We start from the raw sequence: 57,671 nt of genomic DNA, 5'->3' as shown, positions 1-57,671 counted from the left end.
TTGTAACGGTCTCCATCTAAGTAACCGCCACCTACGTTTACAATATAAAACGTGGGTATATCAGAATTATTTAAATAAACTGGGCGCATGACTTTCAAGGCTTTTTCGAAAAAAATGTCACGTGCCACCGATTTCTTGCCATTATTAAAGACAGTTAAATCTAATTGGCCAGTCCATTGATTCTGTCCATCAGACATTAAGCTAACCCTTTAAGAAATACGTCTTGTTCTATCCACTCAATAACTTCATCTAAACCTTCATCTGTTTTAAGGTTTGTGAAAGTGAAAGGACGGTTGCCACGGAATACTTTTGTGTCTTCGGCCATGCGTTCTAATGACGCACCAACATAAGGTGCTAAGTCAGTCTTGTTTATAACAAAGAAATCGGATTTAATCATACCTTGTCCACCTTTTCGAGGAATTTTTTCCCCTTGAGCAACATCGATAATATAGATTGAGAAATCTACTAATTCTGGACTGAAAGTTGCCGCTAAATTGTCGCCACCGGATTCGATGAAAATAAGTTCAATATCATCATTTTGTTTTTTTAATTCATCAATTGCAGCAAAATTCATTGAGGCGTCTTCACGTATAGCTGTATGAGGGCAGCCACCTGTTTCTACTCCGATAATTCTGTCTTCAGGTAATACACCAGAATTAACTAATATTTTTTCATCCTCTTTTGTATAAATGTCATTCGTGATAACACCAATACTCATGTCTTTTGCTAAGCGTTTTACAATTTTTTCAATAAGTTGTGTTTTTCCTGCACCGACAGGTCCGCCCACACCTATTTTAATTGTATCTGTCATAAAGTTTGACCTCCTAAGATATAAAAATTCTTACGTTCACGTTTTCGTGTTCCATCTGGTTGATTTCTAAACCTGGTGCAGTAATACCAAGTTGTGATTCATCTAAAGTCATAATATGATCTCTCGTATCTTTCATGATGGGTATCATTTGATAAACGATGCGTTGGCCAGCAGTCTGCCCTAAGGGTATTGCACGTACTGCATTTTGGGTAAGGCTAGACACGTTTTGATATAAATAGTAATCAATAATCGTTTCTATATCGACCCCAAGATGATGGCCAAGCATAGTAAAACAAATAGCGGGATGTAACATTGCTTTTTTGTCTCGCATTTGAGCATGATACCAGTCTAACCAATCACTGTCATATAGCTCAGAAGCAAGTTTCACCATGCGATGCCCCATCTGTTTAGATCCTTGGCGTGTTTCTTTTGGTAAATTTTGTACGAAAAGGATACGATCTAATCGTAAAATAGCTTGTGTATCATTTTGTTCAAGCGCATTGTAAACGAGACGCATCGTTAAGCCATCAGCATAAGTTAATTGTTCATTTAGAAAAAGTATAAGCCATTGCTGGAAACTTTGTTCGTCATGAACGATATCGCGTTGGATATAAGTTTCAAGGCCAAATGAATGGCTGAATGCACCTGTTGGAAATTGTGAATCGCAAAATTGAAACAGGCGTAGATGAGCGTGATCAATCATGTGAATGACCTATATGTCTAAATGCTTGATTGACTTTACGGTCTTCATGTTCATATGGTATCCCTAAATCCTTTAATAGTGATTCTACTAGATAATCATATTGAACTAGCATCTCGGTTTCTGTAAACTGCGCAGGTAAGTGTCTATTACCAAGTTGGTGGGCGATATCTCCCATTTCTTGTAATGAGCGTGGTTTAATTACAAGTAAATCTTCAGAATTTACATCTACGACGATCATATTAGTATCATCTTTATACAAAACATCTCCATATTGTAAGTCAATTGGCTGTTTTAAACGGATACCAATTTCATTACCGTGATCTGTTTTAACACGTTGGATACGTTTAACTAAATCTGAGTTTTCTAAATATACTTTTTCTATATGTTTTCCTTTATCGCTTTCTGAAATGTTAGCGATATTGCCTACGATTTCTTCGATGATCATTTTTAACCTCCTAGAATAAGAAATAACGTTGTGTTAATGGTAATTCCGTAGCTGGTTCACTCGTGATTTTTTCGCCATCTACAAATACTTCATATGTCTGCGGATCAACGTCTATTTTTGGCGTTGCGCTGTTATTCTTCATATCTGCTTTAGTTAGTTTACGAATATTATGCACAGGTCTTAATTTACGTTTTAAACCTAATAATTTACCAATATCATTTTCATAAGCAGTAGTAGATACGAATGTCATTGAAGTACCTTGCATATTTCCGCCAAGTTGGCCATACATCTTACGGTATTTTAAAGGTTCTGAAGTAGGGATAGAACCATTAGCATCACCGTTAATTGCAGTGTTTATTAATCCACCTTTAATAATGACATCAGGTTTAACGCCGAAGAATGCGGGCTCCCACATAATGATATCAGCAAGTTTACCTTCGTCGATTGAACCAACGTAATCTGAAATACCATGCGTAATCGCAGGATTAATTGTATATTTCGCTATATAGCGTTTGATTCTATGATTGTCATTATATTCGCTGTCGCCATCCAATGGACCACGTTGCTCTTTCATACGGTGTGCAACTTGCCAAGTTCTAGTAATTACTTCACCGACGCGGCCCATGGCTTGGGAATCTGAGCTGACCATACTAAATACACCAATATCTTGTAATACGTCTTCGGCAGCAATTGTTTCTTTACGAATACGTGAATCTGCAAAAGCGATATCTTCTGGTATAGAAGCATTTAAATGGTGTGTAATCATAACCATATCTAGATGTTCATCAATTGTATTAACAGTGTAAGGTAAGGTAGGGTTTGTAGAAGATGGTAGTATATTAGAATAAGCTGCAGATTTAATGAGGTCAGGAGCATGTCCACCGCCTGCACCCTCTGTATGATACATATGCAGTACACGATCTTTAACGGCAGCCATTGTTTCTTCCATAAAGCCCGCTTCATTTAATGTATCTGCATGTAATGCAATTTGGACGTCATAATCGTCAGCTACTTGTAGGGCATGATCTAATGCTGAAGGTGTGGCACCCCAGTCTTCATGTACTTTTAAACCGATAGCACCGCCATGTATCTGTTCTACTAAAGCTGTATGATTAACTGCTTGTCCTTTACCGGTAAAACCAATGTTTAAAGGTAATGATTCTGCCGCTAATAACATGCGATGTAAATGCCAAGGGCCTGGAGTAACAGTAGTTGCTTTAGCACCTTCAGATGCGCCTGTCCCACCACCGATATGTGTAGTAATACCACTTTCAAGGGCCACTTGAGATTGTTCAGGATTAACGAAATGGACGTGGGTATCGATACCACCAGCTGTTATTATTTTGCCTTCTGCAGAAATAATATCTGTAGTTGCACCAATAATAATATCTACGTTATCCATAATATCTGGGTTACCAGCTTTACCAATTTTCATAATATAACCATTTTTAACACCAATATCTGCTTTAACGATTTTATCGTAATCCAGAATTAGTGCATTTGTAATTACTAAATCTGCTACTTGCTTATCATCACGTGTCACATTAGGGTTTTGAGCCATACCATCACGGATTGATTTCCCACCGCCAAATGCAGCTTCATCACCATATGTTGCGTAATCTTTTTCGACACGCGCAAATAAATTGGTATCTCCTAATCTTACAGAGTCTCCGACAGTAGGGCCATATAGACTTGTATATTGTGATTGCGTCATTTTAAAACTCATCTGTTATACCCACTTTCTTTATTAGCATTTTCGCTGACTTTATTTTCTTCAGCGATAATTTCTGTAGCGCTGTCATCATCTTCAGCCTTATAAACACGCGCCTCATCAATAGGTCCATTTACTTTACCATGGAAACCAAAAATTCTTCTTTTACCGCTAAATTCAACGAGTTGAATTTCTTTTTCGTCACCAGGTTCAAAACGTACCGCTGCGCCAGCAGGGATATCTAACCGTTTGCCATAAGCTTTTTCTCGTTCAAATTGTAGGGCAGGATTTGCTTCAAAAAAATGATAATGAGAACCGACTTGAATAGGGCGATCTCCTGTGTTTTTTACATCAAGTATCGTAGCGTTATGTCCGAGATTAACTTCAATTTCTGTACGTTTAACTATAATTTCACCAGGTTTCATAATTAATTTCCTCCTTTACACAATTGGGTGATGAACGGTAATTAATTTAGTACCATCAGGGAAAGTTGCTTCAATTTCCATTTCAGTTAACATATCTGCAACGCCCTCCATTACATCATCCTCACCTAATATTTGTTTACCATAACTCATAAGTTCTGCAACGGTTTTTCCGTCTCTTGCACCTTCTAGTAACTCAAAACTTATAATGGCAACTGCCTCGGGATAATTTAACTTAAGACCTCTTTGCTGACGTCTACGAGCCAAATCTGCTGCAATAACTAACATTAGTTTGTCTTGTTCACGTTGTGTAAAATGCACATGCTCACTACCTTTCGACGTTTTTATAAATTTAAAATATAGTATGTGACTAATCTAATAAGACGATTAGACGTATACTACAAGAATAACCCTCTGAAAAAAATTAATGACGCAATAAAACGCGTTGAAATTAAATATATATTGCTTTAAATTTTATCCGTTATAATATATTATGTTGTATGTTGGAATAAGTAGAGAAACTAGGTGACAATGTGAATGCTGTTCGAATTATATTAAAGAACATCGCACAAGTACTGCTATTAAATAATGCATGGACAGGCTTATTTATTTTGTTAGGTTTATTCATAGGAAATTGGAAGGTTGGTATGATGGCCTTAGCTGCGAGTGTTATTGCATTATTATTAGCGAAACGGACAAATTACTCAGATGAAGAGATTAACACGGGATTAGCAGGTTTCAATCCAGTACTAACAGCAATTGCATTGACACTATTTTTAGTGCCAGAATGGTATAGTATATTAATTGCTTTTATAGCAATTGTGATTACAATGCCAATAGGCTCAGCATTTAGAGAATTTTTTAAGCCTTTTGGCGTGCCTATGTTAACCATGCCATATGTATTTGTTAGCTGGGTGATCTTATTAATGTCATTTCAATTTAAGTTTGTGAATGCAGATGTCAATATACTGCCTGATACAGTACAAGAGATACAATTTTCAGGACATAGTATTCATTTTATAAATGCTTTTTTATCAGGTTTCAGTGAAATTTTCTTGTTGAAAAGCATTATGGCAGGATTATTGATTCTTATAGGAATTTTTATTGCTTCAAGAAAAGCTGGTGTATTTGCTATAGTAGCCAATCTCATTGGTTTTACTGCTGTACTAGTACTTGGTGCAAATCATGATCAAATTAATGATGGATTGTTTGGCTATAATGTCATACTAACAGTGCTCGCTTTAGGTGTTGCTTTCCGTACTAGGATTCAACGATATATTAGCATTGTTTTAGGAATCCTTTTGACAGTTGTATTACACGCGGGCATGACGACTTTATTAACACCATTCGGTTTGCCAGTGTTTACGCTACCTTTTATCATAGCAACGTGGATTATGTTGTTTGCAGGTAACCGAATGAAAGTACAACAAATTGAATAGCATGGTTTTATTGGAAAGATACCCTAAATAGGCATCGTTTAAGCGTAACTCGATTTTCTAATTGATTATAAATTTATTAGGAAGAAGGAATAAGAATGAAAAAAATTGTTTCATTACTTGCAATATCAGCCATGGTATTAGCGGGATGTAGTGGTTCAGGAAGTGAATCAAAAGGGAAAACTTTAGACGTTGAACTGCCATTAAAAACAACTTCTATTGCACCATATGAGACAGACGTACCAGTGAAGATAGGTGCTGCCGAAGCGCTATTTAAAGCTGGTGCAGATGGCAAAGTTGAAAAGGTATTGGTAGATTCATATGAACAAAAAACACCAACACAATTAGATATTAAGTTAAAAAATGACATTAAATTCCAAAATGGTAAAAAAGTGACAGGCGAAGCGGTCAAATCTAGTTTGGAAGAAAGTATTAAGAAAAGTGATCTCGTTAAAGGCTCACTCCCAATTAAAGATATTAATGTAGATGGACAAAATATTACGATTACTACAAAAGAAGCTTATCCTGAATTAGTGTCAGAGTTAGCAAGTCCATTTTCTGCAATTTACGATACAGAAGCAGATGACATTAATAAAGCACCTGTTGGTACTGGACCATACCAAATTAAACACTATAAGCAATCTCAAAATATCAAGTTAGATCGTTTTGATGATTATTGGCAAGGTAAACCTAAACTAGATCATGTAAATGTTACATATCAAGAAGATGGTAATGCTCGTACAAGCGATTTAACATCAGGTAAAGCAGATGTAATTACAGATGTTCCTGTTGAAAAAGAAAAAGAGTTGAAAGATGGAGATAAGACAACTACATCTGCAATATCAGGATTTAGAACGTCATTGATTATGTACAATCATACAAGTGACAAAATGACTAAACCTGTACGTAAAGCACTAGATAAAGTTATTAACCGTGAAAGTATCGCACGTAATGTCTCTAAGAATCATACTCAACCAGCTACAGGACCATTTAATACAAAATTAGATTTTATAGATAAACAACCTATACAAAAACAAAATTTAGAAGAAGCTAAACAAATTATGAAAGAAGAAGGCTATTCTAAATCAAATCCATTAAAATTAACCGTATCTACGTATAATGGGAGACCAGAACTACCTAAAATGGCGCAAGTTATTCAATCAGATGCTAAAAAAGCCAATATCGATATTACTATTCGCAATGTAGATGATATTGAAGGCTATTTAAGTGATAAAAACCAATGGGATGCCTCTTTATATAGCTTTGGTACAATACCTAGAGGAGATACAGGATACTTCTTTAATCAGGCATACAAACCTAAAGGTGCAATTAATTCTGGAGACTATAACAATCAGAAAGTAACAGCATTAATTGACGAGTTTAATAAAACAGTAGATAAATCTGAACGTAATCGTTTAACAAATGAAATTATTAGTATTACGCAAAGTGATTTTGCAAATAGCTATATCTCATATATGGATAATATCGTTGGTATGAATAAAGACGTGAAGAACTTAAAAGCAACACCCGAGGGTATTTATCTAATCGATTACAAGGTAGATAAGAAACAATGATAATTAAAAATATACTAACTAGAATTGGACAAATGATCATTGTATTGTTTGTCCTTTCTAGTATTACGTTCATATTAATGAAACTTACACCTGGCGATCCAGTTGATAAAATTTTACATTTAGATATAGCAAATGTATCCTCAGACCAAGTTGAAGCAACAAAAGAAAAATTGGGTCTAAACCAACCAGTTATCATGCAATATTTTCAATGGTTAGGACAAATCGTTCAATTTAATTTCGGAACGAGTTACCAAACAGGTGAACCCGTAATAAAAGAATTAATTTATTACACACCGCCAACATTAAGCATTGCTTTTCTAACTATAATGGTTGTCATATTAACAGCAGTTCCAATGGGAATTTTAGCAGCGAAATATTATCACACGTGGGTTGATACATTTATCAGAACTGTAACGTCCTTTACGGTGAGTGTTCCTTCATTCTTTTTAGGAACAATCTTAATTTATATTTTTGCACAGAAATTTAATGTTTTACCATCTTCTGGTATAGACACGATAGCTGGTTATATTTTACCAGTGATAGCATTGAGTGTGGGTATGAGTGCATACTATGTAAGATTGATGCGATCGAATTTAATAGAATTATATCAATCTAAAGAGGTTGAGGCTTCACGCCTCAGAGGTATGTCTGAACGATATATTTTGTGGAGTGATTTATTTAAACCAGCGATTATCCCTGTTATAACGGTATTAGGCATGTCTGTGGGAAGTCTTATTGGAGGCACTGTCGTCATTGAAAATTTATTTGGAATACCAGGTATCGGTCACTTCTTAGTAGATAGCATACGTGCAAGGGATTATCCTGTAGTACAAGGTGCGGTAATTATGATTGGTTTCTTTGTTGTTTTGGCTAATACCGTAAGTGATTTGTTATTGCTATGGTTAGAACCCAAACGCCGTTATAATAGCTCACGTCATCCCAAGAAACCGCAACGACAGGATGGTGAAATATAATGAAACAATTAAATAAACAACATCTTATATTTTATGTGTTTGCATTGTATTTATTGGTTCTTATCATTGCACAATTTTTTGTGTCGGCAACAAATGCTTATGAGGTAAACTTAGGGAGTAGCCTTGAAATGCCAAGCTTAAACCATTGGTTAGGCACCGATGATTATGGTAGAGATTTACTTTCAAGAGTTATAATCGGGGCAAGGTACACATTGATTATTAGTTTGATTACATTGTTGATTACGGTCATTATAGGTGTACCATTAGGATTAATTGCTGGTTACAAAAAAGGCATCGTTGATACAATTATTATGCGTATTATTGATATAGGGTTAAGTATTCCTGAATTTGTTCTTATGATTGCATTTGCTAGTTTTTTCAAACCTAGTATTTGGAATTTGGTCATAGCAATTACGATTATTAAGTGGATGACTTACACTAGATTGACTCGTTCAGTCATAAGTAGTGAAATCACGAAACCTTATATACAAATGGCTCGATTATTTAACGTGCCAACACATGTCATTATCTTTAAACATTTCTTTCCACAAGTTTTACCATCTATTATTGTGCTGATGACGGTAGATTTTGGGAAAATAATATTATATATATCATCACTTTCATTTCTCGGATTAGGTGCACAGCCACCTTCACCTGAATGGGGAGCAATGTTGAATACAGGCAGAGATTATATTAGTTCTTATCCGTTACTTTTGATTGTTCCAGCGTGTTTAATCACAATCACGATTCTATTGTTTAATTTAGCTGGCGATGCATTAAGAGATAAATTATTAAAAGGAAAGCGTGATATCAATGACTAATTTACTTGAGATAACCAATTTAGTAATTAAAGGTGAAAGAAGTACTACACTGATAGATCACATCAACCTCAGTTTAAAAGCAAGTAAAGTAAATGTTTTAGTAGGAGAAAGTGGTTCAGGAAAAAGTTTAACTGCTAAAGCGTTAGTACAACAATTACCTGATAATTTAATAATGACTTATGACAGTTTAAATTATGAAAATAAAAAATTGTCGAATATGCACGAACTTTTAGGGAAAGAGATTGGTTTTATTTCTCAAGATTATACGCATAGCTTTAATGAGCATACAAAATTAGGCAAACAATTGATTGCAATTTATAGACAACATTATAAAATAGATAAAGCTATGGCCAAAAAAAATGTAACACAAGCGCTTGAGTGGGTTGATTTAGCACCAGACAAAACAATGAATAGTTATCGCTTTAGTTTGTCAGGTGGACAACTTGCTAGGGTTCAAATAGCGAGCGTATTGATGCTCAATCCGAAATTAATTATTGCTGATGAACCCACTGCATCACTAGATGTGATAACAGGCGCTAAAATTATGAACCTAATCAAACATTTAGCAGAAGTTCATAAAGTTACGCTTTTATTAATTACCCATAATTTATCACATGTTTTAAATTTTAGCGATTGGATACATGTTATTCAAAAAGGGAAATTAGTCGACTCAAACCATGTACAAGCCTTTAAAAATCATGATGTGGATTCATACAGCTTGAAATTATTTAACTCCCGTAGCCAATTAAAGGAGGGGAGCAGTAATGATTAACATAAAGAACATGAATTTTAAATATGGACAGAGCCCTGTTTTAAACAATATAAATCTTACTATACAGCCAGGTGAAATTGTAGGTATTGTAGGTGAGAGTGGTTCTGGTAAAACGACATTAGCACAAATTATTTTAGGCTTATTGCCAGTATCTCAGGAACAATATACAAATAATGATTTGCGATTATTACCTATATTTCAACATGCATATGATAGTTTTAACCCCAAATTTAAAATGAGCAAATCTCTAGAAGAGGCGATAAAGTATCGTCGTGAGTCAAACTCATATGAAATTCATCAGCGAATGCATATATTAATGAAACAAATGCATCTAGATAAGCACTTGTTGAATAGGTTCCCTGATCAATTAAGTGGTGGCCAATTGCAACGTTTTAATACGATTCGTACATTGATGTTAGCACCAGATATGTTAATTTGCGATGAGATTACAGCTAGTTTAGACGTTATTGCTGAGCAAAGTATGATTGAAGTGTTGAAACAGTATTACGCAGATACACATAAAGGTATGTTATTAATATCTCATGATTTAGCATTTTTAAATAACATTGTTGAACGATTAATTGTCATGAAAAATGGTGAAATCGTAGATGATTTTAATATTAAATTTTTATTCGATAAACAACGCCATGCATATACAAAACAGTTACTAGCAATTTATTAAGTAGCTGTTTTTTATTTTTAATGATAGAAAAAAATATATGTTTTCTATCATTAAAAATAATGTGTGTCATATTATTGAGAATCATATAACTTCATGTATAATTAAATACAATATGAGAAAAGGGGATATTTTACGCATGAAAAAAATATTATTACCATTGCTAGCGTTGATACTTGTGCTAGCAGCATGTGGCAATGGTTCAAATGATAAGTCGTCAAAGGGAAACAGTGAAAAGACAACATATAAACAAGACTCAGGAAAAAAAGTTGAAATACCGAAAAACCCTAAACGTATTGTAGTCTTAGGGGCTACATATGCTGGAGGATTGAAACAACTTGATGCTAATATCGTTGGCGTAGCTAATATTGTAGATGATAGTAAAGTTTTAAAAGATAAATTTAAAGATGTAGAAAAAGTAGATGCTGAAAATGTTGAAAGTGTAGCAAAACTTAAGCCGGATTTGATAATTACTTATAATACAGATAAAAACATTAAAAAATTAAATAAAGTTGCACCTACAATAGCTTTTGACTACATGAAACATGACTATAAAGAACAACATAAAGAGTTAGGTAAAATTGTAGGTAAAGAAGATAAAGCAGACGCATGGGTTAAGCAATGGGAAGCAAAAACTAAAGACGATGGAAAAGAAATTAAAGACGCTATTGGTGCAGATACTACAGTATCAATCATTAAAGACTTTGATAAAAAAATCTACGCTTTAGGAAAAACATATGGTCACGGCAGTGAAATTTTATATGATTCCTTTGGACTGAAAATGCCTGAAAAAGTAGAAAAAGCAACACAAAAAAATGATTTAGCAGATATCTCTGAAGAACAAATTCCTGAAATGACAGGTGATTACGTGGTAACGCCAGTTGCTAAAGGCAGTGATTTATCATTCGAAAATAAAGATGTTTGGAAGAACACAGATGCAGTTAAAAAAGGCCAAACGTTTAAAGTAGATGAAGGTATTTACTGGTTAAATGATCCTTACTCACTAGACTATGAACGTAAGGATTTAAAAGAAAAATTATTACAACATTAGCCGATTTATATCAGTATGCTCAAATAAAACATCAATCTATTTTATTTAATGGATTGATGTTTTTTAGTGAGAACTTTTTAGATATTATTTTTGGTCAAATAGAGATTTAATAATTGAGTGATATTAAGACATTTTAGTTATTTTAGTAAGATTAAGCAAATTTATGTGTTAATTTAAAAGGCCAGGCAAATATTTCAATATACGTTATGATGATGTAAGATATTAATAACAATTAATAAATTGAGCCTTAGAGATTTATATATGAAAGATATGTATATTGCATTGGATAACTCTAATATCAATCATTTTATGAGTAAAAGATAAACTATGATAAGTAGCTATACACATATATCTTTGGGAGGATATGATGGAAAAACAACAAAAAATCGATAATTGGGTACAATTAACCAAATACGTTCACTATATAGAAACATTAATTGAGAAAAAAATGAAGCAATCATACAATTTAAGCTTGAAAGAATTTTATGTATTATATGAAATTTATAAAGCTAAAGGGAAAAAATACAAAATTAATGATTTGATAAAAATTGTTGATTTAAGCCAAAGTGCAATGTCTAGATTGATTGTACGCATAGAAAAGCCAGAGAAAGCATTAGTTGTAAGGCAAGAATGTGTTGAAGACCAACGTGCTATGTATATCTATTTGACAGAAGAAGGACTTAAAATCACAGAATCGGCATTAAATACCTATGAAAAACTAATTAAAAAGGTAGACTTTTCTAATATTCGTAAGTTATCCCAAATAGACGAGGATGAAGCATAAGCCTTTTTCTAACATAAAAAAACAGGGTTCGGAACACTAATGTATCCGAGCCCTGTTTTTTATTAGGAAGATTTTCCTTTTTTAGAATGTTTTACACCATAAATGAGATAAATAATTAGTCCTATGATAAACCAGGCAAGTGTATATAATTTTGCTTCTGCACTTAGGCCCCAAAATACGATGACTACACTCACGAATGTGATAATCGGCATTACAGGATAAAAAGGCATTTTGAATGCTGGGACTGGAATGTCTTTACCTTCTCTAGGACGCAAACCAAAAATACCTATAGAAACAAACATAAATGCTACGAGTGTACCAGCAGATATTAATTGCGCCAAGAACGCAAATGGGAACATTGATCCAATAATTACAGCAATGATAGTAAGTATTATTAAAGCGCGGTTAGGTAAGTTTTTATTATTTAATTTTCCTAACCAAGAAGGCAAGAGGCCATCTCGACCAAAAGAATATAATAAACGTGAACCTGCTAACATCATACCAATGAGTGCTGTGAACATACCAATTACAGAAATTGCTTGTACTACTGCGGCTACTACACCAAATCCGCTTTGTCTTAATGCCCAACCAACAGGTTCTGCGTTACCAGCATATGCTGAGTAGGTAAACATACCAACAAGTACAAGCGAAACTGCAACAAATAATACTACAGCAATGAGTAGTGATCCTAAGATCCCTCTAGGCATTGTCTTTTGTGGATTGATTGCTTCGGCTGAATTAGCAGCAATTGAATCAAAGCCAATATATGCTAAGAAAATCATAGACACACCAGCATAGATACCTTGCCATCCTCCAAATGATCCAGTTTCAGTAACTTTATGTTCAGGAATAAATGGCACATAATTACTGAAATCAATAACTGTTAAACCTACAACAATAAATAATAATACGGCTAACACTTTAATGACGACAAGAATGTTTTCGATACGTGCAGCTGCTGATACGCCATATGCTAATAAGCAAGTTGTAAGAATAATCACGATAGCTGCGACGATATCAATGACACCACCATCGTTACCTAATGTATTAGAAAGTGATTTTGGTAATTCGAGACCTAATGGCGAAACTAAACCACGTAAGTTCGCGGAAAAACCTGATGCAACAAAGGCGACAGCAATAAAATATTCAGCAAGTAAAGCCCAACCTGCCACCCAGCCAAACACCTCACCAAATACTACATTAATCCATGAATAGGCTGAACCAGCAAATGGCATTGCAGACGACATTTCAGCATATGCAAAAGACACAAGCCCAGCCACTACTGCTGCTAATAAGAAAGAAAGTGCAACTGCAGGGCCTGTGTGTTGTGCTGCAACAACGCCAGGTAGTGTGAAAATAGAAGTAGAAACTATGGTACCGACACCTAAAGCTAAAAAGTCTTTAACACGCAATGTTCTATTTAAATGAGCATCCTTCACTTGATAAACGGATGGTTCTGCTTTTTTAAAAATTTTGTTGAAAAAATCTTTCATAATAAATCTCTCCCAATGAATACTATATCGTAAAACTTTATAACTAAATTATGATAATTTATATCATAGCATAAATATCTCTAAATATTCAGAAAATTTTGTGAAAATTTATAGAATATATATGAAGATTAGCGTATTATAGTCTGTTTCGGTGTCATTAGTTGTTTTAAGTGATTATTTACTCTTTTTGTGATGCTAGATTTTGTAATTTATACTTTTTAGATTATGTAAAAAGGGCGAGGTGAGTGATAATTTAGCCATCACTCATATATGCACGCCCTTATAAGCTTATCTCATTTATATATTAAGATTACTATATTTTAGATTATAGTTTGTTTGAGTGTAATAGTTGTAAATCAAATATTAGATTTTATTGGTTTTATAGTGAAATACGGCTTAATTAGTATTTCACTATAAAGAAATGACTTGTGGTTGAACTTCGGCATCATGATTGGCAATCGCTTTGACACAGTCTTTATCTATTGCTTGTGCTTTCACCCAATTTAATGATTTGATTGCATCATCTTTATCTACTACGAGGCCAGGCAAAATACCGTTTTTCCATGATTTTTCAGCATAACCTACGTCTGAGGCCAACAATAAATATGACTCATCATCTTTATGCGCTTTAACACGTGTAGAACATAGACCAGCGCTATGTCCTGGTGTGTGAATAAATTCGAGTGTACCATCACCAAATAAATCAAAGGATTTACCTGTAGGTCCAATGCCATTATCTTTTAAAGGATAGGTTTGAATAGCAATATTATCCCATTGGTGTGGAAGATAACGCATTTTATCGTTGTTTGCAGCGTTCCATTCCACTTCACTGACTAAGATGTTTTTTGCGTCAGCTACATGTGCTAAGCCATCAGCATGATCACAGTGTAAATGACTTAACATCACATAATCTATATCCGAAGGTTGATAGCCTAATGCTTCAATTTGTTCATGTACAGCAGTGCCTTTAGGTAAAACTGCCTTGTTTATTGGATATTGAAAAGCTAAATTTTTAATGGGCTTTGTTCGATTGATTTCATGCCAACCCGTGTCAATTAGAACAAGACCCTTTGGATGTTCTATAAGATAAACAGATACAGGTAAACGCAGTTGTTTCTTTTTAGATCTAAATAATCCGGTCCATGCTAAAGGTGGATTATATTTATAGTTGAATGGTAATGCTTCGTCTACAATCACTGAACCAGTGTGTAAGACGTGTACATTGATTGTACTAGTCATTTTATTTTACTCCTTTTAGTTAAAACAATACGGCTAATGTAAAACGAATAATCAGAGATATGTGGAATTTGATCATTCCAATGCCATAAAATAGTGATGATTATTAATAGACCTTAAATTCATCATAATTTGGTTATAACTATCTTCAAATGCTTTAAAGTGTTGAAAATAAGCAAATAAGATGTTGAAAACTGTAACTCATTTAGAGATTATGTGTCAAATAAATAATGATTTATTAACGTTATTTCATTAAAAACTTGTTGTATAAGAGTGAAGAAAGAGGCGTGAGATAGGTTCTTTATAGCACTGTAAAAGCGGAGTATGGTATGGTGATAAAAATGGGAGGAGTAAAATGAATATACAATCATCTTGGCTTAATTTACCGGTAGAAGATTTAGCAGCAAGTGAAACATTTTTTAGTGAAATAGGCTTTACAATCAAAAGAAACGAAGCAGTTTTAGATAAAATGAGAGGAATTGAAACTTTAGATAATAAAGTCATAATGCTTATTGAACGTAATCAATTTGAAAAAGTCGCCCAAGTTTCAAATATTGGAAGTCATAGTGCATTAGTTTCTATTTCTGTATCTGAACCGGAAGAGGTGGATTGCTTATTAGAACAAGTTGAAACATCAGGTGGAGAAGTTCTACAAAGTAGTACTATGCATGAAGGGTATTATGGTGGCTTATTTAGAGATATTGATGGTCACCTTTTTAATATTATTGTAATGTAATTTAAGCAAGTATATGACTATTTAATTATATTTTCGAGAACAGAAAGGAGTATCAATGATGATAAAAGCAATCGCTGTAGATAAAGATGGGACCTTTTTAAAATCGGATCACACATATGATAAGGCATATTTTGAGGAAATATTTGATGAGTTGAAGCGTCAAGATATTAAATTTATTGTGGCAAGTGGTAATCAATATGCGCAATTACAGTCATTTTTTCCGGAAAAAGACCAACATATCACGTATGTTGCTGAAAATGGTGCCGTTACTTATTATGATAATGAATTGATGACATCTTATTACTTTGATCAACAGCTCATTTATGATGTCGTAGAGACACTTACAAGAGACTTTGGGTTAGCAGATATTGTGTTGAGTGGTATTAAATCAGCTTATGTAAAACAGACATGTAGCAATGAATTTATGAATTTTATTAGTAATTATTATTATGATATTGAAAAAGTAGCGTCCTTTGAGCATATAGAGGAAGATAATTTTGTAAAAGTTGCTATGCGCATCAAAGATAAAGATTTGGTTAAAGCAGTTATGGATGCATTAGAAACTAAATTTAGAGGAGAATTACGTGCAGTAACAAGTGGTAACAACAGTGTGGATCTTATTTTACCAAATGTTAATAAAGGTGTTGCGATTGAAGACATATTAAAACAATGGGGTATTGCACATGACGAGTTATTAGCATTTGGAGATGCCAATAATGATATAGAAATGTTAGGCTTAACTACACATAGCTATGCGATGGCTAATTGTAGCCCTGAGGTAGAAGCGGTTGCCCAGCATAAAGCACCTTCAAATGATGACTCTGGTGTTCTACAAGTGATTGAACAGTATTTGAAGCAACAGCAATAAAAAAATAAAACTCAATTCTTCTAGTCATTTATGATAGAGGAATTGAGTTTTTGTATGAAGGCTAATTTACAATAAGTACAGGTATATTTACGTTACTTGCAATTTTGTGTGTCACATTACCAAGTATATTTTTAATATCTGATTTTGTACGCGTATTACTCATTACAATAATATCATAGCTGTGTTCTTTAATTTCTGACAAAATTGAGTTTTTGATGTAGCCTGTACTAAATCTAATATTTACATTTAAACCTAGATCTTCTAATTTGTTAACAAAAGGTTCGAGTAATTCGCTTTTTTCATGTGCCAAATCTTCAAAGTGTTTATTATCATACCGTACTGAAGTTTCTAACTCGCTTTCTGGTATAACGTGGAATACTGTAATTTCAGCATCATCCACGCCAGCGGTTAGATTTTGCAACTCTTCAGGTACATTGTTAAACGAATTATCAAAATCATAAGCTAATAATATATTTTTATACATAATGGCACTACCTCCTTTTGTTGTACATATACCCTATTATTTTTAAAATAAAAGAGGCAGTGCAAAAATGCGTGTAGACAAGCACTTAGAAATATTAGGCGTCTAACCCAATAATTTCACTAACATGATTATAACCATTAGATTTGAGATAATGTGCGAGTTGCTTATTTAATTTTTGAGTTAATCCAGGTCCTTCAAAAACTAAAGAACTATATATTTGTACTAATGAAGCCCCACTACGTAACATTTTAATTACATCAGTATCACTGAAAATACCGCCTGTACCAATAATTAAGAAATTACCATTTGTTTGTTTATAAGCATATGAAATTAATTCTAGATTACGGTTGAATAATGGTCTTCCGCTCAATCCACCTGTTTCATGACGATTGTCTGAATTTAAATGTTCACGTTGTTGCGTTGTATTGGCTAGTATAATACCGTCAAAGGTTTGTGTTATCGGTTCTAACATTTGACCGAGTCCGTCTAATGTTAAATCAGATGTAAGTTTGATGAAAATAGGTACGTTGAGATTTTGTTTTTCTTGATAAGATTGTATAGCTTCGCACAATTGGGCGAATGCATCTTTATCATGGAAACTTTGTAAGTTTTTCGTATTTGGAGAGCTGATGTTAACCGTGAAAAAGGTAACGTCATTTTTAAATGTATCGATAACTTTAATATAATCTTCATAACGCGCATCATAAGATGTTGTCTTGTTAACGCCAACATTAAGGCCAATTGGAATTTGATAATTATATTTACGTAGATTACTTAAAGCTTTGTTCATGCCTAGATTATTAAAACCCATTCTGTTAATCAGTGCATTATCTTCCACTAAGCGATACATTCGTGGTTTGGGATTACCAGGTTGTGGTTTAGGTGTGATACCCCCTAATTCAAGTGCACCAAAACCAGCGTTTTCTAAGGCTTTAGGTACTTCACAAGATTTATCAAAACCTGCTGCTAATCCAATTGGATTATTGAATTGGATACCTTTGATATTTTGGTATAAGCTTTCATTTTCATAGTGAAATAATTGGTTAATAACAGGTAAAAGTTTTGGATATTTTTGGACGAATTTGAGTGCGTTAATTGTCATCCCGTGCGCTTTTTCAGGATCTATTTGGAATAAAATAGGTTTGATGAGTTTGTACATATCATGATCGCTCCATTTATCAAATTATTTGTAATAAAATTATGTATTGTGATGAGTGCCTAGTCAATTTTAAAAAGTAAAATTGAAAAAGATGTCTTTAATAGACTAGCATTTTACGTAATATATGCCTAGAGCAAATAAAAGAATTATTAAAACTTTCACATACAATTTATTTGAATCTGTGAGTGATTACATAAGTTAAAAAGGGCAATAATAATGATGTATTTATTTTTAAATATAATAATTGGAGGTATAACTCATGAAACAGTCATGGCAAACACAACTGCCTTTAAATAATATAAAGTCTATTTCACCTGTTAGCGGTGGAGATGTAAATGAAGCATTTAAAATTGAGACAGTTGAGAGAACCTATTTTTTATTAGTTCAACGAAACCGAAACGCATCTTTTTTTGCGGCAGAAATTTCAGGTTTAGAACTTTTTGAAGAGGCGGAAGTTACTGCACCAAGAGTAATAGGAAGTGGTGAAATTGAGGGTGACGCTTATTTATTATTAACTTATTTAGATGAAGGTCGTACAGGAAGTCAAGAAGCATTAGCGGAATTAGTAGCCCAAATGCATAGTAAACAACAAGTAAATGGCAAGTTTGGTTTTGATTTACCTTATGAAGGTGGAGATATAACATTTGATAATAGTTGGACAGATAATTGGATAACATTATTTGTGAATCGACGCTTAGATCATCTGAAAGATACCTTAGTAGAGCAAGGAGCTTGGAGCGACGACGATGTTTCGCAATATGAATCTGTACGTTCAGTAATAGTAGATACATTAAAACAACATCCAAGTAAACCCTCTTTATTGCACGGTGATTTATGGGGTGGAAATTATATGTTCCTGAAAGATGGTTCACCAGCGTTATTTGACCCAGCGCCATTATATGGTGACAGAGAATTCGATTTAGGTATTACTACTGTCTTTGGTGGTTTTACAGAGGCATTTTACAATGAATATGACAAACATTATCCAATAAATGAAGATGTAGAAAAGCGTCTCGAATTCTATAGATTATATTTATTGATGGTCCATTTAGTTAAATTTGGTGGTATGTATGCGGAAAGCGTTAAACGCTCTATGAAACAAATCTTGTCATAATAAAATATAAAAAAGGAGAGATACAGCAATCTATCTTAAACTAGATTGCTGTATCGCTCTTTTTTGCGTTTTAATTAAGGTCTAATGTTCCCATTTCTTCACGTAATTTATAAACTTTATCAGGTGTTACGTCTTCACCTAATGGGTCTACTACTTTCATTGTTGAAAATGTATTAATAACTTGTCCACGAATCATTTGTAAATATTCTTGTCTTAATGTGTGTTGTTCTTGTTTTTCTTCAACACTCAATACTTCTACTTTTTCTTTATTTGCAAGTTCATTAATTCTGTCTAATAATGTCATTTTTATGTTCCTCCTGTAATAAGTGTGGCGGGAAATGTGGTATTACATAATCGCCAATTTCTGTTAATAATGATTTATATGATCTGTTCTTTGATTTTAAATGTAACATAATATGATTTGTGCCGATTTTCTCATAGGCTTTTAGAATTTTTATTAAAGTATTTCTACCTAACCGATAACCACCTTTTATAGGTTTCACTAATTCGTTCGCTTGGTTTGATAAATCTACAACAAGCGGATGCATAAATGGCTTGAAAGTATCATTGTTATGCCAATCTTGAAGTAGCGCTTTCTGTTGTTGAAATGGTTGTGGGTAAAACATTAAGCCGTCCATATTGGACTTTAACCAAGACATTTGTTGTTTTGAATAGCCTGTGGCGAACATTGGGATATGATTGTGCTTTGGCAACATTTGTAGCCCTGAGTCTTCGTATAATTCAAATATTGAGTTTGATATATCTGGTGAATGTTCTTGCCATAACTCATTTATAGCTGAAATAGTATCTTGAAATGTTTCGGTTAACTGTTCTTCTTTTATCTTAAATGTAGGAAATTCAAATTTACGGTCTCCTGTCGCCATACCTAACAAAAAGCGCTCATTTGAAATGAAGTCAAGAGAAGTAGCTGCCTTAGCTATATGAATTGGATGACGTAATGTAGCAACAATACTAGAGGTTCCGAGAGCGATTTTAGATGTTTTGGCACTGAGATAAGATAAAAATACAAACGGATCGTAGTTTGTCGTTACATTTCCTAGATGTGGACTATAAAGCGGACTGTCACGCACAAATAGGCTTGTAAATCCGAGTTCTTCAGCATGTTGAGCTAACTCAATTTGATTTTCAAATGATAATTTATGGTCTTCTGAATTGTCGAAAGGAAATGCTAACCCTAAGGTCAGGTGATCCTTTTGAAAAGTACGTTGGAATCCATAATGGTGTTGGATTGTTGTCACGTCTATCCCTCCTAACTTTTAATTTACAACACAAATCGTCTAACTAACACATGTTGTATAGATGTATTGTATAACGTGCTTCTAATTAAAGCAAACAACATGTTTATGCATATATCGTGTAAACAACAAATAATCTTAAATGTTGGTTAGATAAGTAAAACCTTTATTTAATGAATATAAATTATTCCATGTATAATGAAATGTTTTTTCATAAAGAAATTTAAAATATAATATAATTTGATTATTTTTAGAAAATTCTTTAAATTGAAGAAGAGATTTATATTTTATTGGAGGGTTAATTTATGTTGAAAAGAATATTAATTAATAGTATCTCATGTGCTTTTATCGCTATATTGTCATTAGCCATGTTTAATAGTGATAGTAAGGTTGATGCTCAGAGTACTAATACTACAGCACAGGATACTGAAGCGACGCAAAATACAGCAGATCGTCCTGCTGAAAACAAAGCAATGCCAAGAGTAATATTACCCAACGAAGATAGAACACAAATTGAAAATACAAACAGTGGACATTATCAATCTATTGGTTATATCAATATTGGAAACAATATCGCGACAGGTGTTGTAATAGATAAGAATACGGTGTTAACGAATAAGCATGTTGCAGACCTTTCGGATGGCAACATGACCTTTGCACCAGCTGCCAAAGATGCTGATACATTTCCAAATGGTACTTTTACTGAAAAAGAAATAAAAGCATACCCTGGTGAGGAAGATTTAGTGGTTGTTCATTTTAATGAAAATAAAAACGGTCAATCAGTAGGTGATGTTGTTCAACCAGCAACGTTACAAGATGCTTCAAATGTTAATGAAGGTGAACCTATAACGGTTACTGGGTATCCTGGAGATAAGTCATTAGCGACAATGTGGGAAAGTAAAGGAGAAATTTTAGCTAATAATAGTAATATACTTACATATGATGCGAGTACTTATGGTGGTAATTCTGGTTCACCACTCTTTAATGAAAATAATGAAGTTATTGGATTGCATCAAGGTGGTATTGAGGGTGAAAGTAATAGCGCAGTGGCGATAACAGGTAAAGTATTAGATTTTATAAATGAAAATAGAGAATAAAGAATTAAAAAATATACATTTGATATGTTTGAAAATGTAAAGTGATATTTAAATTACAGTATAAAATATAAAGCGGAGCTATAAAATCAATAATACGATTTGATTTTATAGCTCCGCTCTTTAAATATATTTAATTAGTATTTTGATTCATTAAGAAAGGAAGTGCTTGTTTGATATAGGTTTGTGCTGGTAATTGACTTGTATGGAACCAATGCTTAGCTGTTCCATACAGCCCCCAAGACAAGAATCTTGCAGTTGTAGCAAGCGTTTCACGATTTTCGTTAACGTGCTGTTGTACTAGCAATGTTAGAAAGATATCCTCTAATTCTTCTTTCACCCTTTTTTCTACAACTTGACCATAAGCTTCACTATTTAATTTGCATTCGTTATGCGTCTCTTGAATATAGCTTGTGATAGTTATAAAACTTTTACAAAGCGTTTCCTCATTAAGTTCCGTTGATACATTTAATGAATCATTTAAGTTTTTAAGTAAAGTTTCCGACAATGTATAATCCATGATGTCATATTTATCATAAAAATGAGCATAGAACGTTGCACGATTAACAGTTGCACGGTCTGTAATGTCTTTCACTGTTATGGATTGAAGTTTCTTTTCTTTTGCTATAGCTCGGAAGGCATCCATCAATAATTTTTTAGTTCTGGTAATTCTTGGGTCAACATGAGTTGTCGGCATTGACCTTGAACCTCCTTTAATTTAAATCACTAGCAATGCTATTTGATATAAATTATCTTGCTTTCAAATAAGAATGTCAATGTGACTGTTTGGCTCAAGTTGTAGACATAGTTTTCATTGTATTTTAAAAGTCCTTTTTGAAGTGTAACAAAATAGTATACACGGATATGATTTGAAAAATTAGTTGAATTTTTGAATCTCACTATTGTTTTCTCTAATTTTGGCATTCATAAAGCTATAAACAAAAATACCTAATGTGATAATAATGATACCAATCATACTAATAGAATCTGGTAAAGGTAACCCCAAAAATAACATTTCACCAATGAGTGTAAAGATTATTTCAGTGGCTTGGGTTGCTTCAACAGCAGCTAATTTAGCTTGGTTGTTTTTTACTAAATTCGTCGCATAGAAGAAGAGTGTAGTCGCAATAATACCAGAAAATACAGCGACTAAAAATGTTTGTAATACTTGATTAGAAGCGGGGAAGCCACTGTTGAAAACACCGATTACAAAGATAATAATCCAGATGGGTAACGTCACTAAAGTCATACCATAAATACGTTCAATTGTTGTTAATTCATTGTCTACAAGTTCCATCATTTTACGATTACCCAACGGATAACTGAAAGCTCCAATGATAAGTGGAACAACAGAGAGAATAAAGGTTTTCATTTCTATGGACGTAATTTGAGGTATTTGAACTAACACAACACCAAATACCATAACGCTAGAAGTACTAACAGAGCGCCAAGAAATACGTTCCCTAACTTTAACTAATTGTTTATCAAACTGAACATATTCATAAAATAAAGGCGCAAGTAATAAACCACAAATAATTGTTAATTGCCATGTTGCTGATATTAACCAACCTGGACTATAATTGGAGACGAATGTAATTGGAATATAGAAAAAGACGAAACCAAGCGTACTCCAAAGTAACCATTGTAGAAAGTACTTTTTAATATGTTCAAGTATGTATCCGTGTCTTTTTTTAATATAAACAAAAATAAAAAGAAATGGGAACATAAATATAAAACGTAATGAAGCACTGAATAACCAATTACCACCACTACTTGCCATAGAATGATTGAGTATAAATGTGATTGAAAAAAATAACGCTCCGAGAATACCTATAAAAATCGCGCGCATCAAATCCCCCCTTAGATATATAAGTTAATATTTTTAATTTAACAGTTTTTTTAATATAAGCAAGAGTAGAATATTTGTGAATATAATATAAGTGTTGTGCATAAAACTTTTTAAAAAAATAATTTAAGTTGAAATATGAATGTAGTTGATTTATGATTGTAGTATTATGTAAGCGCATACATAAAGCGGTTTGGCTTTTTTATTATTGAGTTAATGGTAAATATAATAGGAGAAATTATTTGCTAAAAGCACGTTAATACACTGTTAATGAAAATTTGGTGCAACGTTCTTGTCTAAGTAAAAAAGTAGTAAAATAGAAATGTGCGCATATTTCAAGATTAAGGGGTTAGGAACTATGGCAGACAGATTAAAGAGAGAGTTAAGTAATAGACATATACAATTAATTGCTATTGGTGGTGCAATCGGTACAGGTTTATTCTTAGGAGCTGGGCAATCTATTAGTTTAGCAGGGCCATCCATTTTACTAACATATATTATTGTAGGATTTGCATTATTTATGTTTATGAGGGCTATGGGAGAAATGTTACTTTCAGATACAAAATTTAATTCGTTTGCGGATATAACAAATGAATATGTTGGACCGCTCGCTGGTTTTATTACTGGTTGGACTTACTGGTTAACATGGATTATTTCCGGTATGGCAGAAGTTACAGCTGTAGCAAAATATGTATCATTTTGGTATCCAGAAATTCCAAATTGGTTATCGGCATTAGCCTGTATCTTATTGTTAATGTCATTCAATTTACTGAGTACGAGATTGTTTGGAGAATTAGAATTTTGGTTTGCCATTATTAAAGTTGTTACTATCATCGCATTGATTATTATAGGTATTGTCATGATTGTAATGGCTTATCAAACACCATTTGGACATGCAAGTGTTTCTAATATATACAATAATGGAGGGGTTTTTCCCAATGGTATGTCTGGATTTTTAATGTCATTCCAGATGGCGATTTTTTCTTTCCTTGGTATTGAAATGATTGGGATTACAGCAGGAGAAACTAAAAATCCTCATAAAACGATTCCACAAGCTATTAATAATGTACCATTTAGGATTCTAATATTTTATATAGGTGCTCTAGCAGTTATTATTTCTATTATACCTTGGAATCAATTAGATCCAGATAGCAGTCCATTTGTTAAAGTATTTGCGCTAGTTGGTATCCCATTTGCTGCAGGAATTATTAATTTTGTTGTATTAACTGCAGCTGCATCTGCTTGTAATAGTGGTATATTTGCAAATAGTAGAACATTATTCGGATTAGCAAATAGAAAACAAGCGCCACCTAAGTTCCAAGTAACGAATCGTAGAGGTGTACCTATTACAGCAATATTAGTAACATGTACATTACTACTCTTTGCAGTATTACTAAACTATTTTATACCTAATGCGACAACTGTATTCGTTTATATCAGTACGGTTTCTACAGTATTAAACATATTTATATGGACATTGATTATGGTTGCGTATTATAGATACACACGTGCTCGACCGGATTTACATAAGGAAAGTAAATTTAAAATGCCTGGTGGTAAAGTAATGGCGTTATGTATTATCATATTTTTTACTTTTATTTTTTGTGTATTATTTGTAAATCCAGAAACACGAATAGGTGTTATCTTTGCGCCATTGTGGTTAATTGTACTTGCAATTATGTATAGACAGTACAAAAAACATGCAGTCTAATAACTTTTAACTTTGAAATATACACGTCATGTATTTTTATGATAGGAGTGAAGAATATGAGTAAAAAAATTATTATGGATTGTGATCCAGGACATGATGACGCGATTGCGTTAATATTAGCAGGAGCTAAAAATAGTACGTTAGATATATTAGCTGTAACAACAGTGGCTGGTAACCAATCAGTTGAAAAAAATACCAAAAATGCTTTGAATGTATTGGAAGTAATGGGAAGAGGAGATATTAGTGTATCTGTCGGTGCTACAAGACCATTGATTAAACCAGCTTCATTTGCATCAGAAATACATGGTAATAGTGGATTAGACGGTCCGAAATTACCAGAAGTACCTTCGTTAAAACCAACGCAAAGTCACGCCGCTGATGTAATAATTGAAACACTAAAACATAGTGAGGCACCTGTAACACTAGTGGCTACAGGCCCCTTGACGAATATTGCAACAGCTTTAATTAAAGAGCCGAGTATTACACAATATATAGATTCTATAACGATTATGGGTGGGGGGACTTTCGGAAATTGGACACCTACTGCGGAATTTAATATTTGGGTTGATGCTGAAGCGGCAAAACGTGTATTTGATTGTGGCGTTCCTATCAACGTGTTTGGCTTAGATGTAACACATCAAGTACTGGCAAACGACGCCATTATCAACAGATTTAAAGCAATAGATAATCAAATTGCAAAATTTGTGGTAGAACTTTTAGAATTCTTTAAATCTACATACAAAACACACTTTAATATGGATGGTGGCCCTATACATGATGCATGTACAATTTTGTATTTGTTGGAGCCCGATTTATTTACAATGCAACAAACACATATTGATATCGAACATCAAAGTGCGCTTACCTATGGAACGATGGCTGTTGATTTAAATAACATTACAAATAATGAAAAAAATGCTTATTTTGCGACTGCTGTAGATGTTGAACGCGTATGGATATTAATGGAGGACATACTTAAAAGTTATAGTGATGACCAATAACTTAACTTTTAAGTATAGATATAAATACTAAAGACTTAAATGGGGATTGTATGTACAGCATTTGGTCGCGGTACAATACCATGTGAAATAATAATTACGTAGCTTTGAGTTATATGTGGAAGTGGAAATAAGAAATTGCACTTCCCTGCCTAATTTATTATGTCAAACTAAAGTATGAGGTGCTTTTTAAGCGGATTATTAGTTTTTTGGAACTATAAAAAGTATACTTATGAACTAATAATAACTATATTAAAAGGTGATTCATTTAGTGAAAAATACGTTGAAAACAATTGTGCTATTAATCCTTATAATCGTTCCATTTATTTTCTTGATGACGAATATGGATTATATACAAAAAAGTATAAATGAAAATTTTTCAGAAATCAGAAATCAAAATAATACAAATGAGCAATCGACATCTTATACAGATTTTTTTGATCGGAGCAGAGAAACCGAAAATTTTGGTAAATATGAGTTTAGCGGTTTTGATGGGAAACATTATGGGATAGATTATGATTTGCCTGAAGATACACCGGTTAAAGCCGCAACAGATGGCAAGGTTACTCGCACATTTGAGAATGACTTAGGTGGCAAAGTAGTGCAAATAGCTGAAACGAACGGACAGTATCACCAATGGTATATGCATTTAAATCAATTTAAAGTTAAAGTAGGAGACAATGTACAAGCGGGAGATGTAATTGCACTTTCTGGTAATACGGGAGAACAAACGACCGGGTCTCACCTTCATTTTCAGAGAATGAATGGTGGTATCGGTAATGACTATGCAGAAGATCCTAAAGATTTTGTTGAAAAATTACCAGATGGTGAGAAAAGCCTATATGAACTAAAATAACTAGAGTGTATGTGATAACAACATTATAAAAAACTACCGTTGATCCTAAAGTGCTAATAGGATGAGCGGTAGTTTTACGTTTGTTTATGTTAATTATAGTTGTTTACTGTAATAACGCTTGAAGTACAACAGCTTGATTATGTTTTTTATCTTTAGCAGCAAATAATAAAATGATATCTTTATCAGTCTCAGAAACTTTATTCTGCAATGATTCAAATGCTTGTTTTTGGTTAATATTTTCGCGAAGTTCTTTCTCGTACTTTTCTTTAAAAGCAGCATATAACTTGGGATCATGGTTAAACCATTTTCTTAATTCAGAAGTTGGGGCTACTTCTTTTATCCAATGATCTAAATACGCATCGTCTTTAGCTATACCTCTTGGCCATACGCGATCTACGAGTATTCTTAAACCTTCTTGCTGTTTGTCTTCATAAATTCTTTGAATGTATATCGCCATGTAAAAAATCTCCTCCAATGTTTACTTAATTAGTTTTATCTTTACCTTTAAAGATGGAATAAAAACATTGATAAATCAGTATGTACTTGTTATATAAAAGGGTATATTAATAAAAATGACGATAGGAGTGAGCGTAATGGCTAAATTTGATCATATTCAACCACCTGGTCAGTTTAAATATCGTAATGGCCAAGTTTTGATAAAGAATTATTATGAATTCACTTGTGATAATCGAATTTATTTTACAAATACTGTGCATAAAGACTTAGAAGATCAACGATATCAATTTAATATTGAAATTTTATCAGATATAGATGAATATGGATTGGCATTAGATTTCAATGAAGTAGATAAATTATATCAACAAGCAATTGAACCGTATTTAGATGGTCAGTTGGTAAATGACACACTACCTGAAATGAATACAACTGCTGAAAATATTGCTATATGGATATGGGAACAATTTGAAAAAAGATTGCCTAAGGAGAGCCAGTTACAAAAATTGGAATTTTTTGAAACGGCATCTCAAGGGCTTGTACTAACAGCAAATTTAATGAAACAGTAAAATTGAAAATTTGTGTTATTAACGTTTCCTTGAACTGATAACATTAGAATAAATATAGCGTTATGCTAAAACAATCTTGTAGATTATGAAAACGTGTTAATTATATATTGAAGTAGGTAGCCGAAATCAGATTTAATATTGAGATTTCGGCTATCTACTTTTTTATGTTGTAATATTTTGATTGTGGCTGCGCAATTTTAGGTGTTAATTTGATAAAAAAATATTTAAGAAAAATACAGGAACAATATTCTGAAAATTAAGAAAATGTGATATATTAGTATTTATTTCAGCTTAGGGGGAACTTCTATGATTAAAGTAAGTCCAAAACAATTTTTATATAATGTACTATCTGGTGTAGCGATTGCCATAGTAGCAGGGTTAATACCTAATGCTATTTTAGGAGAACTATTCAAACTTTTCGCTCCCAAGTACCAGATTTTTCAAACATTATTACAAGTAGTAGAAAGTATTCAATTTACTGTACCATTATTAGTTGGTGCACTTATAGCAATGAGATTCAGTTTATCGCCTTTAGCAACGGCCGTTGTGGCGAGTTCTGCTTTTGTAGGGAGCGGCGCAGCGCAATTTAAAGATGGTGCTTGGATGCTTGTAGGTGTTGGAGATCTTATTAACACAATGATCACTGCAGCAATTGCTGTGTTTTTAATATTAGTCGTTGGAGAAAGATTTGGTAGTTTAACGTTAATTATTCTGCCAACCATTGTCGGTGTGATAGCCAGCTTTATTGGCGTACTTATATTACCATATGTCCAAATGATTACAACTGGTATTGGTAATTTAGTTAATACATTTACAGAATTGCAACCAGTATTGATGTCTATGCTTATTGCATTAGTATTTAGTTTTATAATTATTTCACCTATATCAACTGTAGCAACTGCTTTAGCTATAGGTATTAGCGGTTTAGCGGCTGGTTCTGCTTCACTTGGAATTGTGGCATGTGAAGGTGCATTAGTTGCAGGCACGTTAAAAGTAAATAGAGCAGGTGTACCTCTGACAATCTTTTTAGGGGGTGTGAAAATGATGATACCTAATATGGTAAGACATCCTATTATTTTACTACCAATTTTCTCAAATGCACTAATCACTGGTTTTGTTGGTGCACTCATAGGAATTGGTGGAACAAAAGAATCAGCAGGTTTTGGAATTATTGGGCTTGTTGGGCCAATAAGTGCGTTTAGATTTATGGAACATTCAATATTACTAAACTTAATATATGTATTTATTGCGTTTTTTGTAGTTCCATTTGTAATGGGGTATTTGATCAATACATTTTATATGAAAACATTGAAATTATATGATAGAGAAATTTTCAAATTCTTAGCGTAAAATGATATATAATGTTTAAAATGTATAGTTGTTTTTGTAATATAATGTAATGTTTTGAATGTTGAATAAAATAATAAAGTATATTAAAAGGCCACAAAACAGTGGTCTTTTTTGATTTTAGACAAAAAAAATTGCAAGTTTTACTCCAAAATATAATTTTTTTGTTCATTTATTATTTTACAGTTGTGTAACAAAAAGATTTGCTGTAATAATTCAGACTATGTGAGCGTGTTCGATGATAAACGTATAAAGATTAATATAACAGTACTATGCACAATATATTTTGAAAACAATGAAAGAATTATGCATTACAAAACAAAACAGTAGTATTTCAATGTTACAAAGTATCTTTTCTTTTGTAACGTTTTGTTATGTAAGTGTAATATAAATAGGCGAAATATGTGTTATATTATTTGTGGCGAAAAAATAAAACATAAAAATTAATCGATTTCAGCACATACGATAAATAATTTAACGAAAATATAATTTTACTTAAAAAGATTTTAATTGGAGGATTTTTTAATTATGAAGAAAACAGTTTTAGCATCATCATTAGCAGTAGCATTAGGTGTAACAGGATATGCAACAACAGCAGACCACAATCAAGCTCACGCTTCAGAAGAAAATATCGACAAAGCGCATTTAGCTGATTTAGCTCAAAACAATCCTGAAAAATTAAACCAAAAACCATTACACGCTGGCGCGTATAACTATAACTTCGTTTTAGGTGGAAATGAATATACATTCACTTCAAATGGTCAATCTTGGTCATGGAATTACACAGCTACAGGTGCTCAAAGTGCAACTTCTAACACAGTACAAGATGTAACTACTCAAGCAACTACAAATACTAACGAAACTTCAGCTAGTGAAGTAAGTGCTCAAAAACAATCAAGCAATACACCAGTAGCAGCAGTTGAAGCGCCTAAAGCTTCTTCAAACACAAGTGTTCAAACTGCTCAAACAAGTACTGCAACTAAAACTTACAAAGCTGCTCAAACATCAGCTGCATCAACTGGTGGATCAGTTAAAGCTCAATTCATAGCTGCAGGTGGGACAGAAGCTATGTGGAATTCAATTGTAATGCCTGAATCAAGTGGTAACCCAAATGCTGTTAACCCAGCTGGTTACAGAGGTTTAGGTCAAACTAAAGAATCATGGGGAACTGGTTCAGTAGCTAGTCAAACTAAAGGTATGATTAATTACGGTGAAAGCCGTTACGGTTCAATGGAAGCAGCTATGGCTTTCCGTGCTTCTAATGGATGGTGGTAGGATCTAAATAACTAAATAGAAATATTTAGTTATCTTAGATTGAACAACCCGGGACGTTTATGTTCCGGGTTTTATTATTTTATTTGATGTTTTAATGTGAGTGACATCGAGATCTTATTATTCTATGAGATTTTGATGTCACATTTTTGTTTCGAGAGTAGATTGACAAGCGTGAATATTCTGATAAAATTAATAGTAATTTAAAATAAACTTATCCAGAGAAGCTGAGGGATTTGGCCTTATGAAGCTTCAGCAACAGACTTTGATATAAAAGTACTGTGCTACTTCCAACAAGCATGAATGCTTGAAAGATAGGTGACATGTGTAACTATATGCCACACAGGTCGGCATATAGTTTTTTTAATAGGAGGACTTTTATGGCAATTTCAGATAGATTGGCACAAATACCAGATAGTTATTTTGCAAAAACAATGGGACAGAAAGTAGAACATGGTCCTTTACCTTTAATTAATATGGCTGTAGGTATTCCTGATGGTGAAACGCCCAAAGGAATTATTGACTGTTTTGCTGATGCGCTGCGTCAGCCTGATAATCAAAAGTATGTTGCTTTCCATGGTAAAGACTCATTTAAGCAAGCAATAGTAGATTTTTATCAGAGACAATTTCAAGTTGCATTAGATAAAGAAGATGAAGTATGTATTTTATATGGCACTAAAAATGGTCTTGTTGGTTTACCTGCATGTATCGTTAATCCAGGAGAAAATGTGTTACTACCAGATCCAGGATATACGGATTATAAAGCGGGGGTGTTACTTGCTGATGCACAACCACAACCGCTCGTTTTAGAGCCGCCTTATTATTTGCCTCAGTGGGACAAAATAAGCAAAAAAACATTACTCAATACACGTTTAGTTTATTTGACTTATCCAAATAACCCGACAGGTTCAGTTGCTACAAAATCAATATTTGAGGAAGCGGTTGAGCGTTTTAAAGGAACAAAAACAAAGATTGTTCATGATTTTGCATATAGTGCCTTTGGCTTTGATGCTAAAAATCCTAGTATATTGCAAGCAGAAGGAGCAAAAGACTTAGCAATAGAAATATTTTCATTATCAAAAGGCTATAATATGTCAGGATTTCGAGTTGGCTTTGCTGTTGGAAACAAAGACATCATACAAGCATTAAAGAAATATCAATCACATACGCACGCAGGTATGTTTGGTGCATTGCAAGACGCAGCAACATACGCTTTGAATAACTATGATGATTTTCTAGACGAACAAAATTTAACATTTAAACGTCGTAGAGATGAGTTTGAAGCTAAATTACAACAAGCAAATATACCTTTTGAGCCAATGAAAGGTGGTATTTTCTTATGGTTACGGACACCTAAAAACTTTGATGGAGAAAGTTTTGTTGATTATTTATTACAAGAACAATCAATTCTTGTTGCGCCAGGTATACCATTTGGAGAACATGGCAAACATTATGTACGTATTTCTTTAGCTTTAGATGATGCATCGTTACTAGAAGCTGCAGAAAGGATACAATCGCTTAAGCACCTTTATGAATAGAATCAATATGATCGGAGTGATTAACTTATGACAAGTATTAAAATTTTTGGAGTAAGAGAAGAAGATATACCTTATATTAAAGCATGGTCAACAAAGCATAATGTGACTGTCGATTTAGATGAAGCATTACTTTCGTCAGAAACCGTCGATCGTACAAAAGGTTTTGATGGTGTTTCGATATCACAGCAAATTCCTTTTGGTGAAGATGTATACCGCAAGTTACATGAATTTGGAATTAAGCAAATTGCGCAACGAAGTGCTGGTTTTGACATATATGATTTTGATTTAGCTCAAAAATATGATTTGATTATTTCTAATGTGCCATCTTATTCACCGCATTCTATTGCTGAATATACGGTGTCACAAGCACTTAATTTGGTCAGAAACTATAATGATATTCAACAAAAAACAGCTTCATATGATTTTAGATGGCAACCAGCTATCTTATCACGCTCTATTAAAGACTTGAAAGTTGCTGTTATAGGGACTGGTCGTATCGGTTCAATTGTTGCTAAGATATTTGCACAAGGCTTTGGAGCTGAAGTTATTGCTTATGATATTGCCCCTAATGAAAGCTATAAGTCATTTTTAACGTATGCTAATAGCATAAATGAAGCTGTGCAAGAAGCGGATATTGTTACAGTTCATATCCCTGCAAGTAAGGATAGTGATTATTTATTTGATGATGCACTGTTTAATGAATTTAAACCAGGATCAGTATTTATCAATTGTGCAAGAGGTGCCATTGTAAAAACGAGTGCGCTAATACACGCACTGGATAATGGTGTTTTAAAAGGAGCAGCACTTGATACATATGAAGGGGAAAAGGGATTGTTTCCAAGTGATCAACGACATTCTGAATTAAAGGATGAAGTATTAAAGCAATTAATCGAACGACAAGATGTTATTGTTTCACCTCATATTGCTTTTTATACAGATGCTGCCGTTGAAAACCTCATTGTCGATGCTTTAGATGCGACAATTGATGTTATTGAGACTGGTGACACTAAACTACGTGTGAATTAATAAAGAAGCAATGATGTATATTTAAAATGTAAAATATTAAATAAAAAAGGGGCAGGACAGAAACCTAATTTTTTCAAAAAGAATTTCATTGTCCTACCCCTGGCAGTGATGACAAGAGTTGAAAAAGCTTTTAGACAAGCTTTTTCAATCGAGTCAGCAACTGCTATCACACTGAGTGGAAACCGAGACATTATATATGTGCTAGCCATTTTATTTTGAGAATATGGCTAATAAATCTTATTCAGTCGTGTTATCGATGATACTTATATTTGACGTGTTTTTAATATATTATTTTACGTCATAACCTTGATCTTCTATTGCTTCGTGCATGTTTGGTGTTGTGACTTTGTTATCATCAAAATCAACTTTAACATTACCTTCTTCAAGATTAACATTAGCTGTTGATACACCATCTAAATTTGTTAATGCACTTTCTACTGCATGTTTGCAGTGCTCACAACTCATACCTTCTACTTTAATTGTTTCAGTTGCCATATTAATCACCTCCTTAAAAATAATAATATTCATATGAATCATCTCAAATTTTAATTATAATTTCATGCGTTTTAATCTAAGTGCATTAGTGACAACACTTACAGAACTTAAAGCCATTGCAGCACCAGCAATCCATGGTGCAAGTAACCCTAGTGCAGCAATAGGAATGCCAGCAACGTTGTAACCAAATGCCCAAAATAAGTTTTGACGTATATTACGGATAGTCGATTTACTAGCTGTGATTGCTTTAGGTACGAGTAACAAATCGCCACCAAGAATGGTAATATCAGAAGCTTCTATGGCAACTTCTGTACCTGTACCAATAGCAATACCAATATCTGCTTGGACTAAGGCTGGTGCGTCATTTACGCCATCCCCAACCATGGCTACGGTTTTATTATTAGCTTGTAATGATTTTATTTTAGCCGCTTTTTCTTCTGGTAACACTTGTGCAATGACTGAATCTATACCAACTTGTGAAGCAATGGCTTCCGCTGTACGTTGGTTGTCTCCAGTCAACATGACAACTTCGATATTTAAATCATGTAACTGTTGGATTGCTTTATTAGTAGAATCTTTAACAGTATCGGCTACTGCGATTGTACCACGTAATTTTTGATCAATCGCTATTAACATAGCTGTTTTACCTGATTGTTCAAATTGAGACAATTGTAGCTCAGAACTATTAAGGGATACTTGATGATCTGCTAAGAATTTACGGTTACCCACTAATAAAGATTTTCCATCAATCATAGCTTTGATGCCGCGTCCAGGTACCGCTTCGAAGTCATCAACTTCTAATAAATGAACTTGTTCTGTTTTTGCATAATTTACGATAGCTTCTGCGAGTGGGTGTTCAGAAGCTTTTTCAGCGCTAGCTAATAATTGTAATGCTTCATTATCGCCATCAAAATCTGTGACTACAGGTGTTCCGTGTGTGATTGTTCCCGTTTTGTCTAAGACTACGGTATCGATTTGATGCGCACGTTCAATATGTTCGCCACCTTTAAATAAAATACCGTTTTCGGCAGCTTTTCCAGTGCCTACCATAATAGAAGTAGGAGTGGCTAACCCAAGTGCACAAGGACAAGCAATAACCATTACGGCAATTGCTGCTACTAAGGCAGGTTCAAATTGACCTTGGCGTACTAAAGTAAGCCATATAATAAATGTTAGAATCGCGATACCAACTACAATAGGCACAAAATAACCAGATATAATATCAGCAAGTCTCTGGATAGGTGCTTTAGAACCTTGAGCTTCTTCAACCACTTTAATAATAGATGAGAGCGCAGTGTCTTTACCTACTTTTGTTGCTTCAATTGTGAGCATACCATTTTGATTCATTGTTGAACCAATAACATAATCGTTTTGTGCTTTTTCAACAGGTATAGATTCACCGGTTAACATAGATTCATCTACAGAAGTTTTTCCTTTGAGAATTGTACCATCTACAGGTATTTTCTCTCCAGGTTTAATAATTAAATAATCACCTTCTACGACTTCACTCAAAGGTATCATATGTTCCTCATTGTTACGTAGTACACGTGCTTCTTTAGCTTGCAAGTTGAGTAATTCGCTTAAGGCATTTGTTGTTTGTGATTTTGCACGTGCTTCCAAATATTTACCAAATAAAATCAGTGTAATGAGTACAGCACTGGTTTCGAAATATAAATGAGGTGTAATATTTGTATCATTTAGCCATTTAATCATCTCATATAAGCTATAAAAATAGGCTGCGCTCGTTCCTAACGCTACTAGTACATCCATATTTGCTGAACCATTGCGAAGATTTTTATATGCTCCAACATAAAATTGCCAACCAATGATGAATTGTATCGGAGTTGCTAAGATAAACTGAAACCATGGATTCATTAAAATAGGTGGCAAATGCATATTAAAGAGATGTACAAACATAGTTAATAGTAATGGTAAAGCCAATATAGTCGAAACAATTAGTTTGGTAAGTTTACGTTTTAACTCTATGGCTTTGTGTGATTGTTTCTCATCAGCCTCTTTTTTGGGTTGTGCATCATAACCTAATTTTTGAATTTTTTGGATTAAAGTATCAACTGAAGTTGCATTAGGGTTATAGACAATCGTAGCATTTTCAGTTGTAAGGTTAACGTTAGCTTCTTCTACACCATCAGTACGGTTCAATACCTTTTCAATACGGTTAGAACATGCTGCACATGTCATGCCTGTAACGTCTAAGTCAATTTTTTCATTTAATACGCCATATCCTGTTTTTTCTATTGTATTGTAAAGATCAGTAGTAGAAGTTGAGCTAGGATTATAACTTATTGTCGCTTTTTCAGTTGTTACGTTAACATTTGCTTCAACTTCATCCATTTTATTTAAATTTTTCTCTATGCGGTTGGCGCAAGCTGCGCATGTCATGCCTGTGATATTGAAAGTAGTTTTTTTCTGTTCACCCATTAAAGTAGCCTCCTTTCAGTTTGTAAATAAATAGCTATAACATTAGAACCTTTCACACCATAAATATACCCCTAGTAGGTATAGTTGTCAATGTTATTGTTTTAAAAAGAGGGACTAGGGATACAAAATCAAAATTTGCAAATTGACTTTGTATTCCCAGTCCCTCAAAGTATTCCGATAATAATTTATTGATGGTGGTATTTTAGATTTATACATTATGTTTGTAAGGTCGAATCCATGATAAACATATTAAATATAAGGATACTGCATTTTATTTAGACTATAGCCTTAGTTTTGTTGAAATTTAATAAATAAGACAGCAAAATTGATTCATTATTTGTTAAACTGTGCGAGCTCATGTGATTTTATAATAGATGCTGCTGGTTTATTTTACTTAATTCGTTAACAATTTTACGACTATCTTTATTTAGATGTTGGACATAAATTTTGTTGTTCTTTTTATGATAATTTTCAATTAGTGTGTCTATAGCATTAACTGCCGAATCATCCCATAAATGTGCTTCTTTAAAGTTTAAATAGATGGTTTTATCTGTCTTACTCCTTATTTAAAAATGAACTAGACTATTATATCATATGGAGAAAGCTATTAATCTAAGCTATAAAAGTATTTATAATACGAAAACCTAAAAACTAAAACATAAATAAGTCATGATTTTCAAAAGGTGTGACAAGTTTGTCATTTTATAGGATGAGGTTGTTAGATGAAACGAACGAAAATAGACTGCGTCTTAGTTAAACTAAAGGTATAAATTATTTAAGGAGTGAAGGGCATGTCTATACTAAAAGTAGAAGGGCTTACTAAAAGCTATGGCAACAGACATAGACAACAAGAAGTGCTTAAAGGCCTTGATTTTTCTATAGAAAAAGGCGAGTTTGTTACGATAATGGGACCATCAGGATCAGGTAAAACAACATTGCTAAACGTCTTAAGTTCTATTGATTATATTACGAGTGGTACGGTCGAAATCAATGGTAATAAAATAAATAAAATGAGTAATAAAGCATTAGCTGATTTCAGAAAAAAAGAAGTGGGCTTTATTTTTCAAAATTATAGTGTGTTAAATACACTTACAGTTAAAGAAAATATTATGTTACCACTTTCCATTCAAAAAATGTCTAAAACAGAGAAAGAACAAAATTACAGTGAAGTCACTAAGGCTTTAGGAATTCAAGATTTAGGCCAGAAATACCCTAATGAAATATCTGGTGGACAACAACAACGTACTGCAGCAGCGCGTGCTTCCGTTCATAAACCAGCTATTATATTTGCAGATGAACCAACAGGGGCATTAGATTCTAAAAGTGCACAAGATTTGTTGAATCGCTTAGAAGACTTAAATAAAAATTTAGAAGCAACAATCGTTATGGTTACACATGATCCTGTTGCAGCAAGTTATTCAAATAGAGTCATCATGTTAAAAGATGGTAACATTCACTCTGAAGTGTACCAAGGTGATGATTCAAATCAAGCCTTTTATAAAAATATTATCCATATGCAGACGGCATTAGGCGGTGTCGCACATGAGTTTTAATCAAATTGTACTTAAGAATTTAAAACAGAACTTACGTCACTATGCGATGTATATTTTTTCATTAATTGTAAGTATCGTATTATATTTTAGTTTTATAACTTTAAAATATACAGACAGTATTAATAATGAAAATTCAATGGCAATTATAAGAAAGGGCTCAGACGTTGGGTCATATTTCTTATTTTTTATCATCATTGTATTTCTAATGTATGCAAATCAATTGTTTATAAAGAGACGTACACGTGAATTTGCTTTATTCCAATTGATTGGTCTAACTAAGTCTAATATATTACGTATGCTTATAATTGAACAGATTGCTATGTTTTTAGTAACTGGTATCATTGGTGTCATAGTAGGCGTGTTTGGGTCTAAGTTATTACTCATGGTTGTGTTAAAAGTTTTGCATATTAGTACAAGTGTAGCTTTAACTTTCCAATTTGCTGCAGTATTTCAAACTGGTTTACTAATATTCATATCCATGGTGCTAATTATTATACAAAGTTATATTTTCTTGCATAGACGTAGTATTTTATCAATGATGAATGATAGTACAAAATCAGAAGTCTCTAAGAATACTATCTCAATAGTCGAGATTTGTTCAGGTATCTTAGGTATTGTGATGATTGTATTTGGCTATTATATGTCTACAGAAATGTTTGGAAAATTCTCAAATGGCATGATGTTTACACCTTTTATTATATTGTTTTTAACAGTAGTGGGTGCTTATTTATTCTTTAGAAGTTCCGTATCTGTTATTTTTAAAATGATAAAAAATGCGAAACATGGCAAAGTATCGATCACTGATGTTGTCTTTACATCTTCAATCATGCATAGAATGAAGAAAAACGCTTTGTCGTTAACAATAATTGCAACTATATCTGCAGTAACGGTGACGGTTCTTTGTTTTGGTGCAATAAGTAAATCAACTATTGAGGATAATGTTGCCATGACATCACCTCAAGATTTTAATTTTATTGATAATAAACAAGCCGATTCATTTGAAAGTAAAATGAAAGAAGCGCATATTGATTTTGATAAAAAGTATAAAGAAGTTTCTGAAGTGAAAATGTCGAAAGATACATTTTTTAAAGAGACTGGAAATCCAAATATGTATAAACGTGATTCAATGTTAATTACGAGTAACAAAAGTTTCAATGATAATCAAGTGACTGGTAACCGTGCGAAAGTAGTCAATATGATAGCTTCTGGAGGAATTGTTCAACACAATGAAAAAGGTGAGATTGTGTTAGAAAATCATTCCCAACAAACGTTTAAAGTTATTGGATCAGAAAAAGATGTTAACTTTATGAGTGAAATAAGTTTTGGGGGTCCAGTGTTATTAGTGAGTGATGATAAATATAATTATTTAAAACAAAATTCTACAGAAACACGTCAACAATTTGGTTATAATTTGAAAAAACAAAGTGATTGGAAAGAAGCAAACCAAATTGCTAAATCAGTGTCTCCAAATACGGAATCGCAAAAAATGATACGTCAATCGATGGATGATTCTGTAGGTATTTTATTATTTGTTACATCATTTTTAGGATTAGCCTTTTTAGTCGCAGCAGGTTGTATCATCTATATTAAACAGATGGATGAAACAGAAGATGAAATTCCTAATTTTGTTATTTTACGAAAAATTGGCTATACTCATCACGATATGTTAAAAGGTCTAGCTTTAAAAGTGACATTTAACTTTGGCTTACCTCTTGTTGTATCCTTGTTGCATGCTTATTTTGCAGCAAAAGCATTTATATTACTTATGGGTGGTAATAGTATGTTACCAGTTTATATTGTTATGGGTACTTATTCTGTTGTGTATTGTATATTTGCCATTATGGCATTTGTACATTCAAGTAGAATTGTAAAACATTCAATTTAAAGGGATAGTCATAGGAGAAATTAAAAATAAGATAGAAAATTACCAGTTATAGATAAAAGTGAATTTGTCTATGTTAGTTAAATCGAGAAAAAGTATTATTTAGTACAAAGTATATATAAGTGATGAGCAAAGGGGTTTGCTTAATTCATTGAACGTTGTTTCTATCATATAAGCCTTTGAGGAATTTGTTTATTTCTCAGAGGCTTTTTTTGTGGTGTTATTAAGTTGTTTGCTATTGAATGTTGATCGAACATGTTTGATTACTATTTAAAGTGGTATTTGGCAGTAAAAGGATAAAATGGAGGTATGTAGCATATGAATTTAACTGAATTCCATAAGGAAATTAAAGGATATACACAAGATAGACAGCCAGGCATACAAAAAGATATGAATCCACAACCACTTACTGAAATGGAAGATTACAAAAGTGGTGGTAAACTCCAAGGTAAAATTGCATTAGTTACTGGGGGCGATTCAGGGATTGGCCGGTCTGTTGCGGTATTGTATGCCAAAGAAGGCGCAGATGTGGCGATAGGTTATTACGATGAGCACGAAGATGCTGAAGCGGTAGTAGAGCAATTAACTTCATTAGGTGTTAATGCAAAAGCATATGCGCATGACTTAAAAAGTGTCGACGCGTCAAAAAATTTAATTGAAAAAGTCGTTAAAGATTTTGGAGGATTAAATATATTAGTAAATAATGGAGGGGTACAATTCCCTCAGGATAACTTTAAAGATGTTTCGCCAGAACAGATTAAAGAAACGTTTGAAACAAATATATTTGGCATGATGTTTTTATCGCAAGCTGCAGCACCACATTTGACAGATGGAGATGCAATTATCAATACTACTAGTGTAACTGCTTATAGAGGGTCAGCCCATCTGATTGATTATTCTGCTACAAAAGGTGCAATCGTTGCCTTTACACGTTCATTAGCGTCATCTTTAATTGATCAAGGAGTTCGAGTAAATGCTGTTGCACCAGGACCTATTTATACACCACTAATTCCAGCTACTTTTTCGGAAGATAAAGTTGAGAATCAAGGTGGAGATACACCAATGGGAAGAAGAGGACAACCAGCAGAACTTGCGCCTTCATACGTTTTCTTAGCATCATATGCAGACAGTTCTTACATTACTGGTCAAGTTATACATGTGAATGGCGGAGATTATATAACATCATAATATAAAATTAAAAAGTAACGAGACAGCCAAAAGGCTGTCTCGTTACTTTTATGTTTGAAGGTTGTCTTGGAAATTTTAGTATAAACAATTTATGTCAGTTGTAGGTTAATTTATCTAGAAGAAAGTGTATAAACGTTAGAAGAAATCTGAGGGTTTCAGATCATTGAAATCTAAATTTTTTAAGCCGTCGAAATTAAGGTTTTCAATCGTTTGTACAATTTCACCACTTTTAACTTGGTTATAGTAGTTTGTCGCTTCTGAAACAACATCGTATTCCTCGAATGTTTTCACTATACCGAGTATTAAGACAATTGCTATCGCTCCTTTAAATAAGAATTTCATAATTATTGACTCCTTCTATAAGTTTATAACATTATTTTACAGTGTTTTTTCTAGTAAAACATGCGTCCATAGTATAGAAAGTGTATCATACCTAAGTTGTATGTTGTATATTAAATGATTGTGTTTAATTAATTTTTTATAATCCGAATGCGATAGGTAACCAGAAATAAGCAAAGAGTGAAATTACAATGATAGCGAAAATATTTAAAATAAAACCAGCTTGTACCATGTCTTTCATCTCTATTTCATCAGAGCTAAATACAGCTGCATTAGGTGGTGTTGAAATCGGCAGCATAAATGCACATGTAGATGAAATTGCAACGATACCCATAATAATAAACGGATCTTGGCTAATCGCTCCTGCAAAGCCAATACTAATTGGCATCAACATATTAGAAACAGCTGTGTTTGACATAACCTCTGTTAAAAATAGAATCGCTGTTGTTAATACAAGTACGATTAATATTAATGGTAAAGGTTTTACAATTCCCATCATGCTACCAAACCATTTTGTAAGTCCTGAATCTTCAAAGGCTGCAGCTAAAGATAACCCCCCTCCGAATAAGAGTAGTATACCCCAAGGGAGTTTGGTCATATCGTCCCATATAAGTAGTCCCCCTTTTTTAGATTTTGCGGGAATGAGAAACAGTAATACTGCGCCAAACATGGCAATATTAGTATCTGTTATATGTAATGAACCTGGGAGTAATCCGCCAAATATCCATAAAAGACTGACAAATAGAAAAACAATTCCCGTGAGTTTCTCTTCCTTGGACATAGGTCCTAAATCATGTAATGCTTTCTTCGCAAAATCTGATGATATATGATCCGCATCTTCAATTTTAAATAACCATTTTGTTAGTAAGAAATAAAGAATTGCTAATAATATAACAGTAAGTGGTACGGCAAAAATCATCCACTGAGCAAAGGAAACTTTTCTATCAAGGCTAGAAGACGCAATTGCCGCAAAAACAGCATTTGGTACTGAACCGATAAGTGTTGCTAGCCCACCTATAGATGCCGAATAGGCTACAGTTAGGAGGAGTGCTTTACTAAATTTACTAGCAGACTCAGGCTTAAGAAACTGTGCATCTTTAATTTCTTTGATGAGTGCTAAAGCAATAGGTAACATCATGAGTGCCGTAGCTGCATTTGAAATCCACATAGAGATAAAGGCAGTCGCAATCATAGTACCTAGAATGATACGGTTACTACTTGTTCCCACCATTGAAATAATGGTCATTGCAATACGCTTGTGTAAGTTCCATTTTTCAATGGCTAAAGCAATAATAAATCCACCCATATACATAAATACGATAGGATCAGCATAAGCGCTTGATGCGATAACTTCATCAGTGCCTCCTGTTAATGGAAGTAAAATGAGTGGAATTAAGGATGTTGCTGGTATAGGAATAGCTTCAGTAATCCACCATGTTGCCACAAATAGTGTTACTGCAAGTACAGCTCTAGGTGAATCATCTAATCCTGTGATTCCAGGAATAAAGTAAAAAATAAGAAAAAGCAAAGGTCCCAAAATTAAACCGATTTTTTGTTTCATAATTATTTCCCCCTTGTTTATGGCACTATAACTGTAAGAATATCAATAACCTAACATATAGACAATTAATTTTTCAGAAAATTATAAAAATATATAACCGAGACTGATAGAATATAGGTGATAGAATAAAACAAATATAGGAAAAGGGATGATATTATGATAGTGGGTGCACTTATAGACAAAAGTGATACATGGATTTTATGGGCAATCATTATTGTGTGGGCAACGGTGAGTTTATTTTTAGAACAGAGGTATCAATGGGCAAGTACAATTTCTGGGGCCATTATAGCACTTGTTGGTGCAATGGTATTATCTAACTTTAAAGTGATACCAACGAGCTCACCAGTCTATGACACTGTATGGGATTACATTGTACCTTTATCGATACCATTATTATTATTTAGTTCTAATATTATGAAAATATGGAAAGAAAGTAGAAGGTTGTTGGTCATATTCTTCATTGCTTCGATAGGAACCATGATTGGAACGTTGGTTGCATTTATTGTATTAAATCAATGGATACCTTATTTGAACAAGATAGGAGCGATGATGACAGGTAGTTATATTGGTGGTGGAGTCAATTTTGCAGCACTAAGCTCTAAACTTGAAACGCCAGGAGATATGGTATCGTCAACAGTAGTGGCAGATAATAGTGTGATGGCTTTGTATTTTATGCTATTGATTGCACTCCCTTCACTCCCATTAATTAAAAAGTATTTTAAAACAGACTATAATACAGAACAATCTCCAAAAGTACAACAATCGTATTGGCAACCTAAAAAAATTCAATTGTTAGATATCGCATTTTCGGTAGCGAGTGCAATCACACTTGTAGCAGTTAGTTTTAAAGGTGCTGAATTGATTCAGCAATGGATACCTAAAAGTAATATTGTGCTCACGATTATTACTTCTTTCTTTGGAGATTCCTATCTTTTGCTAACGACTTTAACACTAATTGTGGTCGCGATATGGGGTGACTTCTTTGAAAAGTTAGCTGGTGCATCAGAAATAGGCACTTTTTTAATCTATATCTTCTTTGTAGTGATAGGTATTCCTGCTTCTTTTGCCACAATTATAACAACGGCGCCTTTACTCTTTGTTTTTGTTATTATTATACTTGTTTTTAATTTAGGGTTAAGTTTGTTGTTAGGTAAGGCATTTAAATTTAAAATTGAAGAAATATTATTAGCGAGTAATGCGACAGCGGGTGGGCCAACAACCGCAGCTGCATTAGCAATAGGAAAGGGATGGACAGGGCTTGTTGGTCCTATTCTCATAATAGGAACCTTGGGCTATGTCGTAGGAAATTATGCTGGTACATTGATGTATCAATTGTTAAGCCATATGTCCTAAATAGCATTGAAGTGTAATATGTAATTATAAAAATAGGTAAATTCAACTAAATGTATAGGATGAGAAAGGAAGCAATAATTATGAGTGAAAAAAATAAGATGTTAGCTGGTGAATGGTACGATGCAAACAATGATAAAGATTTAGGGACAGAGCGAATGAAAGCTAAAGATTTATGTTTTGATTTAAACCATGTCCGTCCTAGCAATCAAACAAAGAGACAAGCAATAATAAAGGAATTATTAAATTATGAGCCTCAATCATTAGAATTACTAAGTCCATTCCAAGCTGATTATGGCTATAATATCGATTTAGGCCAGCGTGTCTTTATTAATCACGATTGTTATTTTATGGATTGCAATAAAATTGTGATTGGCGCTGATGTATTTATTGGTCCTAATTGTGGCTTATATACAGCAATTCATCCTCTTGACTATCAAGCGAGAAACGAAGGGGTGGAACAAGCTTTGCCTATAAAGATTGGGAATAATGTTTGGATAGGGGCTAATGTCGTTGTATTACCTGGTGTAACTATCGGTGATGGTGCTGTTATAGGCGCGGGGAGAGTGGTTGCCAAAGACATACCTGCCAATGCGCTTGCACTTGGTACACCTGCGAAAACTGTTCGTACAATTAATCAATAATCATGATTCACCTGTTTTTACTGTATACATTCACATAATATTTAAGAAGATGCCGTCAAAATCGTGTGGTTTTGACGGTATTTTATATTATCTCATTTTCTTGTTTTAATTTGTATAGTAATTGTTTATTTTGGATAAATAATAGAAAATCGATGTATTTTTCACTTAAATATTGTAGAGAGTAGAATTATATTTGTATTTGGTTGTGTAATATCAAAAAACTAATTAAAATTATATTAAAAAATATTCCGCGGAGCTTAAATGAAAAATAATTAAATTGCTCGGAATATAATTAGGATTTGTGTTAAAATATAAAAATGTGAGTGAAATGGTAAGAGTAATAATAGTGACTAAATAAACATGAATTCAAAATTTATAAAATATAAAGTTTTTACAGATTGTTTGAACAAGCCAACTTTTAAATGACTATTTCCATATCTAACTAACGATCACTAGACAAGAAAAGAGGAATATTGAATATGGATATTTTAATTGGTACATTATTTTTAATTATAGTGTTAGCTTTATTTACACTATTTACATATCGAGCACCTAAAGGTATGCGTGCGATGGGAGCTTTAGCAAATGCTGCAATTGCAACATTTTTAGTCGAAGCTTTTCACAAATACGTAGGTGGAGATTTATTAGGTATTAAATTTTTAGGAGAATTAGGTGATGCTGCTGGAGGTTTAGGTGGCGTTGCGGCAGCCGGCTTAGTATCATTAGCTATTGGTGTTTCACCGGTTTATGCGTTGGCAATCGCTGCATCATGTGGCGGTTTAGATTTGATACCAGGTTTTGTAGCGGGTTATGTAATTGGTTATTTAATGAAATATGCTGAACGCAAAGTGCCAGACGGTATAGATTTAATAGTAGGGATTATTATCATTGCGCCTTTAGCAAGATTAGTTGCAACGGGTGTAACGCCGTTAGTCAATAATTCGCTATTAAAAATAGGAGATATTATTCAAAGTTCAACTGAAGTAAGCCCTATTATTATGGGGATTATTTTGGGGGGAGTCATCACAGTTGTTGGTACAGCTCCACTTAGTTCTATGGCTTTAACAGCATTATTAGGGCTTACAGGTATGCCAATGGCGATTGCGGCCATGGTGTCGTTTGCTTCTTCATTTATCAACGGTACCATGTTTAACAAACTAAAATTAGGTGATCGTAGATCTAGAATTGCAGTATGTATTGAACCACTATCTCAAGCTGACGTAGTGTCGGCTAATCCAATACCGATATATACAGCAAACTTTATAGGAGGCGCACTTGCGGGTGCAGTTATCGCTTCTTCTGGTATGATAAATGATGCTACAGGCACTGCTACACCGTTAGCTGGATTTTTGGTAATGTTTGGATTTAACGACCCAGTGAAAATCTTTATTTATGGTGCTATTGTAGGTGTTATCGGTTTAATTGTTGGTTATGTATGTTCCATTCTATTTAAGGATCATCCAATTGTTTCCAAAGAAGATATTGAAGCAAGATAAAATTAAAAAGCACTTTGACGCTTATTTTGTACTGCACCCCGAAAGTTAGATTTTTAGTCCAACTTTTGGGGTGCACATCATTTTAGATGCGTCAAAGTGCTTTTCTTTAATCGCTTAATTGGCTATCAGGAATATCGGTAATGAACATATGACCGGGAGCATGTGTAATCATAATTTCTGGTTTAGCATCTAAAGCGACAGACTGAGGCGTTACACCACAGCCCCAAAAGACAGGCACTTCATTATTTTTAATTTCTACGGGTTCACCAAAATCAGGTTTATTTATATTAGAAATACCAATTTCTGAAGGGGTTCCAATATGCATAGGTGTGCCATGTACATTTTTAAAACGAGAAGTAATTTCGGTTGCTTTAATCGCTTGTTGTATAGTCATAGGACGCATGCTTACTGTAATGTTACCAGCAAATTGGCCGCTATCAGCAGCTGGAATATTAGTCATATACATTGGCACATTATGTCCTTCTTCTAAATGACGTATAGGAATACCAGCTTCCAGTAATGCATGTTCAAATGTAAAGCTACACCCTATTAAAAAACTGACCATATCTTCTGTAAACAATGTATCGATGTTAGCTCTTTGTTCTATAAGTTTACCTTGCTCGTAAACACGATAGGCAGCAACTTCGGTAGTGATGTCAGCTTGTTTACCAAAGATAGGAAATGACTTCGACCCTTTTTCAGACACGTCTAAGAGCGGACAAGTTTTAGGGTTTCTAAAGCAAAATTTCAAAAAGTCGTAAGCATAGGCAGAAGGAAGTATGACAACATTAGCCTGAATGTAGCCTTTGGCCATACCACTTGTATGTCCAGTCAGTTCTCCTTGTTTAATCATCTTTCTTATTGTAGCTGGTTGTTGTATTTGTAAGTCCAAATCTATCATCCCCTTATAAAAGTAATAATACCATTTTACCAAAAATTCAGAAAAATACAGTGTTGAGCATACTTTAATTACCTTCTAATATGGTTTTAAAATACTAAAAGTGACGTTATAATAAATTAGTAGATGTATTGAATCATAATGATTTCTTGGGAGGATACATATGAAGAGAACTGGAGAAAAAGTACTTGTATGGATTGGTATTATCTTGCAGTTTATATTAATCTTTTTAATGGCAATTGTTACACCATTTTTAAATGATATAAGTGTGAAAAATGAATTAGTAGATGGTATTTATAACAGTGATATGTATAATCAGGGCACATCACAAATGGATGCATCTAGTTTAGTAGATATTGCTAGTCAGATATTTCTTCTAGCTTTAGTTATAGTGATTATATGCACTGTTTTGGCTATTGTATTTGCTTTATTCATTAATAAAATTCCAAAAGTTGTAGGTGTATGCTTTATTCTTCTTGCCATTATTACTGTCTTAACGTTGAATTGGCTTACAGCGGTTCTATGGTTAATTGCGGGTATTATGTTACTGGCAAGAAAACAGAAGCATACAGATAGCCTGTATAAGTCGGGTGAATATAATAATTATAATAGTAACCAAAGAAACTATAATGGAACGCAAAGAACTAAGGTAGATAACACTAGACAAACACGTAATAAACTTAATGATTCGGAGCAAAAGGAATCAACACAGTTTAATCGTAGTGAAAGAAATAAGAAATAGTACTGTTACGTATTGCGAATACTCAAGGTTTTAAAAAACAAAATTGGCAAGAGTTAAATAAAAAAGGTGAGACAGAAGCTATAAGTTACTGTCTCACCTTTTTTTATACAATTGATGAAGCAAAGCACATCAATTCATTTTGCCATGTTTATAACTTTCATAAACACTATCATATCTGATATGTCCAATACCACCAACAACAAATTTGCCAAACTTAAATAGATTAAATAAATAAGCTAAGCAGATAGAAACTACTAAAGTGATAATAAAATTAAACGCGATATTACGAATCGAACTATCAGCTCTTAATAACCCTAAATCATGTACAAAGAAATAGTGGGTTAAGTAAATACAAAATGAATAGTTACTAATAAATAGAACAAATTTAGGTACATATTTGATATAAGAAGAAAATAAGAAAAACACTAATATGATCATAGTGACATAAAATGGAATGTCAAAACGTTTCGATTCCACCCAGGTACTAACGCCTAGCAGATAATTACCAATTAAAACAGAAGAGGCAATTACTAGTCCTATAATAATGGGCCAAGTGTAACGTTTAATATTTTTCATGAATGCTTCATAATAAATACCTGTATAAAATCCAAGTAAAAAATAACTAATCCATCCTAAAAATAACATCCAGCCTTCTCTTTCCCAAAATAAGCCTAAAATATCATTTTCTGATTGTGGTATATACTGGCGAAATGCCCAGTATATTGTAGCAAATATTATCGAACCGATAATCATTGGAATGGGCTTCCATTTAATTAAATACTTAGCAAAAAGAATATGCAATATGTAGAATTGGAAGATAATGACAATGAAGTAGGTGACGGCACCACCGTGAAACATAGTATCTCCAACATTATGCATATATTGAGCTAACGTTTTTGGTTCGAAATAAAAATATGAAATACCAAGGTTAATTAAGACATAAGGAATACCTAAATAGATTAACTTATTCTTCAAAAAACCTGGCTTTGTTTTAACGTGATAATTTTTAGCTAATAAAAACTCTGAAATAAATACGAATAATGGTGTGCTAAACATAAGGAGTAATTGAAATACTCTAATAGTTGTACCATGACCAACAAAATCCATTTTGCTAAAAGTTGTTGTAATCGAATGAATAAGAACAATACTTAAACAAGCTATCGTACGCATCCAAAATATCACAGATGTATATGTTTTCATTATAGCTTACCTCTCGATTGTTCTTTTTATATTTTTAAAATAAATATAATTATTTGTGAATTTTCATCCTAACATATTGAATTTAGTCTAAATGTAAAGTTTAGATTACAAATTATTAAATTTATATATTATATATTTATGGAGGTAATAATAAATGTGATTGAATAAAATTTCAAATATCAACGTAATGGATGAAATGAGTTCAATGCCATTTATTTTAATAAAAAATTTTGTAAGCGATTGCAATTATTGTTTGATATCTATACAATAGCAATAAGAATGGAAACATTTCCATTTAGTTTTCTATTTACAAACTTACATGGGGGGTAGAAAAATGGTAGTCAATTATCACAACGAACCAGGCATTGATTTTACAGATAGTAAAAATGTCGAGTCATTCAAAAAAGCTTTAGAGAAAGTTAAAGGTGAATTAAATCAAAAAATTCCTTTAGTTATTAACGGGGAAGAGAAATTCACAAAAGATACGTATCAGTCTATCAATCCGGCTAATACTTCTGAAGTTATTGCTGAAGTTTCAAAAGCAACGCAAAAAGATGTAGATGATGCATTTGATGCAGCTAATGAAGCGTATAAATCTTGGAAGAGATGGTCTCACAAAGACCGTGCAGAATTTTTAATTAGAGTTGCAGCGATTATTAGACGTCGTAAAGAAGAAATCTCAGCTGTTATGGTTTATGAAGCAGGTAAGCCATGGGATGAGGCTGTCGGTGACGCTGCAGAAGGTATTGACTTCATTGAATACTATGCAAGATCAATGATGGAGCTTGCAGATGGTAAACCAGTATTAGATAGAGAAGGGGAACATAATAAATATTTCTACAAACCTATCGGTACAGGTGTAACAATCCCACCATGGAATTTCCCATTCGCAATCATGGCTGGAACAACATTAGCACCAGTAGTTGCTGGTAACACAGTTCTTCTAAAGCCTGCCGAAGATACACCATTAACTGCTTATAAATTAATGGAAATTTTGGAAGAAGCGGGACTACCTAAAGGTGTTGTTAACTTTGTTCCAGGTGATCCAAAAGAAATCGGTGATTATCTTGTAGATAGTGTACACACACACTTTGTAACATTTACAGGTTCTCGTGCTACCGGTACAAGAATCTTTGAAAGAGCTGCAAAAGTGCAAGATGGTCAACAATTCTTAAAACGTGTTATTGCTGAAATGGGCGGTAAAGATGCGATTGTTGTTGATAAAAACATCGATACAGATTTAGCTGCAGAGTCTATTGTGACTTCTGCATTTGGCTTCTCAGGACAAAAATGTTCTGCATGTTCTCGTGCCATCGTACACAAAGACGTATACGATGAAGTGTTAGAAAAAGCAGTAGCTTTAACTAAGAATTTAACGTTAGGTAACACTGAAAACAACACATATATGGGTCCTGTTATTAATCAAAAACAATTTGATAAAATCAAGAACTATATTGAAATTGGCAGTAAAGAAGGTAAGTTAGAACAAGGTGGAGGCACAGACGATTCTACTGGTTACTTCATTGAGCCAACAATTATTTCTGGCCTTAAATCAAGCGACCAAATTATGCAAGAAGAAATCTTTGGTCCGGTTGTAGGATTTGTTAAAGGTAAAGACTTTGAAGAATTATTAGAAATTGCTAATGATACTGATTATGGTTTAACAGGTGCAGTGATTACAAATAATCGTGAAAACTGGATTGAAGCTGTAACGTCTTATGATGTAGGTAATCTATACCTTAACCGCGGTTGTACTGCAGCAGTTGTAGGCTATCATCCATTTGGTGGCTTCAAAATGTCAGGTACAGACGCTAAAACAGGTAGCCCAGACTACTTATTAAACTTCTTAGAGCAAAAAGTTGTTTCAGAAATGTTCTAAAATAAATGATTAAAAGGAGCGAGCATACGCAATCAAAATGGATTGTGTACGCCGCTTCTTTTTTTATTCATCTATGACTTGGATGTTAATGAGTTTTCTGAAATACTTGTCTAGTTCAGCAGGGGGCAGTTCGATACATTGTTCTCTAATCCACTCTGTAAATCCAAACAGGCTCGCACCATAAACATAAAATATAAGTTCTGCAGGAATGTCAGAATCTACTGAAATACGGTGCTCATTTTCTTTAATATCATTTTGTAAAACACTGATAAAATGATTTGATATCGTACGTTCAAACTCTTTGTCATGTTCTTGTTTATCCTTGATACGTTGCAATTCAATTACATCACTAGTTCTATCTATTACGGAAAAGGGTGCATTGATACGTTCTTTTAAATCGATTGAAAAGTAATCTTTTGTTACGAACTTGATTAAGTAAATCAAAAGGTCGTATTTATCATAAAAATGTTTATAAAATGTTGTACGATGTACTAATGCTTTTTCGCATATTTGATTCACTGTAATAGTTGAGAAAGTTTGTTTTTCAAGCAATTCATAGAAACTTTGCGAGAGTGCACGTTTAGTTTTAATAACACGTAAATCTTTTGTGTTCAATATACATTTCTCCTTATTTGTAGTTTAAATATACAAATTCTAATAATTAATTCTTTTAATAAAAGGGTAAAGCATTTAATATGTGGATAGAAATAATCTACAGTATATATTTAAACTATAACGTTGATTAAATTAGGAGGCAATAGTTTGGCAAAGTTTTTATATAGAGTAGGATCGTTTGTAGCTAAGCATAAATGGTGGAGTGTTGTTGCATGGGTAATTTTGCTTGCGGCTATTATTATTCCCCTTACAATAAGTGCGCCGAAGTTCGATAATGACATTACAATGAATGGCTTACAATCACTCGATACTAACAAGAAAATTGAAGATGAATTTGGTCAAGATAGTGAAAAAGCTCAAATAAGAGTTGTATTAAAAAGCGATGCAAAAGAAGGCATCGTTAAACCTGATGTGACAAAAGATATCAAAAAGGCTTTGAAAGATATCAAAGATGACGATAAAGATATCAAAACTGTTTCAGATCCATATGATAGTAAACAGATTAGTAAAGATAAAACAACTGCGTTTGCAGATGTGAATTACGATGTTAAGACAACATCACTAAAATCAAGCTCCAAAGATAATATCAAAGAAAAAGTAGATGAAATTAAAGAAGATCATAATGTGCAGGTTGAATTAATGGGTACAGGTATGGAGTCTACAGAAATTGGTGGCGCTTCTGAGATAATAGGTGTCATTGTAGCATTTGTCGTACTGTTAATTACGTTTGGTTCAGTTATTGCTGCAGGTTTACCAATCATCAGTGCATTACTTGGATTAGGTACAGGTGTAGGTGTGATTTCATTACTTACATATGCATTCGATATTCCTAATGTTACTTTGACTTTAGCAGTTATGATTGGTTTAGCAGTTGGAATAGATTATGCATTATTTATATTATTTAGATACAGACAAATAATGAAGACAGAAACGAACCATATTAAAGCAATTGGATTAGCGGTAGGTACTGCAGGTAGTGCAGTGATATTCGCTGGTGTCACAGTAATTATTGCAGTATGTGGTCTATCTCTTGTGGGAATAGATTTCTTAGCTGTTATGGGATTTGCTTCGGCAATCAGTGTATTTGTAGCAGTGGTAAGTGCACTTACGCTATTACCAGCATTAATTAGTATATTCCATAAACAAATTAAACCTAAAAGAACGAAATCAGAATTTAAAAATGATAACGACACGGGATGGTCAAAATTTGTTGTAGGAAAACCATTATTAGCTATATTGGTTGGTTTAATTATTTTAATATTGGTTGCTATACCTGTAAAAGATATGCGTTTAGGTATCCCAGATGATGGTATGAAGACTGCAGATTCCACGCAGAAAAAAGCATATGATATTATCTCGGATAAATTTGGCGAAGGATTTAATGGTCAAATTGCAATGTTAGTAAATGTTAAAGATCAAAAGGATAATCCTCAAGCTTTACAGAATGACTTGAAAGCTATGCGTCAAGACATTAACGATATGGATAATGTTGATGTAGTTACAGCGCCACAACTAAGTGAGAGTAAAGACTATGCGATGATCGCAGTTATACCTGAAAAAGGACCGAACGCAGAATCAACAAATACATTGGTTCATGATTTAAGGGATTACAATGATAAGGCTAAAGATGAATATGACTTCAATACAGAAGTTTCAGGCCAAAGTGTTATTAATATAGATATGTCTCAAAAATTAAATGAGGCAATTCCATTGTTTGCGGGCGTAATTGTGGCACTAGCCTTTATATTATTAATGGTCGTGTTCCGTTCGATTATTATACCTTTAAAAGCAGTACTTGGTTTTGTATTATCCTTAATGGCAGCACTTGGATTTACAACAGTAGTTATGCAAGAAGGTGTAATGTCTGGATTGTTTGGTGTCGATACCACTGGTCCATTGCTTGCATTCTTACCCGTTATCACTATAGGACTGTTGTTTGGTTTGGCAATGGATTATGAAGTATTCTTAATGTCGCGTATTCATGAAGAATATACAGTAACACATGATAATGAACGTGCTATAAAAGTAGGTATTAAAGAAAGTGGTCCAGTGATTGTTGCGGCTGCATTAATCATGTTTAGTGTCTTTATTGCCTTTGTCTTCCAAGACGATGTGATGATTAAATCGATGGGATTAGCACTCGCATTTGGTGTACTCTTTGATGCAGTTATCGTCCGTTTAATATTAGTACCAGCATTAACTAAATTATTCGGTAAAGCGTCATGGTATATGCCTGCTTGGTTAAACAGAATCTTGCCAAGTGTCGATATAGAAGGACATGGGTTAAAAGATGAAATAGATAAATCAGATAAAAAGTAAATACTTGTAAATGAACACAGACTGAGAATAGCCATGAGAAATCTATGACAATAGATTGCATCATGGCTATTTTTTATAGATTTAGAGAGGGATGATTTCTACGGATGAATAGGTTTGAAAGGCGCTGCTATCAAACATGTTTCACGACTATTTATCTTTGATAGTAAGGCATGACGAAATTGCTTTGAATCAATGAGCTTTCTGTTCTACTATCTTTTTGTCAAAAAAAGAACAAATTCTAGAATTTATAGATTATTGGGGATATTTCTTTAAAATAATAAATTATAAAGAGGTGAATTATGGAAACTTTTTATAGTATAGATTTAATGAAAGCAACTAATGATAGTAGCCAAATTAATCAAGGATTGCGAATTGGTTTAATATTAAATAACGATATGTCAGTTTGGAAATTTAATGAATCTTATGAGTTCAATGAAGGTGATGTTTTCATTATTAACCATCAAGAACCTTATAGGTATCATAAAGACGAAGACACGTTATGTATCTTGCTTCATTTAACAGAAAATTATTTGAAACAGTACTTAACTGACTTTAGCGATAAATTTTATATATTGGATAAAGCACACATACAAAATGCAATATATAAACAAATTGTAAATATTGTAGCTAAAATCGGGATTGTTTATATCAGAAAAGGTGAGTTTTATCGTTTGTACATAGAACAACAATTGATAGAATTAATGTTTATTATTGCACGGTTTTTACCTACAAAACGCAATGAGTTTTATAGAAAAAGTGTAGAGGATAATCGTGTGGCATTTGTATGCAATTATATAGAAAATAATTATAGTAATAGTATTTCGCTCAATGAAGTAGCCAATATGGTACATCTCAGTACCACTTATTTATCTAAATTATTCACACAACAAGTTGGTATGGGATTCAGTCAATATATCATACATATAAGGCTGAAACATTGTAAGAAAGATTTAGTTATGACAGATAACTCAATTACACAAATTGCTGTGAAACATGGGTTCAGTAATTCGAACACTTTATTAAAACATTTTAAAGCACATATGAAATTAACGCCTTCTCAATTTAGAGAAAAATATAAAAATATAGAATTAGTGGAAACTATCAATAAAGAACAAAAAGAAGTTATTTATCAAAGATATTTACATTATTTATCATTATATATTTATCAAACAGATGAGATGTTACTACAGTCACCTGAGGCTCAAAAAAGAATAGATATTAGACTCAAAGAAACAAAGCGAAAGCTGTTACCATATGGTCATGTCATACAAATCGGGAATTTAGAAGTATTACTCATCAAAAGGTTTAGAAGACAATTGCTAGAAGTTAAAAATAATATTGGTGTCAATCATGTGTTAATCAAAGATCCAATCAAAGAGGGATTTGTAGAACATAAATGGATTGAAAGTGATGAAGAAATACCAAATATTCACCCATATATGAAGTTAGATGAATGCTTGGATTTTCTAATTGAACATCAAATAGGTTTAGGGATAGAAATCAATCCACCTAAGACAAGAGTAAATTTTAAAGTATATTATCAAGAAATGACTTATTTATTAGAACACATATATAACACATTAATGGAGAGAAAAACATTTAATTTAATAGTTTATATTGGTACTAATGATGAACAATTATTTCAGTCTCTTTTGAGATTGTTTAAAAATTATTTTCCCCATATCAAAATAATAATGAATACGAGCATTGATTCAGAAAAGCAAGCAACTGCAGCTAAGTACATTTTAGATCATCATCGAAATGAAATTGATAGTATCAGTTTTAGTGCAAATCAAAATGATATGATTAATTTTAAATCAATTGACGATAATCAATATATCCAAACTAAAAAACATATTAAATTAAAATTGAAGCAAATTAAGCATTGGTTAGGTTTGAAAGATTATTGCATCCCATTCACTTTGTTAAAGTGGAATACATTAACAGGGAATACAAATTATACAAATGGCGCGTATTTTCGAGCTGGTATTATTTTTGAACAACTTGTGGAAATGAATGAGGACATTCGTTCTATAGGGTATTGGTTGAATTTTGAGATACATCAACAACACTGTCAGAAAGAAACTATTGCTCAGTTGAATGGTATCGATTTATATCATCAATTTGGTGGTAAGAGACCCGCCTTTTTTACAAGTACAATGTTTTCAAGGCTCTCTGAGCGCATTTTATATAAAAACGAAAACTGTATGGTTATAGGTGATTTTAATCATTTTCAAGTAGTTTTATGGAATGCAGAACATTATAATCCATATTTCACGATGAATGATTCATCAAATGATATTAACTATAATGAATATCAGTTCAATATTACAAATGCTTTACCTGGTATGTATAAAATTAAACATTACACTTTAGACAAGAATCATGGTGCGTTATATAAAGTATGGCAACAATATAATACACGCTATGGTATGGATAAAGAAACGATTGATTACGTAAATCGAGTTAATTATCCAAAATTAAATATTAGTGAAATCATAGTCACAAATACAATTACATACCATTTGAAATTACTGACTAACGCGCTACATATTATTGAATTTAGAAAATATTATAATGAAGAAGCTGAGGAGCTAACCTAGGGGAATTGAACTTCAAATGCCCTAGATTAGCTTTTTTGAGTGAATAATAATTACGGGTATTGTGGTTATTGTAAAGTTTGGGAGTAATGACAAAAAATAGAGTTCTTTTTTTGTCATTACTAAAAAAGAACAGAAAGTCATTATAAAAAGAATATAAAAATAGCAAATAATCTATATTAAGAAGAAAATGAGCGCGCTACAATCTTTTTTGAGAGAGGATAGCAAGTATCATTGATGGAAGATGTTTTATAAACATCTCACAATTGAGCTTATCTTCCCTGTTTGTCATTTGTAAATTAAAAAATAGGAGGAACATAAAATGACTCAAAAGGGAAATGCGCAAACATATAAAGGTGACAATAAACTGATTTTAGGTATCGTGTTAGGTGTTGTGACTTTTTGGTTATTTGCACAATCTTTATTAAATGTTGTACCTACGTTGCAACAATCGTTTCATAGTAGTATTGGAACAATCAGTATCGCAGTGAGTATTACCGCACTGTTCTCTGGTATGTTTGTTGTTGGTGCTGGAAGTCTAGCTGATAAGGTGGGGCGTGTAAAGATTACTTATATCGGTTTATGGTTAAGCATTATAGGATCATTATTAATTATCATTAGTAACTTACCAATATTATTAATTATTGGTAGGGTAATTCAGGGATTGTCAGCAGCAGCTATTATGCCCTCAACCCTAGCAATTATGAAAGCATATTTTGATGGTAAAGACAGACAACGTGCATTGAGTTATTGGTCAATAGGGTCATGGGGCGGTTCAGGTTTAGCATCACTGTTTGGCGGGATGGTCTCAACATTTATTGGTTGGCGTTGGATTTTTATTTTATCTATACTTATTGCTTTACTATCAATGTATTTAATCAAAGGGACTCCTGAAACGAAGTCACCAATAACTAATAATAAACGCTTTGATTATGCTGGTTTGATTTTATTTGTAATTATGATGTTAAGTATCAATATTGTTATTACACAAAGTGGTGCCTTGGGATTATTCTCACCAATTATTTTAGGACTTATAATCATTTTTATACTTTCGACAATTATTTTCTTAAAAGTTGAAAATAAAATAGGTAATCCATTAATTGATTTTAAACTATTTCACAATAAGGCATATACAGGCGCAACATTATCTAATTTCTTATTGAATGGTGTGGCAGGTGCTTTACTAGTTGCTAATACATTTGTACAGCAAGGATTAGGATTTAGTGCATTTC

The 57,671-nt window shown here is 33.1% G+C and carries 53 protein-coding genes, 2 pseudogenes and 1 riboswitch (1 of these 56 running past the window's edge); of the genes and pseudogenes, 31 read left to right on the top strand and 24 right to left on the bottom strand.

Translation table 11 applies throughout. The annotated features are described in order from the left end of the window. The 7 genes in view from D9V42_RS02300 to D9V42_RS02270 are tightly spaced (at most 15 nt apart) and all read right to left on the bottom strand, a layout consistent with a single transcriptional unit that may run on beyond the window. Positions 1-197, bottom strand: partial view of an urease accessory protein UreD gene (locus tag D9V42_RS02300; protein WP_107529622.1) — the beginning only. The gene continues 646 nt to the left of window position 1, outside the view; the window shows 197 of its 843 coding nt (coding positions 1-197); its start codon is at positions 195-197; the stop codon falls past the left edge of the window. Beyond that, positions 197-811, bottom strand: coding sequence for an urease accessory protein UreG (ureG, locus tag D9V42_RS02295; protein ID WP_122062865.1), 615 nt, complete (start codon positions 809-811; stop codon positions 197-199). The genes D9V42_RS02300 and ureG overlap by 1 nt, the downstream gene beginning before the upstream one ends. Positions 812-824: 13 nt before the next feature. Next, entirely contained in the window at positions 825-1,514 is a 690-nt protein-coding gene (locus tag D9V42_RS02290) for an urease accessory protein UreF (RefSeq protein WP_122062863.1), read from the bottom strand. Continuing rightward, positions 1,507-1,959 (bottom strand): urease accessory protein UreE, encoded by a 453-nt coding sequence (gene ureE / locus D9V42_RS02285; protein WP_107529625.1) that lies wholly within the window; start codon positions 1,957-1,959, stop codon positions 1,507-1,509. Before ureE ends, D9V42_RS02290 begins: the two co-directional genes overlap by 8 nt. Before the next feature lie 10 nt (positions 1,960-1,969). Continuing rightward, positions 1,970-3,685, bottom strand: coding sequence for an urease subunit alpha (gene ureC, locus D9V42_RS02280; RefSeq protein WP_122062861.1), 1,716 nt, complete (start codon positions 3,683-3,685; stop codon positions 1,970-1,972). After that, positions 3,682-4,095, bottom strand: coding sequence for an urease subunit beta (locus D9V42_RS02275; protein ID WP_122062859.1), 414 nt, complete (start codon positions 4,093-4,095; stop codon positions 3,682-3,684). The genes ureC and D9V42_RS02275 overlap by 4 nt, the downstream gene beginning before the upstream one ends. Positions 4,096-4,110: 15 nt before the next feature. Continuing rightward, positions 4,111-4,413 carry an urease subunit gamma gene (locus D9V42_RS02270; RefSeq protein ID WP_017723823.1) on the bottom strand — a complete coding sequence of 101 codons (303 nt, stop codon included), beginning with the start codon at positions 4,411-4,413 and terminating at the stop codon, positions 4,111-4,113. A gap of 212 nt (positions 4,414-4,625) precedes the next feature. Here D9V42_RS02270 and yut point away from each other — a divergent pair, with 212 nt between their 5' ends. The 8 genes from yut to D9V42_RS02230 all read left to right on the top strand — a co-directional run bounded on the left by yut (position 4,626) and on the right by D9V42_RS02230 (position 12,183). Then, positions 4,626-5,531 carry an urea transporter gene (gene yut / locus D9V42_RS02265; RefSeq protein WP_122062857.1) on the top strand — a complete coding sequence of 302 codons (906 nt, stop codon included), beginning with the start codon at positions 4,626-4,628 and terminating at the stop codon, positions 5,529-5,531. Positions 5,532-5,626: 95 nt separating this feature from the next. Continuing rightward, entirely contained in the window at positions 5,627-7,102 is a 1,476-nt protein-coding gene (gene nikA, locus D9V42_RS02260; protein ID WP_122062855.1) for a nickel ABC transporter substrate-binding protein, read from the top strand. Then, positions 7,099-8,076 carry a nickel ABC transporter permease gene (gene nikB, locus D9V42_RS02255; RefSeq protein WP_107529630.1) on the top strand — a complete coding sequence of 326 codons (978 nt, stop codon included), beginning with the start codon at positions 7,099-7,101 and terminating at the stop codon, positions 8,074-8,076. Before nikA ends, nikB begins: the two co-directional genes overlap by 4 nt. Beyond that, on the top strand, positions 8,076-8,897 hold the full coding sequence (nikC, locus tag D9V42_RS02250; protein WP_107529631.1) for a nickel transporter permease: 822 nt from the start codon (positions 8,076-8,078) through the stop codon (positions 8,895-8,897). Before nikB ends, nikC begins: the two co-directional genes overlap by 1 nt. Beyond that, positions 8,890-9,669 (top strand): ATP-binding cassette domain-containing protein, encoded by a 780-nt coding sequence (locus D9V42_RS02245; protein WP_107529632.1) that lies wholly within the window; start codon positions 8,890-8,892, stop codon positions 9,667-9,669. Before nikC ends, D9V42_RS02245 begins: the two co-directional genes overlap by 8 nt. Beyond that, on the top strand, positions 9,662-10,351 hold the full coding sequence (locus D9V42_RS02240; protein WP_122062853.1) for an ABC transporter ATP-binding protein: 690 nt from the start codon (positions 9,662-9,664) through the stop codon (positions 10,349-10,351). The genes D9V42_RS02245 and D9V42_RS02240 overlap by 8 nt, the downstream gene beginning before the upstream one ends. 136 nt (positions 10,352-10,487) lie before the next feature. Then, positions 10,488-11,399: an ABC transporter substrate-binding protein gene (locus D9V42_RS02235; protein ID WP_107529634.1), complete on the top strand. Its 912-nt coding sequence runs from the start codon at positions 10,488-10,490 to the stop codon at positions 11,397-11,399. A gap of 367 nt (positions 11,400-11,766) precedes the next feature. After that, entirely contained in the window at positions 11,767-12,183 is a 417-nt protein-coding gene (locus D9V42_RS02230; RefSeq protein WP_107529635.1) for a MarR family winged helix-turn-helix transcriptional regulator, read from the top strand. A gap of 62 nt (positions 12,184-12,245) precedes the next feature. On the opposite strand, the gene D9V42_RS02225 is transcribed toward D9V42_RS02230, so the two are convergent. Both D9V42_RS02225 and D9V42_RS02220 read right to left on the bottom strand, forming a co-directional pair. Beyond that, complete coding sequence (locus tag D9V42_RS02225) at positions 12,246-13,676, bottom strand: APC family permease (RefSeq protein ID WP_107557996.1); 1,431 nt, start codon at positions 13,674-13,676, stop codon at positions 12,246-12,248. Positions 13,677-14,087: 411 nt separating this feature from the next. Next, positions 14,088-14,915 carry an N-acyl homoserine lactonase family protein gene (locus D9V42_RS02220; RefSeq protein WP_122062851.1) on the bottom strand — a complete coding sequence of 276 codons (828 nt, stop codon included), beginning with the start codon at positions 14,913-14,915 and terminating at the stop codon, positions 14,088-14,090. A 352-nt stretch (positions 14,916-15,267) separates the two neighbouring features. On the opposite strand from D9V42_RS02220, the gene D9V42_RS02215 reads away from it, so the two are divergent. Both D9V42_RS02215 and D9V42_RS02210 read left to right on the top strand, forming a co-directional pair. Beyond that, the gene (locus tag D9V42_RS02215) at positions 15,268-15,648 is read left to right on the top strand and encodes a VOC family protein (protein WP_122062849.1); all 381 of its coding nucleotides are present in this window, start codon (positions 15,268-15,270) and stop codon (positions 15,646-15,648) included. A gap of 58 nt (positions 15,649-15,706) precedes the next feature. Then, positions 15,707-16,516, top strand: a complete 810-nt coding sequence (locus tag D9V42_RS02210; protein WP_122062847.1) for a Cof-type HAD-IIB family hydrolase — start codon at positions 15,707-15,709, stop codon at positions 16,514-16,516. 61 nt (positions 16,517-16,577) lie between these two features. Here D9V42_RS02210 and D9V42_RS02205 read toward each other — a convergent pair whose 3' ends face one another. Next, the gene (locus D9V42_RS02205) at positions 16,578-17,000 is read right to left on the bottom strand and encodes a universal stress protein (protein WP_107557994.1); all 423 of its coding nucleotides are present in this window, start codon (positions 16,998-17,000) and stop codon (positions 16,578-16,580) included. 94 nt (positions 17,001-17,094) lie between these two features. Next, complete coding sequence (locus D9V42_RS02200; protein ID WP_122062846.1) at positions 17,095-18,159, bottom strand: quinone-dependent dihydroorotate dehydrogenase; 1,065 nt, start codon at positions 18,157-18,159, stop codon at positions 17,095-17,097. A 259-nt stretch (positions 18,160-18,418) separates the two neighbouring features. Between D9V42_RS02200 and D9V42_RS02195 the strand changes: the two genes are divergently transcribed. After that, on the top strand, positions 18,419-19,273 hold the full coding sequence (locus tag D9V42_RS02195) for a fructosamine kinase family protein (protein WP_107529642.1): 855 nt from the start codon (positions 18,419-18,421) through the stop codon (positions 19,271-19,273). A 70-nt stretch (positions 19,274-19,343) separates the two neighbouring features. On the opposite strand, the gene D9V42_RS02190 is transcribed toward D9V42_RS02195, so the two are convergent. Continuing rightward, positions 19,344-19,577, bottom strand: a complete 234-nt coding sequence (locus D9V42_RS02190; RefSeq protein ID WP_029378159.1) for a DUF896 domain-containing protein — start codon at positions 19,575-19,577, stop codon at positions 19,344-19,346. Beyond that, positions 19,555-20,532: an LLM class oxidoreductase gene (locus D9V42_RS02185; RefSeq protein ID WP_122062844.1), complete on the bottom strand. Its 978-nt coding sequence runs from the start codon at positions 20,530-20,532 to the stop codon at positions 19,555-19,557. Before D9V42_RS02185 ends, D9V42_RS02190 begins: the two co-directional genes overlap by 23 nt. A gap of 302 nt (positions 20,533-20,834) precedes the next feature. Here D9V42_RS02185 and D9V42_RS02180 point away from each other — a divergent pair, with 302 nt between their 5' ends. After that, a complete protein-coding gene (locus D9V42_RS02180) occupies positions 20,835-21,626 on the top strand; it encodes a trypsin-like serine peptidase (RefSeq protein WP_107529644.1) in 792 nt (263 codons plus the stop codon). A 130-nt stretch (positions 21,627-21,756) separates the two neighbouring features. On the opposite strand, the gene D9V42_RS02175 is transcribed toward D9V42_RS02180, so the two are convergent. Continuing rightward, the gene (locus D9V42_RS02175; RefSeq protein WP_107529645.1) at positions 21,757-22,320 is read right to left on the bottom strand and encodes a TetR/AcrR family transcriptional regulator; all 564 of its coding nucleotides are present in this window, start codon (positions 22,318-22,320) and stop codon (positions 21,757-21,759) included. A 180-nt stretch (positions 22,321-22,500) separates the two neighbouring features. Further along, positions 22,501-23,472, bottom strand: a complete 972-nt coding sequence (locus D9V42_RS02170) for a DMT family transporter (protein WP_122062842.1) — start codon at positions 23,470-23,472, stop codon at positions 22,501-22,503. A gap of 355 nt (positions 23,473-23,827) precedes the next feature. Here D9V42_RS02170 and D9V42_RS02165 point away from each other — a divergent pair, with 355 nt between their 5' ends. The 3 genes from D9V42_RS02165 to D9V42_RS02155 all read left to right on the top strand — a co-directional run bounded on the left by D9V42_RS02165 (position 23,828) and on the right by D9V42_RS02155 (position 27,034). Next, on the top strand, positions 23,828-25,180 hold the full coding sequence (locus D9V42_RS02165) for an amino acid permease (protein WP_107529647.1): 1,353 nt from the start codon (positions 23,828-23,830) through the stop codon (positions 25,178-25,180). A 56-nt stretch (positions 25,181-25,236) separates the two neighbouring features. Next, positions 25,237-26,181: a nucleoside hydrolase gene (locus D9V42_RS02160; protein WP_107529648.1), complete on the top strand. Its 945-nt coding sequence runs from the start codon at positions 25,237-25,239 to the stop codon at positions 26,179-26,181. Positions 26,182-26,512: 331 nt separating this feature from the next. Further along, positions 26,513-27,034 (top strand): M23 family metallopeptidase, encoded by a 522-nt coding sequence (locus D9V42_RS02155; protein ID WP_411847815.1) that lies wholly within the window; start codon positions 26,513-26,515, stop codon positions 27,032-27,034. A gap of 103 nt (positions 27,035-27,137) precedes the next feature. Here D9V42_RS02155 and D9V42_RS02150 read toward each other — a convergent pair whose 3' ends face one another. Further along, positions 27,138-27,491 carry a DUF488 domain-containing protein gene (locus D9V42_RS02150; RefSeq protein ID WP_122062838.1) on the bottom strand — a complete coding sequence of 118 codons (354 nt, stop codon included), beginning with the start codon at positions 27,489-27,491 and terminating at the stop codon, positions 27,138-27,140. A 136-nt stretch (positions 27,492-27,627) separates the two neighbouring features. Between D9V42_RS02150 and D9V42_RS02145 the strand changes: the two genes are divergently transcribed. From D9V42_RS02145 to D9V42_RS02125, 5 genes are all read left to right on the top strand, one after another. Beyond that, the gene (locus D9V42_RS02145) at positions 27,628-28,056 is read left to right on the top strand and encodes a 6-pyruvoyl trahydropterin synthase family protein (RefSeq protein WP_122062836.1); all 429 of its coding nucleotides are present in this window, start codon (positions 27,628-27,630) and stop codon (positions 28,054-28,056) included. 306 nt (positions 28,057-28,362) lie between these two features. Continuing rightward, complete coding sequence (locus tag D9V42_RS02140) at positions 28,363-29,406, top strand: PTS sugar transporter subunit IIC (protein WP_107554562.1); 1,044 nt, start codon at positions 28,363-28,365, stop codon at positions 29,404-29,406. A gap of 525 nt (positions 29,407-29,931) precedes the next feature. Beyond that, positions 29,932-30,678, top strand: a complete 747-nt coding sequence (locus D9V42_RS02135; RefSeq protein ID WP_107529653.1) for an aggregation-promoting factor C-terminal-like domain-containing protein — start codon at positions 29,932-29,934, stop codon at positions 30,676-30,678. 208 nt (positions 30,679-30,886) lie between these two features. Beyond that, positions 30,887-30,996, top strand: a riboswitch (SAM riboswitch). Between the two features lie 59 nt (positions 30,997-31,055). Continuing rightward, positions 31,056-32,213, top strand: a complete 1,158-nt coding sequence (locus D9V42_RS02130) for an aminotransferase class I/II-fold pyridoxal phosphate-dependent enzyme (protein ID WP_122062834.1) — start codon at positions 31,056-31,058, stop codon at positions 32,211-32,213. Between the two features lie 27 nt (positions 32,214-32,240). After that, on the top strand, positions 32,241-33,239 hold the full coding sequence (locus D9V42_RS02125) for a D-lactate dehydrogenase (protein ID WP_107529655.1): 999 nt from the start codon (positions 32,241-32,243) through the stop codon (positions 33,237-33,239). A 288-nt stretch (positions 33,240-33,527) separates the two neighbouring features. Here D9V42_RS02125 and copZ read toward each other — a convergent pair whose 3' ends face one another. From copZ to D9V42_RS15395, 3 genes and pseudogenes are all read right to left on the bottom strand, one after another. Continuing rightward, positions 33,528-33,734: a copper chaperone CopZ gene (gene copZ / locus D9V42_RS02120; protein ID WP_107529656.1), complete on the bottom strand. Its 207-nt coding sequence runs from the start codon at positions 33,732-33,734 to the stop codon at positions 33,528-33,530. Between the two features lie 54 nt (positions 33,735-33,788). Next, positions 33,789-36,173 carry a heavy metal translocating P-type ATPase gene (locus tag D9V42_RS02115; protein ID WP_107529657.1) on the bottom strand — a complete coding sequence of 795 codons (2,385 nt, stop codon included), beginning with the start codon at positions 36,171-36,173 and terminating at the stop codon, positions 33,789-33,791. A 365-nt stretch (positions 36,174-36,538) separates the two neighbouring features. After that, a pseudogene (locus D9V42_RS15395) lies at positions 36,539-36,724 on the bottom strand (SulP family inorganic anion transporter); the annotation flags it as partial. A gap of 240 nt (positions 36,725-36,964) precedes the next feature. Between D9V42_RS15395 and D9V42_RS02105 the strand changes: the two are divergent. The 3 genes from D9V42_RS02105 to D9V42_RS02095 all read left to right on the top strand — a co-directional run bounded on the left by D9V42_RS02105 (position 36,965) and on the right by D9V42_RS02095 (position 40,796). Continuing rightward, a complete protein-coding gene (locus D9V42_RS02105) occupies positions 36,965-37,726 on the top strand; it encodes an ABC transporter ATP-binding protein (RefSeq protein WP_107529658.1) in 762 nt (253 codons plus the stop codon). After that, the gene (locus D9V42_RS02100) at positions 37,716-39,611 is read left to right on the top strand and encodes an FtsX-like permease family protein (protein ID WP_122062832.1); all 1,896 of its coding nucleotides are present in this window, start codon (positions 37,716-37,718) and stop codon (positions 39,609-39,611) included. Before D9V42_RS02105 ends, D9V42_RS02100 begins: the two co-directional genes overlap by 11 nt. 315 nt (positions 39,612-39,926) lie before the next feature. Continuing rightward, positions 39,927-40,796, top strand: coding sequence for an SDR family oxidoreductase (locus D9V42_RS02095; RefSeq protein ID WP_122062830.1), 870 nt, complete (start codon positions 39,927-39,929; stop codon positions 40,794-40,796). A gap of 135 nt (positions 40,797-40,931) precedes the next feature. Here the strand turns inward: D9V42_RS02095 and D9V42_RS02090 are convergent, their stop codons facing one another. Then, complete coding sequence (locus D9V42_RS02090; RefSeq protein WP_122062828.1) at positions 40,932-41,138, bottom strand: hypothetical protein; 207 nt, start codon at positions 41,136-41,138, stop codon at positions 40,932-40,934. Between the two features lie 136 nt (positions 41,139-41,274). Then, entirely contained in the window at positions 41,275-42,696 is a 1,422-nt protein-coding gene (locus D9V42_RS02085) for an SLC13 family permease (RefSeq protein ID WP_122062827.1), read from the bottom strand. Positions 42,697-42,852: 156 nt separating this feature from the next. Here D9V42_RS02085 and D9V42_RS02080 point away from each other — a divergent pair, with 156 nt between their 5' ends. The 3 genes from D9V42_RS02080 (at position 42,853) to D9V42_RS02070 (ending at position 46,186) form a co-directional block, all read left to right on the top strand. Beyond that, positions 42,853-44,049 carry a DUF819 family protein gene (locus D9V42_RS02080; RefSeq protein ID WP_122062825.1) on the top strand — a complete coding sequence of 399 codons (1,197 nt, stop codon included), beginning with the start codon at positions 42,853-42,855 and terminating at the stop codon, positions 44,047-44,049. Between the two features lie 80 nt (positions 44,050-44,129). Further along, positions 44,130-44,690, top strand: a complete 561-nt coding sequence (locus tag D9V42_RS02075; RefSeq protein WP_122062824.1) for a sugar O-acetyltransferase — start codon at positions 44,130-44,132, stop codon at positions 44,688-44,690. A 479-nt stretch (positions 44,691-45,169) separates the two neighbouring features. After that, on the top strand, positions 45,170-46,186 hold the full coding sequence (locus tag D9V42_RS02070; protein WP_107554974.1) for a PTS sugar transporter subunit IIC: 1,017 nt from the start codon (positions 45,170-45,172) through the stop codon (positions 46,184-46,186). A 106-nt stretch (positions 46,187-46,292) separates the two neighbouring features. Here the strand turns inward: D9V42_RS02070 and D9V42_RS02065 are convergent, their stop codons facing one another. Continuing rightward, positions 46,293-47,087 (bottom strand): putative hydro-lyase, encoded by a 795-nt coding sequence (locus D9V42_RS02065; protein ID WP_107554975.1) that lies wholly within the window; start codon positions 47,085-47,087, stop codon positions 46,293-46,295. Between the two features lie 160 nt (positions 47,088-47,247). Between D9V42_RS02065 and D9V42_RS02060 the strand changes: the two genes are divergently transcribed. Further along, on the top strand, positions 47,248-47,826 hold the full coding sequence (locus D9V42_RS02060; RefSeq protein WP_122062822.1) for a DUF4064 domain-containing protein: 579 nt from the start codon (positions 47,248-47,250) through the stop codon (positions 47,824-47,826). A 129-nt stretch (positions 47,827-47,955) separates the two neighbouring features. On the opposite strand, the gene D9V42_RS02055 is transcribed toward D9V42_RS02060, so the two are convergent. Then, the gene (locus tag D9V42_RS02055; RefSeq protein ID WP_107554977.1) at positions 47,956-49,026 is read right to left on the bottom strand and encodes an acyltransferase family protein; all 1,071 of its coding nucleotides are present in this window, start codon (positions 49,024-49,026) and stop codon (positions 47,956-47,958) included. 334 nt (positions 49,027-49,360) lie between these two features. Here D9V42_RS02055 and pruA point away from each other — a divergent pair, with 334 nt between their 5' ends. Further along, positions 49,361-50,905 (top strand): L-glutamate gamma-semialdehyde dehydrogenase, encoded by a 1,545-nt coding sequence (gene pruA / locus D9V42_RS02050; protein WP_107554978.1) that lies wholly within the window; start codon positions 49,361-49,363, stop codon positions 50,903-50,905. Between the two features lie 63 nt (positions 50,906-50,968). On the opposite strand, the gene D9V42_RS02045 is transcribed toward pruA, so the two are convergent. Continuing rightward, positions 50,969-51,520: a TetR/AcrR family transcriptional regulator gene (locus D9V42_RS02045; RefSeq protein WP_107554979.1), complete on the bottom strand. Its 552-nt coding sequence runs from the start codon at positions 51,518-51,520 to the stop codon at positions 50,969-50,971. Positions 51,521-51,667: 147 nt separating this feature from the next. Here D9V42_RS02045 and D9V42_RS02040 point away from each other — a divergent pair. The 3 genes and pseudogenes from D9V42_RS02040 to D9V42_RS02030 all read left to right on the top strand — a co-directional run. Further along, positions 51,668-53,809, top strand: a pseudogene (locus D9V42_RS02040) (MMPL family transporter); the annotation flags it as partial. Between the two features lie 329 nt (positions 53,810-54,138). Continuing rightward, on the top strand, positions 54,139-56,442 hold the full coding sequence (gene aryK, locus D9V42_RS02035; RefSeq protein ID WP_122062820.1) for a transcriptional regulator AryK: 2,304 nt from the start codon (positions 54,139-54,141) through the stop codon (positions 56,440-56,442). A gap of 319 nt (positions 56,443-56,761) precedes the next feature. After that, positions 56,762-57,671, top strand: a 910-nt coding sequence (locus D9V42_RS02030) for an MFS transporter (RefSeq protein WP_122062818.1), incomplete at its 3' end; no start/stop codon positions are given.

This window comes from Staphylococcus pseudoxylosus (assembly GCF_003697915.1).
GTDB lineage: Bacteria > Bacillota > Bacilli > Staphylococcales > Staphylococcaceae > Staphylococcus > Staphylococcus pseudoxylosus.
Note: the sequence above shows the minus strand (reverse complement) of the source record. Positions and strands in the feature narration are given on the sequence as shown.

Bases quoted from the DNA above. Each gene is read 5' to 3' on its own strand.
- ureG (WP_122062865.1), bottom strand. From the start codon at position 811: ATGACAGATACAATTAAAATAGGTGTGGGCGGACCTGTCGGTGCAGGA.
- D9V42_RS02290 (WP_122062863.1), bottom strand. From the start codon at position 1,514: ATGATTGATCACGCTCATCTACGCCTGTTTCAATTTTGCGATTCACAA.
- ureE (WP_107529625.1), bottom strand. From the start codon at position 1,959: ATGATCATCGAAGAAATCGTAGGCAATATCGCTAACATTTCAGAAAGC.
- ureC (WP_122062861.1), bottom strand. From the start codon at position 3,685: ATGAGTTTTAAAATGACGCAATCACAATATACAAGTCTATATGGCCCT.
- D9V42_RS02275 (WP_122062859.1), bottom strand. From the start codon at position 4,095: ATGAAACCTGGTGAAATTATAGTTAAACGTACAGAAATTGAAGTTAAT.
- nikA (WP_122062855.1), top strand. From the start codon at position 5,627: ATGAAAAAAATTGTTTCATTACTTGCAATATCAGCCATGGTATTAGCG.
- nikB (WP_107529630.1), top strand. From the start codon at position 7,099: ATGATAATTAAAAATATACTAACTAGAATTGGACAAATGATCATTGTA.
- nikC (WP_107529631.1), top strand. From the start codon at position 8,076: ATGAAACAATTAAATAAACAACATCTTATATTTTATGTGTTTGCATTG.
- D9V42_RS02245 (WP_107529632.1), top strand. From the start codon at position 8,890: ATGACTAATTTACTTGAGATAACCAATTTAGTAATTAAAGGTGAAAGA.
- D9V42_RS02240 (WP_122062853.1), top strand. From the start codon at position 9,662: ATGATTAACATAAAGAACATGAATTTTAAATATGGACAGAGCCCTGTT.
- D9V42_RS02235 (WP_107529634.1), top strand. From the start codon at position 10,488: ATGAAAAAAATATTATTACCATTGCTAGCGTTGATACTTGTGCTAGCA.
- D9V42_RS02230 (WP_107529635.1), top strand. From the start codon at position 11,767: ATGGAAAAACAACAAAAAATCGATAATTGGGTACAATTAACCAAATAC.
- D9V42_RS02225 (WP_107557996.1), bottom strand. From the start codon at position 13,676: ATGAAAGATTTTTTCAACAAAATTTTTAAAAAAGCAGAACCATCCGTT.
- D9V42_RS02220 (WP_122062851.1), bottom strand. From the start codon at position 14,915: ATGACTAGTACAATCAATGTACACGTCTTACACACTGGTTCAGTGATT.
- D9V42_RS02215 (WP_122062849.1), top strand. From the start codon at position 15,268: ATGAATATACAATCATCTTGGCTTAATTTACCGGTAGAAGATTTAGCA.
- D9V42_RS02210 (WP_122062847.1), top strand. From the start codon at position 15,707: ATGATAAAAGCAATCGCTGTAGATAAAGATGGGACCTTTTTAAAATCG.
- D9V42_RS02205 (WP_107557994.1), bottom strand. From the start codon at position 17,000: ATGTATAAAAATATATTATTAGCTTATGATTTTGATAATTCGTTTAAC.
- D9V42_RS02200 (WP_122062846.1), bottom strand. From the start codon at position 18,159: ATGTACAAACTCATCAAACCTATTTTATTCCAAATAGATCCTGAAAAA.
- D9V42_RS02195 (WP_107529642.1), top strand. From the start codon at position 18,419: ATGAAACAGTCATGGCAAACACAACTGCCTTTAAATAATATAAAGTCT.
- D9V42_RS02190 (WP_029378159.1), bottom strand. From the start codon at position 19,577: ATGACATTATTAGACAGAATTAATGAACTTGCAAATAAAGAAAAAGTA.
- D9V42_RS02180 (WP_107529644.1), top strand. From the start codon at position 20,835: ATGTTGAAAAGAATATTAATTAATAGTATCTCATGTGCTTTTATCGCT.
- D9V42_RS02175 (WP_107529645.1), bottom strand. From the start codon at position 22,320: ATGCCGACAACTCATGTTGACCCAAGAATTACCAGAACTAAAAAATTA.
- D9V42_RS02170 (WP_122062842.1), bottom strand. From the start codon at position 23,472: ATGCGCGCGATTTTTATAGGTATTCTCGGAGCGTTATTTTTTTCAATC.
- D9V42_RS02165 (WP_107529647.1), top strand. From the start codon at position 23,828: ATGGCAGACAGATTAAAGAGAGAGTTAAGTAATAGACATATACAATTA.
- D9V42_RS02160 (WP_107529648.1), top strand. From the start codon at position 25,237: ATGAGTAAAAAAATTATTATGGATTGTGATCCAGGACATGATGACGCG.
- D9V42_RS02155 (WP_411847815.1), top strand. From the start codon at position 26,513: ATGACGAATATGGATTATATACAAAAAAGTATAAATGAAAATTTTTCA.
- D9V42_RS02150 (WP_122062838.1), bottom strand. From the start codon at position 27,491: ATGGCGATATACATTCAAAGAATTTATGAAGACAAACAGCAAGAAGGT.
- D9V42_RS02145 (WP_122062836.1), top strand. From the start codon at position 27,628: ATGGCTAAATTTGATCATATTCAACCACCTGGTCAGTTTAAATATCGT.
- D9V42_RS02140 (WP_107554562.1), top strand. From the start codon at position 28,363: ATGATTAAAGTAAGTCCAAAACAATTTTTATATAATGTACTATCTGGT.
- D9V42_RS02135 (WP_107529653.1), top strand. From the start codon at position 29,932: ATGAAGAAAACAGTTTTAGCATCATCATTAGCAGTAGCATTAGGTGTA.
- D9V42_RS02130 (WP_122062834.1), top strand. From the start codon at position 31,056: ATGGCAATTTCAGATAGATTGGCACAAATACCAGATAGTTATTTTGCA.
- D9V42_RS02125 (WP_107529655.1), top strand. From the start codon at position 32,241: ATGACAAGTATTAAAATTTTTGGAGTAAGAGAAGAAGATATACCTTAT.
- copZ (WP_107529656.1), bottom strand. From the start codon at position 33,734: ATGGCAACTGAAACAATTAAAGTAGAAGGTATGAGTTGTGAGCACTGC.
- D9V42_RS02115 (WP_107529657.1), bottom strand. From the start codon at position 36,173: ATGGGTGAACAGAAAAAAACTACTTTCAATATCACAGGCATGACATGC.
- D9V42_RS02105 (WP_107529658.1), top strand. From the start codon at position 36,965: ATGTCTATACTAAAAGTAGAAGGGCTTACTAAAAGCTATGGCAACAGA.
- D9V42_RS02100 (WP_122062832.1), top strand. From the start codon at position 37,716: ATGAGTTTTAATCAAATTGTACTTAAGAATTTAAAACAGAACTTACGT.
- D9V42_RS02095 (WP_122062830.1), top strand. From the start codon at position 39,927: ATGAATTTAACTGAATTCCATAAGGAAATTAAAGGATATACACAAGAT.
- D9V42_RS02090 (WP_122062828.1), bottom strand. From the start codon at position 41,138: ATGAAATTCTTATTTAAAGGAGCGATAGCAATTGTCTTAATACTCGGT.
- D9V42_RS02085 (WP_122062827.1), bottom strand. From the start codon at position 42,696: ATGAAACAAAAAATCGGTTTAATTTTGGGACCTTTGCTTTTTCTTATT.
- D9V42_RS02080 (WP_122062825.1), top strand. From the start codon at position 42,853: ATGATAGTGGGTGCACTTATAGACAAAAGTGATACATGGATTTTATGG.
- D9V42_RS02075 (WP_122062824.1), top strand. From the start codon at position 44,130: ATGAGTGAAAAAAATAAGATGTTAGCTGGTGAATGGTACGATGCAAAC.
- D9V42_RS02070 (WP_107554974.1), top strand. From the start codon at position 45,170: ATGGATATTTTAATTGGTACATTATTTTTAATTATAGTGTTAGCTTTA.
- D9V42_RS02065 (WP_107554975.1), bottom strand. From the start codon at position 47,087: ATGATAGATTTGGACTTACAAATACAACAACCAGCTACAATAAGAAAG.
- D9V42_RS02060 (WP_122062822.1), top strand. From the start codon at position 47,248: ATGAAGAGAACTGGAGAAAAAGTACTTGTATGGATTGGTATTATCTTG.
- D9V42_RS02055 (WP_107554977.1), bottom strand. From the start codon at position 49,026: ATGAAAACATATACATCTGTGATATTTTGGATGCGTACGATAGCTTGT.
- pruA (WP_107554978.1), top strand. From the start codon at position 49,361: ATGGTAGTCAATTATCACAACGAACCAGGCATTGATTTTACAGATAGT.
- aryK (WP_122062820.1), top strand. From the start codon at position 54,139: ATGGAAACTTTTTATAGTATAGATTTAATGAAAGCAACTAATGATAGT.